Below are 57,671 nucleotides of genomic sequence, written 5' to 3' on the forward strand. Positions count from 1 at the left end.
GCGGGCCAGACCACGGCCGAATCGCCCCGTGAGGGCGACTTCGGCTGCTGTATCGACTACTTGCCCCGGATCAGGCGTCGCAGGGCAAATCGGTTGGGGTGACAGGCTTCGGCCACGCTTCTGGGCAACGGCAGGGGTTCGTTGTCCAGCCAGGCTGCCAGCAGTTCTGCGGACAGCGGCGCAGTGATCAGGCCGCGCGAGCCGTGACCGCTGTTGACGTACAAACCGTCAAGCCATGGGCATTCGACGTCCGGCACCTGCCGGGCATCCTTGCCCAGCGCCGCATACGCCTGAGTGAACGCCTGGGTGTCGGCCAAGGGGCCGACGATTGGCAAGTAGTCGGGGCTGGTGCAGCGAAAAGCGGCGCGCCCCTGGAGACTTTCAGGCGCAAGTTTATCGGCCTGTAAACGCTCGACCAGATCGTGGGAAATCTCTTCGAGCATGGCCAGGTTGCCCAGGTGTTCTGCCGTGGTCGGTGTCAGGTCATCGCTCTTGAAATCGAAACTGGCCCCCAGGGTGTGTTCGCCCAAACGGGCGGGGGCGACATAGCCTTCGGCACACACCACGGTGCTCAGGGCCTGGCTTTGCGGAGTTTGTGCCAAGCGGGTGATTTGCCCGCGAATGCGCTTGAGCGGCAGCTCGGCGCTCTCGGGGAAACGTTGGATTTCGGCGGCACCGGCGAGCACCACCACGGGGGCGCTGGCAAGCAATCGCTCGCCGTCCCAGGCTTGCCAACGGCCTTCAACCTTGCGCAGTTCCAGCGCATCGTGATGGGTGAGCAATTGAATCTGTGGATGCGCAGCCTGCCACTGGCACAGCGCCGGTGGGTGGACCCAGCCGCCTTCGGGATAGAACAGGCCGCCGTGTGCCAGTCCGATACCGGCCACCGCCTGTGCTTCGGGTTGATCCAGCAGGTGCAGCAAGTCCGTTGGAAACGCCGCGGCCAATTGCGCCTGGCGTTCGGCTTCCTTGGCATTGAAGGCCAGTTGCAATACGCCGCAATCGTCCCAGTCGCGGCCCCGTTGCAAGTGTTCGAGCAGACGTCGGGTGTAGCCGAATCCACTGACGATCATTTGCGACAGCGCCGTGCCATGGGCGGATAACTTCAGGTAGAGCACACCCTGCGGGTTGCCCGAGGCTTCCCGGGCGATGGTGTCGTGGCGCTCCAGCAATGTCACTTGCCAGCCCCGCGCGGCGAGGCTGGCGGCGCTGGCACAACCGGCCAGGCCGGCACCGATCACCAGTGCCTGGCGCTCGCCGGTCAGCGGGGCCGGGCGGGCGAACCAGGGTTTATCCAGGGCCGGAGCCGGCGTTTCCCGGGGCCAGCCGAGGAACTCGCCGCGCAGGATCTCCCATTTGTGGCCGATGCCGGGGGTGCGTTTCATCTTGAAGCCGGCGGCGTTGAGCAGACGCCGCACCCAGCCGGTGCTGGTGAAGGTGCTGATGGATGCACCGGGAGCGGCCAGGCGAGCCAGCTCGGCAAACAGTTCGGCGGTCCACATGTCGGGATTTTTCGCCGGGGCGAAGCCGTCGAGGAACCAGGCGTCGATTTGGGCATCGAGTTGCGGCAGTTGCTCCAGTGCATCGCCGATCAGCAGCGTCAGGGTGACGCGGCCGTGGTCCAGCGTCAGGCGCTGAAAACCCTGATGGATGGCCACGTATTGCTCAAGCAGTTGATCGGCAAATACCTTGAGTTCCGGCCACAGTGCCAGGGCCCGTTGCAGGTCGGCCGGGCTCAACGGGTATTTCTCTACGCTGACAAAATGCAGCCGCGCTCCGGCCGCTGCGTGTTGCTCGAACACCTGCCAGGCGCACAAAAAATTCAGCCCGGTGCCGAACCCCGTCTCACCGATGACCAGCCGCCCACCCTTGGGCAAGGCGGCAAAGCGTTCGGCCAGTCGATTCTGCTCGATGAATACATAGCGGGTTTCATCCAGCCCTGACTTGTCGGAGAAGTACACATCGTCGAACACTCGCGAATACGGGCGACCTTGGTCGTCCCAGTCGAGCTGGGCGTGGGGCAATACAGGTTTCATGGCAGGCTCTGCAGCGGCAAGGCGGCCATTCTAGCCGATTGAAGGTGTGGTGCTTGATCCGTGGCAAGGTATGAACGGGCTGAAACCGGGAAAATCATCAACCTGCACAAAGCCCTGTGGCGAGGGGGCTTGCCCCCGTTCGGCTGCGAAGCAGTCGTAAAACCAGCCAACCGGATTTACCTGACAGGCCCGGTTGGTTGATTCAGGGCTGCTTCGCAACCCAACGGGGGCAAGCCCCCTCGCCACAGGAATCCGCAACCATCCGGAAAATCTCCACTGACCTTCAGGTCCATCCGCTAGTCTTGCTCACATCTGGAAGGGAGCCGCCCATGTTTGAATCCGCCGAAATCGATCACGCCATCGACAAAGAAACCTACGACGCCGAGATCCCGGCCCTGCGCGAAGCGTTGCTCGAAGCGCAATTCGAATTGCAGCAGCAACGCCGCTTTCCGGTGATCATTTTGATCAATGGCATCGAAGGTGCCGGCAAGGGTGAGACGATCAAGGTGCTCAACGAGTGGATGGACCCGCGCCTGATCGAAGTCCGCACGTTCGATCAGCAAACCGATGAAGAGCTGGCGAGGCCACCGGCCTGGCGGTACTGGCGGATGCTCCCGGCCAAGGGGCGCATGGGGATTTTCTTCGGCAACTGGTACAGCCAGATGCTGCAGGGGCGGGTCCATGGCGAGTTCAAGGATCCGCGCCTGGACCAAGCGATCAACGGCGCCGAGCGCCTGGAAAAGATGCTCTGCGATGAAGGTGCGCTGATCTTCAAGTTCTGGTTTCACCTTTCAAAGAAGCAAATGAAGGCACGCCTCAAGGCGCTGGCCGACGACCCGCTGCACAGCTGGCGCATCAGCCCGCTGGACTGGCAGCAGTCGCAAACCTACGACAGGTTCGTGAAGTATGGTGAACGGGCGCTGCGCCGCACCAGCCGTGTTTATGCACCCTGGCATGTGATCGCCGGGGCGGATGCCCATTATCGCAGCCTGGCTGTGGGGCGGATTCTGCTGGCGGGCCTGCAGGGCGCATTGAAGCGACCGAAGATCCATCCGGAAAAGGTTAGCGCCGCGCCAGTGTTCCCCAGTGTCGATCAAGTGAACCTGATCGACAGCCTGGACCTGACCCTGCAGTTGGACAAAGAAGATTACGAAGAACAACTGATCACCGAGCAGGCGCGGTTTTCCGGGTTGATGCGTGACAAACGCATGCGCCGCCACGCGCTGGTGGCGGTGTTCGAAGGCAACGACGCGGCCGGCAAGGGCGGGGCGATCCGCCGGGTAGCGGCAGCGCTTGATCCGCGCCAGTACAGCATCGTGCCGATTGCCGCGCCCACCGAGGAAGAACGGGCGCAACCGTATCTGTGGCGCTTCTGGCGGCACCTGCCGGCCCGGGGCAAGTTCACCGTTTTCGACCGCTCCTGGTATGGCCGGGTGTTGGTGGAGCGCATCGAAGGTTTTTGCAGCCCGGCAGACTGGCTGCGTGCCTACGGTGAAATCAACGATTTTGAAGAACAGCTCACCGACGCCGGTGTGATTGTGGTCAAGTTCTGGCTGTCCATCGACAAACAGACGCAACTGGAGCGCTTCGAAGAGCGCGAAAAGATCCCCTTCAAGCGCTTCAAAATCACTGAAGATGACTGGCGCAACCGTGAAAAATGGGATGACTATCGCGCGGCGGTCGGCGACATGGTCGACCGGACCAGCACCGAGATTGCGCTATGGACCCTGGTGGAAGCCAACGACAAACGCTGGGCGCGGGTCAAAGTCTTGCGCACCATCAACCGGGCACTGGAGGAGGCTTTCGAAAAAACCGCCCGGCATGAACGCAAGCGTAAGGACAAGGATTGAGGCCATGGTTACGCATACGCGGGGTGAATGATCGTCGCGGTCGGTGAAGAGCTGGACTTATGCTCGGTCCACTCTCAACCGATAACAACAATGAGGTATGTCATGCGTGAAGTGGTGATCGTCGACAGCGTGCGGACCGGCCTGGCCAAATCCTTTCGCGGTAAATTCAACATGACCCGCCCGGACGACATGGCGGCACACTGTGTCGATGCACTGTTGGCGCGCACCGGTATAGATCCGGCGAGCGTCGAGGACTGCATCGTTGGCGCCGGCTCCAACGAAGGCGCCCAGGGTTTCAATATCGGTCGCAATGTCGCGGTGCTTTCGCGCCTGGGCATCGGCACGGCCGGCATGACCCTCAACCGGTTCTGTTCCTCGGGCCTGCAGGCGATCGCCATTGCCGCCAACCAGATCGCTTCGGGTTGCAGCGACATCATCGTCGCCGGCGGCGTCGAGTCCATCAGCCTGACCATGAAGAGCGTCAACACCGACAACCTGATCAATCCGCTGCTCAAGGAACAGGTGCCGGGCATCTACTTCCCGATGGGCCAGACTGCTGAAATCGTCGCGCGTCGGTACAACGTCAGTCGCCAAGAGCAGGACCTGTATGCGTTGCAAAGCCAGCAGCGCACCGCAGCAGCTCAGGCCGCCGGGCTGTTCACTGATGAAATCGTGCCGATGTCGGTGAAGTATCGCGTCGAAGACAAGGCCACAGGTCAGGCACAGATCCTCGACGGCATCGTCGACCGCGATGACTGCAACCGCCCGGACACCACCCTGGAAAGCCTGGCCGGATTGAAACCGGTGTTCGCCGAAGATGGCTCGGTCACGGCGGGCAACTCTTCGCAGCTGTCTGACGGCGCGTCCATGACCCTGGTGATGAGCCTGGAGAAAGCGCTGGAACTGGGGCTCAAGCCGAAAGCGTTCTTCCGCGGCTTTACCGTGGCCGGCTGCGCGCCGGACGAGATGGGCATCGGCCCGGTGTTTTCGGTACCGAAACTGCTCAAGGCCAAAGGCTTGCGGATTGACGACATCGACCTGTGGGAACTCAACGAAGCGTTCGCCTCGCAGTGCCTGTACAGCCGCAATCGCCTGGAAATCGACAACGCCCGGTACAACGTCAACGGCGGCTCGATTTCCATCGGTCACCCGTTCGGCATGACCGGCTCGCGCCAGGTCGGGCATCTGGTTCGTGAATTGCAGCGACGCAATCTGCGGTACGGCATCGTCACCATGTGTGTGGGTGGCGGGATGGGGGCTACGGGGTTGTTTGAGGTGGTGAGGTAAACTCCGGTTTTTTGCGTTGTCTGCCAGATAGCTTTCGCGAGCAAGCCCGCTCCCACATTGAACGGTGTACGCGGTCAACTGTGGGAGCGGCGGTGCGGCGATCCGACTTGCTCGCGAATGCAGGCGCCGCGGTCTTTCACTTTACGACCCGCACAGTTTCATTCGCGGCCAGACCGAAACTGTGCCTGTGTACGCCAAGGCTCCAGGCCTAGAATGACGACTCCTGTCAGTTGGCGTTGGGGTTCACATGCACATTTCATCGGGTCGCTGGGGTTACGGTCTGTTCCTGGCCTTGTTGACCGCGTTGTTGTGGGGAATCCTGCCGATCAAGCTCAAACAAGTGTTGCTGGTAATGGACCCGGTGACGGTGACCTGGTTTCGCCTGATGGTATCCGGCGGCTGCCTGTTCATTTACCTGGCGGCCACCAGGCGTCTGCCCAGCCGCAAGGTGCTCGGTCCTCGTGGTGGCTGGTTGGTGCTGATGGCGGTGCTCGGCCTGGTCGGTAACTATGTGTTGTATCTGATGGGCCTGAACCTGCTCAGCCCCGGTACGGCGCAACTAGTAGTGCAGATGGGACCGATCATGCTGCTGATTGCCAGTCTGTTTGTGTTCAAGGAGCGTTTCAGCCTGGGGCAGGGGATTGGCCTGCTGGTGCTGCTGATCGGCTTTGCGCTGTTTTTCAACCAGCGCTTGAGTGAGTTGCTCACGTCTCTGACCGACTACACCGCCGGTGTGCTGCTTGTGTTGCTGGCGTCCACGGTCTGGACCTTCTATGCCCTGGGGCAGAAGCAATTGCTGACGGTGTGGAATTCGCTGCAGGTGATGATGGTGATCTACCTGTTCTGCGCGGCGCTGTTGACGCCGTGGGTGCATCCGCTCGAAGCGTTGCAATTAAGCCCCTTGCAGGGTTGGCTGCTGCTGGCGTGCTGCCTCAACACCCTGATTGCCTATGGCGCGTTTGCCGAGGCCCTGGCCCATTGGGAAGCCTCCCGGGTCAGCGCGACGCTGGCCATCACGCCGTTGGTGACCTTTGCCGCGGTTGCCATGGCTGCGTGGCTGTGGCCCGACTATGTGCATGCCGAGACGATCAATGGCCTGGGATATGGCGGTGCGGTGCTGGTGGTGCTGGGGTCGGCGCTGGTGGCGTTGGGGCCTTCGTTGATTGCGGGGCTGAAGGCGCGGAAGGTGCGGATCGCAGCCAGTTAGACCGCGTTATCGTTCATCGCGGGCAAGCCACGCTCCCACAGGTTTCGAGTCGTTTATCAACTTTGTGGACGACGCAAAACCTGTGGGAGCGGGCTTGCTCGCGAAGACTGACCGTCAGACGCTACAAAACTCAGCCCTTGGTGCCAGCCTCCAGCATGTTCTCCGGTCTCACCCACGCATCGAACTCTTCGTCTGTCAGATACCCGAGCTGCAACGCCGTTTCGCGCAAGGTCAGGCCTTCGCTGTAGGCTTTCTTGGCGATCTCCGCCGATTTGTCATAGCCGATGTGCGGGTTGAGTGCCGTCACCAGCATCAAGCCACGCTCCAGGTGCTCAGCCATTTTTTCCGCATCCGGCTCCAGACCGGCCACGCAGTGCTGCTGGAAGTTGCTGCAGCCATCAGCCAGTAAACGGATCGATTGCAGCAGGTTATGGATGATCACCGGTTTGAACACGTTGAGCTGCAAGTGGCCCTGACTGGCGGCAAAGCCAATGGCGACATCGTTGCCCAATACCTGGCAGGCCAGCATCGACAGCGCTTCGCACTGGGTCGGGTTGACCTTGCCCGGCATGATCGAACTGCCCGGTTCATTGGCCGGCAGCCTGACTTCGGCGAAGCCGGCGCGCGGGCCGGAACCCAGCAGACGCAGATCGTTGGCGATTTTCATCAGCGTCACGGCGAGGGTTTTCAGCGCGCCGGACAGCGTGGTCAGCGGCTCATGACCGGCCAGCGCGGCAAACTTGTTCGGCGCGGTGATAAACGGCAAACCCGAGAGGGCGGCCAATTCTGCGGCGATGGCCTCACCGAAGCCGTGGGGTGAATTGAGCCCGGTGCCGACGGCCGTTCCGCCCTGGGCCAGCTCGCAGACCGAGGGCAGTGCGCTGCGGATCGCCCGCTCGGCGTAATCGAGTTGCGCGATGAAGGCCGAGATTTCCTGGCCGAAGCTGATCGGTGTCGCATCCATCATGTGGGTGCGGCCGGTCTTGACCAGTTTCATGTGGCGTGCGGCCAGTTCGGCCAGCCCGCCAGACAGTTCGCTGATCGCTGGCAGCAAGTGCTGTTGCACTGCCTGGACGGCCGCGATATGCATGGCGGTGGGGAAACAGTCGTTGGAGCTCTGGGAGCGATTGACGTGATCGTTGGGGTGCACCGGGGACTTGCCGCCACGGGGGTTGCCGGCCAGCTCGTTGGCGCGACCGGCGATCACTTCATTGATGTTCATGTTGCTCTGGGTACCGCTGCCGGTTTGCCAGACCACCAGCGGAAACTGGTCGTCGTGGTCGCCGGCGAGCACCTCGTCGGCCGCCTGCTCGATCAGACGGGCGATATCGGCGGGCACGTCGCCATTGCGATCATTGACCCGTGCCGCGGCTTTCTTGATCAGCGCCAGGGCATGCAACACGGCCAGCGGCATGCGTTCGTTGCCGATGGCGAAGTTGATCAGCGAGCGTTGCGTCTGAGCGCCCCAATAGGCTTCATCCGGGACTTCAACCTGGCCGAGGCTGTCGGTTTCGATACGGCTCATCTTGCTCACTCCTGTAGGTCCGATTGCGCAGTTTAGGCCGTGATCGACGGCCGTGGTTCCATCAGTCTGAAATTGACCATTCAACCCCTCTAAATCAAGTGCGACAAGGCTTGGGGTTGAGCGACACACTTTTTTAGGCGCAGAATGGACGCCCTTGGGGTCTTACCTCGCCAGCTAAAAAAGGAAACTCGATGACTCGTCTTCGTGCCATCTGTACCGCCGTTGCTTTGGTCTGCGCCAGCGGCCAGGTTCTTGCCGACACCGCCAGCCATAACGCCAGTGCCGAGGCTTTCCTGACCATGGCGCACGCTGACAAACTGGGCACCCCTGTGTACATGCAAGTACAGCAGATGTTTGCCCAGCGTTTCGAACAGACCAAAGCCCCTGAGTCGAAAAAGGCCGTGCTGGAAACCTACCAGGCCAAGGCCAACGCCGCTCTGGACCAGGCCATTGGCTGGAACAAGCTGAAACCGGACATGGTCAAGCTCTACACCACCAACTTCACCGAATCCGAGCTCAAGGACCTGGTTGCGTTCTACCAGTCGCCACTGGGCAAGAAAGTCCTGGAAAAAATGCCTCAGCTGACCCAGCAATCGGCCCAGATGACCCAGGCCAAGCTGGAAAGCGCGGTGCCTGTGGTCAACAAGCTGCTGGCTGACATGACCGCCGAGCTGACGCCGAAAGACGCAGCCGCGCCAGCCAAGAAAAAGCCTTAAGCGGAGTTCGGTATGACCATGCAACAACGCATCGAATCGACGCTGGGCCTGCTTCAGCCCGAGCATCTGCAAGTGCTGGATGAAAGCCACATGCACAGCCGTGGGCTGCAAACCCATTTCAAGGCTGTGGTCGTCAGTACGCAGTTTGAAGGCCTGAACCGGGTCAAGCGCCACCAGAAGGTCTACGGTACGCTCGGCGAGCTGATGGGAGAGTTCCATGCGTTGGCGCTGCATACCTACACGCCAGAAGAGTGGGCACAGATTGACGCAGCTCCGGCCTCGCCGACCTGTGCCGGTGGCAGCAAGCACTAAACTCCGGTTTTTTGTTAGAATGCCCAACGCGCCGCTAACCCGGCGCGTTTTTTTTCGCATCCGGTTCACCCCTTACGAGGGTAGCCACCTGGAGATTTACCCATGACACAACAGATTGTCGTGGCGGCACTGTATAAGTTCGTCACCCTGGAAGATTACGTCGCCCTGCGCGAGCCCCTGCTGCAAGCGATGGTCGACAACGGCATCAAAGGCACCCTGCTGATTGCCGAAGAAGGCATCAACGGCACCGTGTCCGGCAGCCGCGAAGGCATCGACGGGCTGATGGCCTGGCTCAAGAACGACCCGCGCATGGACGACATCGACCATAAAGAGTCGTACTGCGACGAGCAGCCGTTCTACCGCACCAAGGTCAAACTCAAGAAAGAAATCGTCACCCTCGGCGTGGAAGGCGTGGACCCGAACAAAAAGGTCGGCACCTACGTCGATCCGCAGGACTGGAATGCGCTGATCAGCGACCCGGAAGTACTGTTGATCGACACCCGTAACGACTACGAAGTCTCGATCGGTACCTTCGAAGGCGCCATCGACCCGAAAACCACCAGTTTTCGCGAATTTCCCGATTACATCAAAGCCAACTTCGACCCGGCCGTGCACAAGAAGGTCGCGATGTTCTGCACTGGCGGCATCCGTTGCGAGAAGGCCTCGAGCTACATGCTCAGCGAGGGCTACGGTGAGGTCTTTCACCTCAAGGGCGGCATCCTGAAGTACCTCGAGGAGGTGCCGCAGGAAGAAACCAAGTGGCAGGGCGATTGCTTCGTGTTCGACAACCGCGTGACCGTTCGTCACGACCTGAGCGAGGGCGACTACGATCAATGTCATGCCTGCCGCACACCGGTGAGTGTGGAAGACCGCGCGTCCGAGCATTACGTGGCCGGCATCAGTTGCCCGCATTGCTGGGATAAGCTGAGTGAGAAGACCCGTCGCAGCGCGATCGACCGGCAGAAGCAGATCGAACTGGCCAAGGCTCGTAACCAGCCTCACCCGATCGGCTTCAACTACAAGCAAGCATCTTCCGAGGCCTGAACCATGTCTGCGCGCCTGCTCTATGTGATGGACCCGATGTGTTCCTGGTGCTGGGGGTTTGCCCCCGTGGCCAAGTCACTGGTCGAGCAGGCGCAAGCCGCGGGTGTGGATGTGCACTTGATCGTGGGTGGTTTGCGCACCGGTAGCGGTGCGGCGCTGGAGCCGACCACCCGACGCTACATTCTTGAACACTGGCAGGCGGTCACCGAGGCCACCGGCCAGCCCTTCAAGTTTGAGGGCGCGTTACCCGATGGCTTTGTCTACGACACCGAGCCTGCCTGCCGGGCACTGGTGACGGCGCGCGGACTGGCGCCGGATTGTGCCTGGAAGCTGCTCGGGCTGATTCAGCATGCGTTTTATGTCGAAGGTCGGGACGTCACCCGCGCCAGCGTGCTGGTGGAACTGGCCGAGCAGGCCGGCGTGCCGCGCATCGAGTTCGCCGCCGCTTTCGACCGTGCCGACATGCACACTGCGACTGAAGCCGATTTCACCTGGGTCCAGGACCTGGGCATTGCCGGTTTCCCCACCCTGCTGGCCGAGCGTAACGGCCAACTGGCGTTGTTGACCAATGGCTATCAGCCGTTGAGCGAGTTGTCCCCGCTGCTCGGCCGCTGGCTGGAGCGTGCTGCCTGTGCATGACCTGCCTGATGATGTCGCACCCGCTAAACGTGTCGACCGTCTGAGCTGGGCGGAAATCCGCCGCCTGGCCCTGCATCACAAGAAATCCCTGTGGATCGCCAACGGCGTAGCCGTGCTGGCGACCTTGTGCAGCGTGCCGATTCCCTTGCTCCTGCCGTTGCTGGTGGACGAGGTGTTGCTGGGGCACGGTGATGCCGCGCTGAAGATCATGAACCACGCGCTGCCTGAAGGCTGGCAGAAGGCCGCGGGCTACATTGGCCTGATGCTGCTGGTGACCTTGACCCTGCGGTGTACGGCGTTGCTGTTCAACGTGGTGCAGGCGAAATTGTTCGCCGGGTTGGCCAAGGACATCGTCTACCGCATTCGCATACGGCTGATCGAACGGCTCAAGCGTATTTCGCTGGGTGAGTACGAAAGCCTGGGCAGCGGCACGGTGACCACGCATCTGGTCACCGACCTGGACACACTGGACAAATTCGTCGGTGAAACCCTCAGCCGTTTCCTCGTGGCCATGCTGACCCTGGTCGGCACGGCGGGCATTCTGATGTGGATGCACTGGAAACTGGCCTTGCTGATTCTGCTGTTCAACCCGCTGGTGATCTATGCCACGGTGCAGTTGGGCAAGCGGGTCAAGCACCTGAAGAAACTCGAGAACGACAGCACTTCGCGCTTTACCCAGGCGCTGACCGAAACGCTGGATGCCATCCAGGAAGTTCGCGCCGGCAACCGCCAGGGGTTCTTCCTCGGTCGCCTGGGGCATCGCGCCCGGGACGTGCGCGACTACGCGGTGAATTCGCAATGGAAAACCGATGCATCGAACCGGGCCAGCGGTTTGCTGTTCCAGTTCGGCATCGATATTTTCCGGGCCGCGGCGATGCTCACCGTGCTGTTTTCCGACCTTTCAATCGGCCAGATGCTCGCGGTGTTCAGCTACCTGTGGTTCATGATCGGTCCGGTGGAACAACTGCTGAACCTGCAATACGCCTACTACGCTGCCGGCGGTGCGCTGTCGCGGATCAACGAGCTGTTGTCCCGTGCCGACGAACCCGAATACCCGGGTGGAGTCGACCCGTTCATCGGTCGCGAAACCGTCGGGATCGAGGTTCAGGGATTGAGCTTCGGCTACGGTGACGAACTGGTGCTGAGCCAGATGAATCTCTCCATCGCTCCCGGCGAAAAAGTCGCGATCGTCGGTGCCAGCGGCGGCGGCAAGAGCACACTGGTGCAACTCCTGCTGGGCCTGTACACGCCCTTGGCCGGCACCATTCGTTTCGGTGGTTCGACCCAGCAAGAGATCGGCCTGGAGACCGTGCGGGAAAATGTCGCCGTGGTCCTGCAACATCCGGCGCTGTTCAACGATACCATCCGGGCCAACCTGACCATGGGCCGCGAGCGCAGTGACGAGGCCTGCTGGCAGGCGCTGGAAATCGCCCAACTGCACAACACGGTCCGGGATTTGCCCAATGGCCTGGACAGCATCGTCGGGCGCTCCGGCGTGCGTTTGTCCGGCGGGCAGCGCCAACGCCTGGCCATTGCGCGGATGGTGCTGGCCGAACCCAAGGTGGTAATTCTGGACGAAGCCACCTCTGCGCTGGACGCCGCCACCGAATACAACCTGCACCAGGCCCTGGCGCGGTTCCTGAGCAACCGCACCACGTTGATCATTGCCCACCGCTTGTCGGCCGTGAAGCAGGCCGACCGGGTGCTGGTATTCGATGGCGGGCAAATTGCCGAAGATGGCGACCACCAGCAGCTGATTGCCGATGGTGGTTTGTACGCCAAGCTTTATGGGCATTTGCAGCAGCACTGATTGGCAGGCAATTACTTCCAGATTACGTCCAGTGCATTGGCGCTGCCGTCATAACCAAACTGTTTCATCACCACTGAGCACGAGTCGCACGGCGCCATGGTGGTGGCGATCGTGATGGATTCCAGATCCTTGGGGTCCGGGTATTTGCCGCGGATGACACTGATGAGTTTGCTCTCGGTGTCCAGCGAGGTGGGGCGAGACGTTAGTGCGGGCGTGTAGGTTTCAATGTTATCGATGGTGTGCGGGATCGCCTGCAATTTGCCTTGGGGCGATACCTCAAGTGCCGTCTGCGGGAAGTGGACTTTATGATCGATATTGAAGTAGCTGGTGCTGCCGACTTTGACCTCATTCGTATGTCTGCTTTTGGCAAACAATGGCAGGAAAACCGTATCACCCTGGTTGCCGGAAACGCTGACATATACCTCGTGCACACCAGCCTTGGTATTTATTTCAGCGAACGCGATGTTCCGGGGGCCGTGCACGGGGCGTCGTGTTTTCTGGCTGATGAGGCGTTGCAGTTGCCTCATCGTGTCATCGATTTTTAATGCCTTGGGCCCCGTTTGTGTCGACGATGCGACGGTGATGACCGTTCTTTCGAACAGGTTGTTGAAAATTTCCGCAGTCGTTTCACGGACCTTGTCGGGGGCAGCCTTGGACAGCGACCAGGTTGCAGCACCGTCGGAGGAAGACCGAATGATCATTCGTGTGGAATGATCGAACAAAGCCGCTTCGCCCGGGCTGGTATCAACCTTGAGCCATTTGAGTGTTTCAGGCGGATTGGCATGGCCGCCGATCGGGATGGCAATCTCATCCATCGCTTTCAATGCTCGCTCTACCGGCGCTTGGCCATGGATTCTGACCATGTTGTTGGCATTCAGAGAGCCGGTGTACACCACCACTAACTCGTTTTTCAGTTCATCGGGAAGGGTGTCGGCCTTCTTGAACGTCAGGATGTCGTGCACGCTTTGTCCAGGTGCGCGCTCGGCAACGTAAAAGTCCCCGGCGTTCAACCGCGTGAAAACGTAGTGTTTTGAGCCGTCTGCCGCTTCAACAATGATGCTGCCAACGTGAAAGTTATCGACGAGTTCTTGTCCCGGAACGTGGACGCTGACCATGACTCGCCCATAAATACCTTTTTGAAATTCCATCGTGCCCTGAAGGGTTGATTGGGTACGGATCGCGCTCACTTGCATTGCAGCTCTGTTGGTAGCGGGGATGTAAGTCATATCCCCGAACCAGGGAGCCCAACCCTTGGCAGTATCAAAGCTGCCGATGTCGGGTGTGGGGGCCGGGTTGCGAAGGACATAGCTGGTTTCACACAGCGCGGACCCGGGCATGCGGCGGATTCTGCAAGGAGCCGCCTTGTAGTTGTCCTTCAGGTCCATCAGGTCGGCGCGACGCAACACATCGTCCTTCAGTCGGTAAGGCTGGTCGTCAATGAAGAGCGTCGTCCGGCCATCGACTTCAAGCACTTCGCGCACGCTGCTTTTGTTAGCCAGCTCGACAATGAAATTGTCTTTGGTTTTTTCCAGGGGGCTGTAGTGGGATCGCCCCAATGAGAGCTCACTCGAACGGTTGGGTAGCAAGGGGCCGTAGGGCCTGGACGACAATGGGTCGACCAGATAATGCTGGGCCTTGCCTGAGGACGACAGGTTGCGTACGGGTACATCGTCCACGCCTCTCAGGGACGCTAACTGGTCGCCGTTAACCAAAGGCTTCCAGTGACCCGCACCAGTGACCTGCGGCAGGCTGCGGGAGAAATTATAGTGATTCGCTCTGCCCGCCAGTTCCTTGATGCGGAAAATACCGGATTTGCCGATTTTCAGCCCTTTTGATCCCAATGCCGTGAGCAGCGCGGCGATGCCGTCAATCGGGGTCAGTGCCAGCATACTCAAAACTAAAAACTCTCTGGTCAGTGATGCAAATGCCGGAAGCCTGGCGCGTAAGGTCAGTTGGCTGGCATTGCTGATCAGTTTTGTCGAGCCCGAAGCAAACTTGCCGATCGGTTGTGCGAATGACAACAGATCGGTGAACACTCCGAACACTCCATTGATAAGGCGTGTCTTTTCGCCAGAGGCCAGATCTTCGATACTTTTCCAGAACGGCACGAAGATTTTGATAACTGCGAGGAGTTTATCTTTTTCGACCCTTTCGCGTTCAAACGCAGTCTGCCCGGCACAGTTCTTGTAAAGCTGTTTGGGGTCTACAAACGGCAGCAGGTTGGCAATGAATTGACTGATCGCCAGGCAGCGGGGTGAGGAAAGTGTCAGTGGAGCATTGTTTGCGGCTTGCACATCGTTGGAAGGTGCGATGAACGAATCACCTAGCTGTTCGATGATTGCCTCACAGACCGCTCCAGCTTTGGGGGCGCTCCCGGTCGAATGAGCATCCCAGTCAAAGGGTAATGTCTGGTTGCGCAACACCGAAACTGAAACGTCCCCTTTTATCATCCGCCACTTCTCGGTTTTTTTTGCACCCCCGAATTGTTCCGAGTTGGGGTTTTCTACGCGGCGTATCAGCCCTGCTCGGGGTAGCAGTTCGTAAGTTCTTGTTTCATTGGCGTAGGTCGTCTGCAAAATCAGGCCATTACGGGCTCGTAGCGGCAGGATTATTTCAGGTGTTTCGTTTTGGGCTTCTACACCGCTGGTTTCCTTTCTCAGACTATGGATTTTGAGTTCACCCCATTCAATGGCTTGGCGATCATCGAATGGGAGTGAGGCCAGCAGACTGCGAATCAGCGTTTTGTAAGCGGTTGTCTGTCGTTTAAGGTGCTCCTGGAAGTCGTGATAGAACATCGATTTGACTTCTGGCAAGGGGCCATATACCGCCGGTATCCCTGATGTTCCCCAATAATAGGGCGAGGTTACCTCTCGATCACTGTCGATCCTCAAATAGTATTGACTGACGGCGCCATTAGTCAGCGTGTAATACCACCGTGTGTGCTCATCGAATTCATTTGAAGCGAGGATGTCGATGAGCGAATAGTGGTCGTACCCCTTGCCAGGGAGGCTCGGAACGCTATTCCATCGGATGATCTCGCGTTCTTTCCTCGCCAGCTTCCTGTTTTCCGCGACAAAGCGTTTTCCAAAGAACTTTTCCGCTACGGTTTTCGCCATTGATAGTCGGTTGGGCGGGGTTTCGTTGATATGGGTGATGGCAGTGCTGAGCGCTTTGGTGTGTTTATCCAGCTCCGATAGCGCCAGTTCGATCTCGGGCTCTGTGTAATCCTCATGACGCTTAGGCAGGATGATGCCTTGGGTCATTGCCCAGTCCAGTGTCGGCAGCAGCCTTGTCAGGCTTATTTCTTTTAGTCGCTCGTCTGTCGCTCCCACGACCCGATCGAGGACCAGGTTAACCAATTGCTGAAAGGTCATTCTGCACAACGCTCCGGGGTCGGTAGCGTTTATCAGGTTCACGCCATTCAGGAAATTCACCCAGACAGGGGAACTCCGGTATGGAAGGCTGGACGGGATATCGGCGACCCGGAACTCGACCGGAAATTGGCACAGATACAATCGAGCCATGACAATCGCTTCTTTTTCCGACGCGACCCGTTTTGACGTGAGTAGATGGTTCTCGAATTCGCTCCGAATGGTCTGATAACTTTTGCCCCAGTGCGAACGCGCCTGCCAATCGAAACCGGCAACCTCTTCCGAGTTTCGGCTCGGTGCCTTAAACCAGATTTGCAATGCGTTGGCAATGACTTTGATGCGGATGTGCGGCGACGTTTCTTCGCCAGTTGTTCCTCCATACCAATTCAAGGTTGACAGCAAGTTGGTTGCCAGTTTTTCGGCTTCAGGGGTTTGCAGGATCTTTTCAAGAAAAACGGTAGGAGTGGCGCGGATTTGTTCAACGGTAGCCGACATGAGAATGTCATTGGCCAGATGGGTGAATGGAGAAATGCCGGCCTCGGGCAGAAACGTTCTTATCGTTTCGATCGTTTCCGAACCGATGATCTGCTGTTGCACTTCCTGCATAGTGACACTGGAAGGATCGGATGAAGCTGCCTGGACAGCTTTAAATATTTTGCGATCTTTTTCGGTGGGAGGGCGCTTCAAGTCGACAATGTTGAAGTCGTCTTCCAGTTTCAGGCGATAGCTTGCGATTTTTTCCTCAAGGGCATTGATGGCGGCTTGGTGTTCAGTCGTATAGGTCGGATCCCAGGGGGCAAGCCCGTAAAAAGTGGCCATTCTCGGCAGGCTGATAAGGCGGTCGTAACGGATCTGCCCTCCTAGCAACTTGGCCGCGTTTTCGATGCGGGATTTAAGTTCTGACCATTTTTCAGATCCGGTCAATGCCAGAGCCACCTTGTTCTGGTCATCGCGATTTGACGTCTCGTAGACGTAGGCTCCGTCTTTTGCAGTGACAATCAAATAATGAGGGGACACGTTTTTACTTTGACACAGCGCTTGATACTCGCTGTCTTTCATCAAGTCTTGCAAAGCGGTTTGACCGGCGTCATTTTCTTGATCCAGCGGAGAAAGCGTGCACGGTCTGAGCAGTGTTTGCGCGAAATGAGAGATAGAGCCGATTTCTACGCGCAGGTAAGACAGCAATAATTCATAGTCATCCAGTTGGCTCTGATAGATCTGCGCAGTGGTCGGGGCTGAATTTGAAGTTTCAGTTGATGTGTTAGTTGAAGGGGTAGTTTGCATAAGCCTGCTTCTCTTTTCGTTGCGTCGGTTGGTCTGCGCTCGATTGAACGAGCATTGGCGTTTCGCCACCGATTACAACGGTTCATGGCATAGGCTGTGCGGTACATAGATATTGCAGCGTTTTTGAAGAGGTCGATTACTGTTCGATGTCTATGGCATGGACGGTTCGATGCTGGCGTGGCTGAAAGAACGCTACTCACGGTAGGCGGCAGTTCTTACTTGCCGGGATCATGAACGCCCCCTAGTCTAGATAAAGCGAATTCGTCCGGAAGACGAGCAAGCAGTGCCAATACAAGGGACCTCATGAATCAAACGCGGACTCTCGGAACGCCACGGCTGTTGGGCATCGTCTGGCCCTTTATCGCCGTTGTGGTGTTTCAAGCCTTGTTGGGCGGCGTTAGCCTTTACGTGCTGTCGGCGGTTCGCGGCTATGTTGCCGGCGAAAGCCTGTGGTCCAAGGGGCAGAAAGACGCCATCTATTATCTCAATCTCTACGCCGATAGCGCCGACGAAGCGATTTTTCGTAAATACCAGCACGCTATTTCCGTGCCTCAGGGCGGGCATGAGTTGCGCGTGGCGCTGGATCATCAACCGCCGAATATCGAGGCGGCACGTGTGGCGATTCTCAAGGGTGGCAACCACCCGGAAGACGTTTCCAGCCTGATCTGGCTGTACCTCAACTTTCGTCACTTCAGTTACCTCGAAAAAGCCATCAACCTTTGGACCGTGGGGGATGCCTATCTGGTCCAGCTCGATGACGTTGCGCGGGACATGCATCAGCACATCACTGCCGGCCCGGCCTCCGGCGCGGATGTACAGCGCTGGAAGGAGCAGATTTTCGCCATCAACGACGGCGTGACGCCGGCGGCAAAGGCGTTCAGCGATGCCTTGGGTGAAGGTTCGCGGGTCATTCTTCGTTTGCTGCTGCTGACTAACCTCGCCACTGCTCTTGGATTGATTGCGCTGGCGCTGATGCGCACCCATAAACTGCTCAAGCAGCGCCATGCGTTCGCCGATGCGCTGCAACTGGAAAAAGAACGGGCGCAGATCACCCTGCAATCAATTGGTGATGGGGTGATCACCACGGATGTTTCCGGTGCAATCGCCTACATGAATCCGGCGGCCGAGGCGATGACCCACTGGAAGGCCGAGCAAGCGACAGGGTTGCCGCTGGCGGCGCTGTTCAACCTGCTGGATGAAAACGCCCAGACCGATGGTTTCACCCTGATCGAGCATATTCTGAGCGGCCAACTCAGTGGCGGCAGTGAGCACTCCAAGCTGATTCAACGCCTGGATGGCAGCACGGTGTCGGTGACGCTGGTGGGGGCGCCAATCCGCAATGCCGGCAAAGTCAGCGGGACGGTGCTGGTGCTGCATGACATGACCCAGGAGCGGCAGTACATCGCCAATCTGTCGTGGCAGGCGACCCACGATGCCTTGACCGGCCTTGCCAACCGTCGCGAGTTCGAATATCGCCTGGAACAGGCGCTGCACAACCTGACCCGCCATTCGGGTCGCCATGCCCTGATGTTCCTCGATCTGGACCAGTTCAAGCTGGTCAACGACACCTGCGGCCACGCGGCGGGGGACGAACTGCTGCGGCACATCTGCGCGCTGTTGCAATCGGGGCTGCGCGAAGGCGACACCCTGGCGCGCCTTGGCGGCGACGAGTTCGGCATCCTGCTGGAAAACTGCGCACCGGAAGCGGCGGAGAAAATTGCCGAAAGCCTGCGCCAGACGGTGCAGAATCTGCATTTTGTCTGGAAAGGCCGGCCTTTCGTGACCACTGTCAGTATCGGGCTGGTCCATGTCGCGCAGAACCCGACGACGCTCGAAGCCTCGCTGCGTGCTGCCGACATGGCGTGCTACATGGCCAAGGAAAAGGGTCGGAACCGGGTCCAGGTCTATCATCCGGATGACTCGGAATTGTCCCTGCGCTTCGGCGAGATGGCCTGGGTGCAGCGTTTGCACATGGCGCTGGAGGAAGACCGCTTCTGCCTGTATGCCCAGGAAATCGCCCCCTTGGGTCATGTCGATCAGGACGGCGGGCACATTGAAATCCTGCTGCGATTACATGATGAAGCCGGGCGGATGATCTTGCCCGACAGTTTCATTCCGGCAGCCGAACGCTATGGCCTGATGAGCTCGCTTGATCGTTGGGTGGTGCAAAACGTGTTCAAGATCATCGCCCAATGCCGGGCCGAGCAAGGCCACGGACCGCTGGCCATGTGTGCGATCAATCTGTCAGGCACGACGATCGGGGATGAGGCGTTTCTGGACTTCTTGCGCGAACAGTTTGTGACGTATTCGATTCCGCCTGAAATGATTTGTTTTGAAATTACTGAAACCAGTGCCATTTCAAATCTTGGCAGCGCAATTCGATTCATTAATGAACTCAAAGGCTTAGGCTGCCATTTTTCGCTGGATGATTTTTGCGCCGGAATGTCCTCATTCGCGTACCTGAAACATTTGCCTGTAGACTTCCTGAAGATCGACGGGAGTTTCGTAAAGGATATGCTGGACGACCCGATTAACCGCGCCATGGTCGAAGTGATCAATCACATTGGCCATGTGATGGGTAAGCGCACGATTGCCGAGTTTGTCGAAACGCCCCAGATCGAGCAGGCATTGCTGGAGATCGGGGTGGATTACGCTCAAGGGTATGTGATTGAACGCCCGCAGTTGTTTACCAGTGATAGTCTGTTAAGTCGTCCCGCCAGGCCTCAACCGCTGTTGTTCAAGGCGCCTGGCACGTTCCGTTGAGACTCCTGCCGGTCTTACAATCACAATCAAAAGGAGCTCGACAGTGATCGATACATTCAACCGAACCGGACCGCTCATGGAAGCTGCAAGTTACCCTGCCTGGGCCCAGCGCCTCATCCAGGATTGCAGCGAGAGCAAGCGCCGGGTTGTCGAACACGAACTGTACCAACGCATGCGAGACAACAAACTCAGTGCGAAGGCCATGCGCCAGTATCTGATCGGTGGCTGGCCGGTGGTCGAACAGTTCGCGTTGTATATGGCACAAAACCTGACCAAGACCCGCTTTGCCCGTCATCCCGGCGAAGATATGGCCCGTCGCTGGCTGATGCGTAACATCCGCGTCGAGCTGAACCACGCCGATTACTGGGTGAACTGGAGTCGCGCGCACGGTGTCAGCCTGGAAGAGCTGCAGGCTCAGCAGGTTCCCCCCGAGCTTCACGCCCTGAGTCATTGGTGCTGGCACACCAGTTCAGCCGACTCGCTGATCGTTGCGATTGCCGCCACCAACTACGCCATCGAAGGGGCGACCGGGGAATGGTCGGCGGTAGTGTGTTCCAACGGTATCTACGCCGCCTCGTTCCCCGAGGAAGATCGCAAGCGGGCGATGAAGTGGCTGAAGATGCATGCCCAGTACGACGATGCCCATCCATGGGAAGCCCTGGAGATCATCTGCACATTGGCGGGTACCAACCCCGGCAAATCCCTGCAGGTGGAGTTGCGTCAGGCCGTTTGCAAGAGCTACGACTATATGTACCTGTTTCTCGAACGTTGCATGCAAATGGAGCACGCAGAGCGGGTACCGGTCGTGCGTGAGCGGATGGCATTGGCCGAGAGCTGATCCAGAAATCACGCAATAAAAACTGTGGGAGCGGGCTTGCTCGCGAAGGCGGAATATCAGTGACATCCATGCCACCTGATACACCGCATTCGCGAGCAAGCCCGCTCCCACATTGGTTTGTGTCGTGGCTGAAAAATCAGCCCGCCATCTCCAGCCGGTTACGACCTTCGCGCTTGGCCACATACAACGCGCTGTCTGCCCGTCGCAACAGGCTTTCGGCAGACTCGCCGGGCAACAGGGTCGAACAGCCGAGGCTGACCGTCAGCAGGATCCTGTGACCATCGGCCAGGTACTCTTCAGACTGGGCTGCAAACCGCAGCCGCTCACCGACCATGGCCGCGGCCTCGCGACAGGTATTCGACAGCAGGATCAGGAACTCCTCGCCGCCATAGCGGAACACCATGTCCACGTTGCGCAGCTGGTTTTTGATCGTGGCGGCGACCGCCTTGAGCACGTCATCACCTGTGCTGTGGCCATGGGTATCATTGACTAGCTTGAAATGATCGATGTCCAGCATCAGTACTGACAACGGTTGCAGATGGCGCCGGGACAGTTCGATTTCCCTTTGCAGCGTCTGGTCCATGGCGATGCGGTTACCGGCACCCGTCAGCGGGTCACGCAGTGCGCTTTGGGTGGCGGTACGGTACAGCAGCGCATTGCGCATCGGGAAAAGCAGTGCGGCTAGCAGTGATTCGAGATTGCCCTGATCCTGTTCGCTGAAACGCTGATTGCGACGGAAGATCAGCTCACCCAGGTGTTCGCCTTCGTGGCTGAGGCTGTAACTGATGGAGTGGTGGCCGCGTTGGCCGAACTCCAGGCGCAGGTCACTGCTCTTGTGCTGGTAGCACAAGGCGTCCAACGGTACCAACCGCTGAATCTCGCGATAGAACGTCCCAAGAATGCGTTGCGGCTCCAGACTGGTTTGCAACTGCAGGCTCAGTTGCTGGCGCAATTGCGCAAGACTGACAGGTCTTTCCAGGAGGGGCGGCTGCTGACCAAAGCCCAGGCGCTGCAATTTGGCGCTATCGAAGTCAATTGCGTTGGTCTGGGAAGGTGGTTTCATAAGGCATGCGCCCCTAAGCAGTAAGGCTGTCTTACAAGCAGGGTGAGAGCGGCTTAGGGCTGCGCGTCGTACTGGTCCGTCAGTCCCGTAGGACATTTCGTACAAGTTTAATCCGCTTTGTAGAAGATGAGTAATCTCTGCGCTCAAGCTTCACCCCCGTCTGCTTTCACTTTACGTGTCTGAGCAAACTTAGAGCGAAAGTCGTGCCATTCGGTTCATCCGAATAAAAGCTGTATTAAATCAATGGGTTGTTGGTTGTCTGCTGCCTGTGTAGCGCGGCGTGTGACGTTTGTTTGACAGGTGCCTGGCTCGAACCCGAGAGCCTTCAAGTGCCGCGACAGGAAGCTGGCGCGGCACTAAAAAGCGACGTACGGTCGTTACTGGGCGTTGAACGCCTGGCCATTGATACCGGTGCTGTCCGGGCCCATCAGGTAAAGGTAGACCGGCATGATCTCCTCGGGCGTCGGGTTGTTCAGCGGGTTTTCACCCGGGTAAGCCTGGGCGCGCATGCTGGTGCGGGTGGCGCCCGGGTTGATGCTGTTGGAGCGCACCGGGGCCACAGTATCGACTTCGTCAGCCAGGGTTTGCATCAAGCCTTCAGTGGCGAATTTGGAGACGCCGTAAGCGCCCCAATACGCACGCCCCTTGCGGCCGACGCTGCTGGAAGTGAACACCACCGAGGCATCCTGCGACAACTTGAGCAGCGGCAGCAGGGTGCTGGTGAGCATGAACATGGCATTGACGTTGACTTGCATGACCCGCATGAAGTTTTCGCCGGAAAGCTGCTCGATCGGCGTGCGCGGGCCGATGATCGAGGCATTGTGCAGGAGACCGTCGAGATGCCCGAATTCGCTTTCGATCATCGCTGCCAGCTCATCGTATTGATGGGGCAGGGCGGTTTCGAGGTTGAAGGGGATGACTGCCGGTTGTGGATGGCCGGCGGCTTCGATTTCGTCGTAGACCTGGGTCAGGTTGGCTTCGGTCTTGCCCAGCAGCAGCACGGTTGCGCCGTGTGCCGCGTAGGTTTTTGCCGCTGCGGCACCGATGCCGCGTCCTGCGCCGGTGACCAGGATGACCCGATCCTTGAGCAGTTCGGGGCGGGCGGAATAATCAAACATAAAAAACCTCTACAAAATTCTTCAGGTCAAGCGCTATCCCTGTAGGAGCGAGCTTGCTCCGGGCGGCGTTCCGACGATGGGCGTAAACGATGACGCGACAAGTCTGGCACCCCGTGGCGCTCTCAGGTTCTTCGCGAGCAAGCTCGCTCCTACAGAGGTCAACGACAGTCTCAGCAGCTACAGAGGGCGCTATCCAAAACCTTGCGCAGCTCCAACGGATGATCGACCACCACATCCGCCCCCCAATGCCGCGGGTTGTCATCCGGGTGGATATAGCCGAAGGTCACTGCAGCGGTCTTGGTGCCGGCATCACGGCCGGACTCGATGTCGCGCAGGTCATCGCCAACGAACAGCACGCTGGCCGGATCGAGGTCGAGCATCTTGCAGGCGAGGATCAGCGGCTCTGGATCGGGTTTGCTGTTCTTCACGTGATCCGGGCAGATCAGCAGTGCCGAACGCTCGGCCAGCCCCAGTTGCTGCATGATCGGCTCGGCAAACCGCAGTGGCTTGTTGGTCACTACGCCCCAGATCAGGTTGGCTTTTTCGATGTCGGCCAGCAGTTCGCCCATGCCGTCGAACAGCTTGCTATGGACGGCGCAACCGACGAGGTAGCGCTCCAGGAACTCCAGGCGCAATTCCTCGAATCCCGGCGATTCCGGGTCCATGGAGAAGGTCACTGCGACCATCGCCTTGGCGCCGCCGGAAATCTCGTCGCGAATGTGTTTGTCGTTCATCGGTGGCAAGCCGCGGTCGGCACGCATCGCCTGACAGATCGCAATGAAGTCCGGCGCGGTGTCGAGCAGGGTGCCGTCCATGTCGAAAAGAACTGCTCTGATAGGCATCGGGTTACTCCTCGCGCAGGGTCTGGATCATGTAGTTGACGTCCACGTCGGAGGCCAGTTTGTAGTGCTTGGTCAGCGGGTTGTAGGTCAGGCCGATGATGTCCTTGACGGTCAGGCCGGCCATGCGGCTCCAGGCGCCAAGTTCGGAAGGGCGAATGAATTTCTTGAAGTCGTGGGTGCCGCGCGGCAGCAACTTCATGATGTATTCGGCACCGACGATGGCGAACAGGTACGCCTTCGGATTGCGGTTGATGGTCGAGAGGAACACCTGGCCGCCGGGCTTGACCATGCGGAAGCAGGCACGGATGACCGACGACGGGTCTGGCACGTGCTCAAGCATTTCCAGGCAGGTGACCACGTCGAACTGCTCGGGCATTTCCTCGGCCAGGGCTTCGGCGGTGATCTGCCGGTATTCGACGCTCACGCCCGACTCCAGCTGATGAAGCTGGGCAACCGCCAACGGCGCTTCGCCCATGTCGATACCCATCACGGTCGCGCCGCGCTGAGCCATGGCCTCGCTGAGGATGCCGCCGCCGCAACCGACGTCGAGGACCTTCTTGCCGGCCAGGTTGACCCGCTCGTCAATCCAGTTCACCCGCAGCGGGTTGATGTCGTGCAGCGGTTTGAATTCGCTTTCGCGGTCCCACCAGCGATGGGCCAGGGCCTCGAATTTGGCGATTTCGGCGTAGTCGACGTTGCTCATGGTTTAAGTCCTCTAAAACTTGAAAAATCCTGTTGCCCCGGATTGTGCTCCAGGGTGCTTACGATTCGGTGCGGCCGCTGATGCGCCGGCCCCAGGCCTTCGCGACAGTGCCAAGCTGTTGTTCATCCAGGCGTGTCAGGCGACGGTCGTCGAGCAACTGCTTGCCGGCAACCCAAAGGTGTTTCACGCAGTCCCGGCCGGTGGCGTATATAAGCTGCGAAACCGGGTCGTAGACCGGCTGCTGGGCCAGGCCCGAGAGATCGAAAGCCACCATGTCCGCGGCCTTGCCGATTTCCAGCGAACCGACTTCGGCCTCGATACCCAGTGCCCGGGCGCCGTTGAGGGTGGCCATGCGCAAGGCACGATGGGCATCCAGCGCGGTGGCCGAGCCGGCGACAGCCTTGGCCAGCAGGGCCGCGGTGCGGGTTTCGCCGAGCAGGTCCAGGTCGTTGTTGCTGGCCGCGCCATCGGTGCCGACCGCGACATTGACCCCAGCCTGCCACAAGCGCTCTACCGGGCAGAACCCGCTGGCCAGCTTCAGGTTCGATTCCGGGCAATGAATCACACTGCTGTTGCTTTCTACCAGCAGTGTCATGTCTTCTTCGCTGATCTGGGTCATGTGAACCGCCTGGAAGCGTGGCCCCAGCAAGCCCAGGCGCGCCAGTCGGGCCAGCGGTCGTTCGCCGCGCTGCTCGACCGATTGCTGCACTTCAAACGCCGTTTCATGCACGTGCATGTGGATCGAGGCGTCCAGTTCTTCGGCGATCACCCGGATTTTTTCCAGGTTTTCATCGCCCACGGTGTAGGGTGCATGGGGGCCAAAGGTGATTTTGATGCGCTCGTGGTGCTTGAGATCGCCAAACAACTCGACACCCTGACGAATGGCTTCGTCCGCTGTAGCGGCGCCCGGAATGGGGAAGTCGAGGATCGGAATCGCGATCTGCGCGCGAATGCCGCTGTTGTGCACGCGCTCGCTGGCAACCTTCGGGAAGAAGTACATGTCAGAGAAACAGGTGATGCCACCTTTGATTTGCTCGGCGATGGCCAGATCCGTGCCGTCGCGCACGAAGTCCTCGTCGACCCACTTGGCTTCGGCGGGCCAGATGTGGTTTTCCAGCCAGGTCATCAATGGCAGGTCATCGGCCAGGCCACGGAACAGCGTCATCGCCGCGTGCCCGTGGGCATTGATCAGGCCGGGGCTGAGCAACATGTCGGGCAACTCGCGGGTTTCGGTTGCGTTAAGCTTCAGTGCGGCGGAACGTGGGCCGATAAACACGATGCGCCCATCACGGATGCCCACGCCGTGTTCCTTGAGGACAACACCAGCGGGTTCGACGGGTACCAGCCAGGTCGGCAGCAATAACAGGTCGAGCGCAGCGGCAGTGTTCGGCATCGAGGGTCGGTTCCAGTGCTTTTGTAAAGGATGGCGAAGTATACCCGAGCGTCTTCGCGGGGGGATCGCTATAATCGGCGGCTTTTGTTCATGAGTGCGGGGTGAGGGATGCGCGATCGACTGTTGGCTGCGGAAAAGGTAAAGGCCATCGATTGGCGTGATGGCGCTCTCCATCTGCTGGATCAGCGCATTTTGCCGTTCGAGGAAACCTGGATCGCCTACACCAGTGCAGCCGGTGTGGCCGAGGCCATTCGCTCGATGGTGGTGCGCGGTGCGCCGGCGATTGGTATCAGTGCCGCTTATGGCATCGTGCTCGCGGCCCGTGCCCGGATTGCCGAAGGTGGCGACTGGTACGCGGCGCTGGAAGAGGATTTCGCGCTGCTGGCCGATTCCCGTCCCACTGCAGTCAACCTGTTCTGGGCGCTGGGCCGCATGCACGACCGGCTTGATCGCCTGAAAGACAATGCCGATCCGCTGGAGGTGCTGGAAGCAGAGGCCATCGCCATTCACGAAAGCGATCGCGAAGCCAACCTGACCATGGCGCAACTGGGTGTGGACCTGATCCGCAAGCATCAGGGCAACGCCCAGGCGATCCTGACTCACTGCAACACCGGCGCACTGGCCACGGGCGGCTTTGGCACGGCGCTGGGGGTGATTCGTGGGGCTTTCATCGAGGGCATGGTCGAGCGGGTGTATGTCGACGAAACCCGCCCATGGCTGCAGGGCTCGCGGCTGACCGCGTGGGAACTGGCCAATGAAGGCATTCCCGTGACCCTCAATGTCGATTCCGCCGCCGCGCATATCATGAAGACCAAAGGCCCTACCTGGGTCATCGTCGGTGCTGACCGGATCACCGCCAATGGCGACGTGGCCAACAAGATCGGCACCTATCAACTGGCCGTCAACGCCATGCACCACGGCGTGCGCTTCATGGTGGTGGCGCCGAGTTCGACCATCGACATGCACCTGGCCAGCGGCGATGACATTCCGATTGAGGAGCGTGATGGCCGCGAGTTGCTGGAGGTCGGCGGCAAGCGGGTGGGCGCGGATGTCGAAGCGTTCAATCCGGTGTTCGATGTGACTCCGGCGGACCTGATCGATGCGATCGTCACCGAAAAAGGCATCGTCGAACGCCCGGATACGGCGAAGATGGCGCAGTTGATGTGCCGCAAGCGTCTGCATTGATCATCTCCGGCGTCTGAGGAATCGCCATCGCGAGCAAGCTCGCTCCCACAGTGTTTGCGGTGCACACAAAACCTGTGGGAGCGAGCTTGCTCGCGATGGGGCCGTCAAACCCAATGAACCAACCCGAATCAGCCACAAATTCTCCATTCAACACGGCTCTAAGCCCCTCTCGTCCCCTTCAAGCCTGTCACCGGTCAACTAACTACTCTCCATGCGCATCTGGGGGATAGGTGCGTGGCGGCTCTTGTGATAACATCCGGCGGTTTCCAGGGTTGCCCGAAGTGGCGACCCGTACTGCGCAGATCCATGGCATAACTCGTTGATTTGTCGTAAGTCGGTGCATGGCACTCAGCCTGTATCGGCGAGCTTCGTTGGTCCCATATGGATGTGACGAAGTTTCACCAGAAAAAGGAATCAGGCTTCTCATGGGCGAACTGGCCAAAGAAATCCTCCCGGTCAATATCGAAGACGAGCTGAAGCAGTCCTACCTCGACTACGCGATGAGCGTAATTGTCGGGCGGGCACTGCCGGATGCGCGCGATGGCTTGAAGCCCGTGCACCGGCGCGTGCTGTTCGCGATGAGCGAGCTGGGCAACGACTTCAACAAGCCGTACAAGAAATCTGCCCGTGTTGTCGGTGACGTGATCGGTAAGTATCACCCGCACGGTGATACCGCGGTGTACGACACCATCGTTCGGATGGCGCAGCCATTCTCCCTGCGCTACCTGCTGGTAGACGGCCAGGGCAACTTCGGTTCGGTGGACGGCGACAACGCCGCGGCCATGCGATACACCGAAGTGCGCATGACCAAGCTGGCGCACGAGCTGCTGGCTGACCTGCATAAAGAAACCGTGGACTGGGTGCCGAACTACGACGGCACCGAAATGATCCCGGCGGTCATGCCGACCCGTATTCCCAACCTGCTGGTCAACGGCTCCAGCGGTATCGCCGTGGGCATGGCGACCAACATTCCGCCGCACAACCTCGGTGAAGTCATCGACGGTTGCCTGGCGCTCATCGACAATCCAGAGCTGACTGTCGATGAACTGATGCAATACATCCCCGGTCCGGACTTCCCGACCGCAGCGATCATCAACGGTCGTGCCGGCATCATCGAAGCCTACCGCACCGGTCGCGGGCGCATTTACATGCGTGCCCGCTCGATGATCGAAGACATCGACAAGGTCGGTGGCCGTCAGCAGATCGTCATCACCGAACTCCCTTACCAGCTGAACAAGGCGCGTCTGATCGAGAAGATCGCCGAGCTGGTAAAAGAGAAGAAGCTCGAAGGCATCACCGAACTGCGCGACGAGTCCGACAAGGACGGTATGCGCGTCGTGATCGAGCTGCGTCGCGGCGAAGTGCCTGAGGTCATCCTCAACAACCTCTACGCCCAGACCCAGCTGCAAGCGGTGTTCGGTATCAACATCGTCGCGCTGATCGACGGCCGTCCGCGGATCCTGAACCTCAAGGACCTGCTGGAAGCCTTCGTCCGTCACCGTCGCGAAGTGGTTACCCGTCGTACCGTGTTCGAACTGCGCAAGGCGCGCGAGCGTGGTCACATCCTTGAAGGTCAAGCCGTTGCCCTGTCGAACATCGACCCGGTCATCGCCCTGATCAAGGCGTCGCCAACGCCGTCGGAAGCCAAGGAAGCGCTGGTCAGCACCCCTTGGGAGTCCTCGGCTGTGGTGGCGATGGTCGAGCGTGCCGGCGCCGATTCGTGCCGTCCGGAAAACCTCGATCCGCAATACGGTCTGCGCGACGGCAAGTACTTCCTGTCGCCAGAGCAGGCGCAAGCCATTCTGGAACTGCGTCTGCACCGCCTGACCGGCCTGGAACACGAAAAGCTGCTGGCCGAGTATCAAGAGATCCTCAACCAGATCGGCGAGCTGATCCGCATCCTCAACAGCGCCACGCGCCTGATGGAAGTGATTCGCGAAGAGCTGGAAGTGATTCGCGCCGAGTACGGCGACGTGCGTCGTACCGAAATCCTCGATGCCCGTCTCGACCTGACCCTGGGTGACATGATCCCGGAAGAAGAGCGCGTCGTGACCATTTCCCACGGTGGCTACGCCAAGACCCAGCCGCTGGCTGCGTACCAGGCCCAGCGTCGTGGCGGTAAAGGCAAGTCGGCGACCGGCGTCAAGGATGAGGACTACATCGCTCACCTGCTGGTTGCCAACAGCCACACCACGCTGCTGCTGTTCTCCAGCAAGGGCAAGGTGTACTGGCTGAAAACCTACGAAATCCCTGAAGCGTCCCGCGCTGCCCGTGGTCGTCCGCTGGTCAACCTGCTGCCGCTGGACGACGGTGAGTACATCACCACCATGCTGCCGGTCGAGGAATACACCGAAGGTCATTACATCTTCATGGCCACCGCCAACGGCACCGTGAAGAAGACCCCGCTGGAATCCTTCAGTCGTCAACGCAGCGTCGGCCTGATCGCACTGGAACTGGATGAAGGCGACGTGCTGATTTCCGCGGCCATCACCGATGGCGAGCGTGAAGTCATGCTGTTCTCCGACGGAGGCAAAGTGACCCGTTTCAAGGAATCCGACGTTCGCGCCATGGGCCGTACCGCCCGCGGTGTGCGCGGCATGCGTCTGCCGGAAGGTCAGAAGCTGATTTCCATGCTGATTCCGGAAGAAGGCAGCCAGATCCTCACCGCTTCGGCGCGTGGCTACGGCAAGCGCACGGCGATCACCGAGTTCCCTGAATACAAACGTGGCGGTCAGGGCGTTATCGCCATGGTCAGCAACGAACGTAACGGCCGTCTGGTCGGTGCGGTCCAGGTACTCGACGGCGAGGAAATCATGCTGATTTCCGACCAGGGCACCCTGGTGCGTACCCGTGTCGACGAAGTGTCCAGCCTGGGTCGTAACACCCAGGGCGTGACCCTGATCAAACTGGCCAACGACGAAACACTGGTCGGGCTGGAGCGGGTTCAAGAGCCGTCGGAAGTCGAGGGTGAAGAGCTGGAAGGTGAAGAGGGTGAAGGGTTTGTTGGTGAAGTCGTGATCGACGACGTTGCCGAAGACCAGCAACTCGACGCCGCCGCTGACGAAGAACCACAGGAATAAGTGGGCAAGCAGGGGGCGGATGAAAATTCGCCCCCTTGTTGTTTGTCCCTTTAGAAAATTTCGACACCCACGACGATCAAATGTGGGAGCGGGCTTGCTCGCGAATACGGTCTGACATTCAGCACAGATGTCGCCTGAAACACCGCTTTCGCGAGCAAGCCCGCTCCCACATTGGTTCCGTGGTGATTGATGTTGTGATTTATTGCGTGATACCACCAAATCAGAGCGAGATTGGATGTGAGCAAGAGAGCCTATAACTTCTGTGCCGGTCCTGCGGCGCTTCCCGAAGCTGTCCTGCAGCGCGCCCAGGGTGAACTCCTCGACTGGCACGGCAAGGGTCTGTCGGTCATGGAAATGAGCCATCGCAGTGATGAGTTCGTGTCCATCGCCACCAAGGCCGAGCAGGATCTGCGTGATCTGCTGAATATCCCCTCGAACTATAAAGTGCTGTTTCTGCAAGGCGGCGCCAGCCAGCAATTTGCTCAGATCCCTCTGAACCTGTTGCCGGAAAACGGCTCGGCCGACTATATCGACACCGGTATCTGGTCGCAGAAGGCCATCGAAGAAGCTTCGCGTTTCGGCCACGTCAACGTTGCCGCCACCGCCAAGCCTTACGATTATTTCGCCATTCCCGGTCAGAACGAGTGGAAGCTGTCGAAAGACGCGGCCTACGTTCACTACGCGCCGAACGAAACCATCGGCGGCCTGGAGTTTCAGTGGATCCCGGAAACCGGCGATGTTCCGCTGGTGGCCGACATGTCCTCGGACATCCTGTCGCGCCCGGTGGATGTGTCGCGCTTCGGCATGATCTACGCCGGTGCCCAGAAAAACATCGGCCCGAGCGGTATCGTCGTCAACATCGTACGCGAAGACCTGCTGGGCAAGGCCCGTTCCCTGTGCCCGACCATGCTCGACTACAAGGTCGCGGCCGATAACGGTTCGATGTACAACACCCCGCCGACGCTGGCCTGGTACCTGTCCGGCCTGGTGTTCGAGTGGCTCAAGGAACAGGGCGGCGTCGAGGCCATCGGCAAGCTCAACGAAGTCAAGCAGCGCACGCTGTACAGCTTCATCGATGCCAGCGGCCTGTATAGCAACCCGATCAACAAGTCGGACCGCTCGTGGATGAACGTGCCGTTCCGCCTGGCTGATGATCGCCTGGACAAGCCGTTCCTGGCCGGTGCCGACGAGCGTGGTCTGTTGAACCTCAAGGGCCACCGTTCCGTGGGTGGCATGCGCGCCTCCATCTATAACGCCGTCGACATCAACGCCGTCAATGCGCTGATTTCGTACATGGCAGAGTTCGAGAAGGAACACGGCTAATGTCTGAGCAAGAACTCAAGGCACTGCGCCTGCGCATTGATGCCCTGGACGAAAAGGTCCTGGAGCTGATCAGTGAGCGTGCGCGCTGCGCCCAGGAAGTCGCGCGAGTAAAGATGGCCTCGCTGGCCGAAGGCGAAGTGCCGGTGTTCTATCGTCCCGAGCGCGAAGCTCAGGTGCTCAAGCGTGTCATGGAGCGCAACCAGGGGCCGCTGGGCAACGAAGAGATGGCGCGGTTGTTCCGTGAAATCATGTCTTCGTGCCTGGCGCTCGAACAGCCGCTGAAAGTGGCTTATCTCGGCCCTGAAGGCACCTTCACTCAGGCAGCGGCCATGAAGCACTTCGGCCACGCCGTGATCAGCAAGCCGATGGCGGCGATCGACGAAGTGTTCCGTGAAGTGGCGGCGGGGGCGGTGAATTTTGGTGTGGTGCCGGTGGAGAACTCCACCGAAGGCGCGGTCAACCACACCCTCGACAGCTTCCTCGAACATGACATGGTGATCTGCGGTGAAGTCGAGCTGCGTATCCACCATCACCTGTTGGTCGGTGAAAACACCAAGACCGACAGCATCAGCCGCATCTACTCCCACGCCCAGTCACTGGCCCAGTGCCGCAAGTGGCTGGACGCCCATTACCCGAATGTCGAGCGCGTGGCGGTGTCCAGCAACGCCGAAGCGGCCAAGCGGGTCAAGGGTGAGTGGAACTCGGCGGCGATTGCCGGCGATATGGCGGCCGGCCTGTACGGCTTGACCCGTCTGGCCGAAAAAATCGAGGACCGTCCGGATAACTCCACGCGCTTCCTCATGATCGGCAACCAGGAAGTGCCACCGACCGGCGACGACAAGACATCGATCATCGTTTCGATGAGCAACAAGCCGGGTGCGCTTCACGAGTTGCTGGTGCCGTTCCACGACAATGGCATCGACCTGACGCGAATCGAGACTCGTCCGTCGCGCAGCGGTAAATGGACCTATGTGTTCTTCATCGACTTCGTCGGCCACCACCGCGACCCCTTGGTCAAAGGTGTGCTGGAAAAGATCAGTCAGGAAGCGGTGGCACTCAAGGTGCTGGGTTCCTACCCGAAAGCAGTTCTCTAAGGGGCGGTAGCAAATGAGTGGCAATTTCCTCGCTCTGGCACAGCCGGGCGTGCAACAACTTTCGCCTTACGTTCCGGGCAAGCCCGTGGACGAACTGGCGCGTGAGCTGGACCTCGATCCAGCCAGCATCATCAAGCTGGCGAGCAACGAAAACCCGCTGGGCGCTGGTCCCAAGGCGCTGGCGGCGATCCGCGATGCGCTGGCCGAGCTGACCCGTTATCCGGATGGCAACGGTTTTGCCCTCAAGAGCCTGCTGGCCGAGCAGTGTCGTGTCGAACTCGACCAGGTCACGTTGGGCAACGGTTCCAACGACATCCTGGAACTGGTTGCGCGTGCTTATCTGGCGCCGGGCCTGAACGCCGTGTTCAGCGAGCATGCGTTCGCTGTCTACCCGATTGCCACTCAGGCGGTCGGCGCACAGGCCAAGGTGGTTCCGGCCAAGGATTGGGGGCATGACCTGCCTGCCATGCTGGCGGCGATCGATGCCAACACCCGCGTGGTGTTCATCGCCAACCCGAACAACCCGACCGGGACCTGGTTCGACGCCGAGGCGCTGGACGAATTCCTGCAGGATGTGCCGGAGCATGTGCTGGTCGTACTGGACGAGGCTTACATCGAATACGCCGAAGGCAGCGATCTGCCGGATGGCCTGGATTTCCTGGCGGCTTATCCGAACCTGCTGGTTTCCCGCACCTTCTCCAAGGCCTATGGCCTGGCGGCGCTGCGCGTGGGTTATGGCTTGTCCACGGCGGTGGTCGCAGACGTGCTGAACCGTGTACGCCAGCCGTTCAACGTCAACAGCCTGGCCTTGGCCGCGGCCTGTGCGGCGTTGAAGGACGAAGAGTATCTGGCGCAAAGCCGTCAGTTGAACGAGTCCGGCATGCAGCAGCTGGAGGCCGGTTTCCGTGAGCTGGGGCTGAGCTGGATACCATCCAAAGGCAATTTCATTTGCGTCGATCTCGGTCAGGTTGCGGCCCCGGTGTTCCAGGGCTTGCTTCGTGAAGGCGTGATCGTGCGTCCGGTGGCCAACTACGGCATGCCAAACCACCTGCGCATCACCATTGGCCTGCCGGCAGAGAACAGCCGCTTCCTTGAGGCGCTGACCAAGGTTCTGGCTCGTGGTTGATGTCACTGCGCTGCAATCTGCTGAGCCTATGATCGGTCGCCTGGTGGTGGTCGGTCTCGGGTTGATCGGCGGTTCGTTTGCCAAGGGCTTGCGTGAAAGCGGTCTGTGCCGCGAAGTGGTTGGAGTCGATCTCGATCCGCAATCGCGCAAGCTCGCGGTCGAGTTGGGTGTGGTGGATCGCTGCGAGGAAGACCTGGGCATTGCTTGTCAGGGCGCCGACGTCATCCAGCTGGCGGTGCCGATCCTGGCCATGGAGAAAGTGCTTGCGCGTCTGGCGGGCATGGATCTGGGGCGGGCGATCCTGACCGATGTCGGCAGTGCCAAGGGCAATGTGGTGCGCGCGGCCACCGAAGCATTTGGCAAGATGCCGTCATGCTTTGTGCCGGGGCACCCGATTGCCGGTTCAGAGCAGAGTGGGGTGGAAGCCTCCAACGCTGAACTGTTCCGTCGCCACAAAGTGATCCTGACGCCGCTGGAGCAAACCGATCCGGCAGCCCTGGCGGTAGTCGACCGTTTGTGGCGCGAGTTGGGCGCCGATGTCGAGCACATGCAGGTCGAGCGTCACGACGAAGTACTGGCCGCGACCAGCCATCTGCCGCACTTGCTGGCGTTCGGCCTGGTCGATTCGCTGGCCAAACGCAATGAAAATCTTGAGATCTTCCGTTACGCTGCGGGCGGTTTCCGCGATTTCACAAGAATCGCCGGAAGCGACCCGGTCATGTGGCACGACATCTTCCTCGCCAACCGCGAAGCTGTCCTGCGCACACTCGATACATTTCGCAGCGATCTCGACGCCTTGCGCGACGCGGTCGATGCAGGGGATGGGCACCAATTGTTGGGCGTTTTCACTCGCGCCCGGGTTGCCCGCGAGCATTTCAGTAAAATCCTGGCCCGCAGGGCCTATGTGGACGCTATGAATTCCAACGATCTGATTTTCCTGGCTCAACCTGGTGGCCGCCTGTCCGGTCGGATTCGCGTACCGGGTGACAAATCGATTTCCCACCGTTCGATCATGCTTGGCTCCCTGGCCGAAGGCGTCACCGAAGTCGAAGGTTTCCTCGAGGGCGAAGATGCCCTGGCGACCTTGCAGGCGTTCCGTGACATGGGCGTGGTCATCGAAGGTCCGCACCACGGTCGCGTGACCATTCACGGCGTCGGCCTGCATGGCCTGAAGCCGGCACCGGGCCCGATCTATCTGGGCAACTCCGGTACTTCGATGCGTCTGCTGTCCGGCCTGTTGGCTGCGCAGAACTTCGACAGCACCCTGACCGGCGACGCTTCGCTGTCCAAGCGCCCGATGAATCGCGTGGCCAATCCGCTGCGTGAAATGGGCGCGGTGATCGAAACCGCCGCCGAAGGTCGTCCACCGATGACCATTCGTGGTGGTAACAAGCTCAAGGGCCTGACCTATACCATGCCGATGGCCAGTGCCCAGGTTAAGTCCTGCCTGCTGCTGGCCGGTCTGTATGCCGAAGGCAAGACCACGGTCACCGAGCCTGCTCCGACCCGTGACCATACCGAGCGCATGCTGCGTGGCTTCGGCTACCCGGTAACGGTCAACGGTGCGACCGCATCGGTCGAGTCCGGCAACAAGCTGACCGCGACCCACATTGAAGTCCCGGGTGATATTTCGTCCTCGGCGTTCTTCCTGGTAGCGGCATCGATCGCTGAAGGTTCGGAACTGGTGCTGGAACACGTCGGCATCAACCCGACCCGTACCGGCGTGATCGACATCCTGCGCCTGATGGGCGCTGACATCACCCTGGAAAACCAGCGTGAAGTGGGTGGCGAACCGGTGGCTGACTTGCGCGTACGTGCAGCTAAACTCAAGGGTATCGAGATTCCCGAGGCGCTGGTTCCGCTGGCGATCGACGAGTTCCCGGTGCTGTTCGTCGCCGCAGCCTGTGCCGAAGGGCGCACCGTGTTACGTGGTGCCGAAGAGCTGCGGGTCAAGGAGTCGGATCGCATCCAGGTCATGGCGGATGGTTTGCTGGCGCTGGGCGTCAAGTGCGAGCCAACCCCGGATGGCATCATCATCGACGGCGGTCAGATCGGCGGCGGTGAAGTGCACGGTCATGGTGATCACCGTATCTCCATGGCGTTCAGCGTCGCTTCGCTGCGCGCCAGTGCGCCAATCCGCATTCATGATTGCGCCAACGTCGCGACGTCGTTCCCGAATTTCCTGGCGCTGTGCGCACAGGTCGGTATTCGCGTGGCGCAAGAGGCACAGTCGTGAACAACATTGCACCGGTCATCACCATCGATGGGCCAAGCGGTTCGGGCAAGGGTACGGTAGCCGGGATTCTGGCCAAGCGCCTGGGCTGGAACCTGCTGGACTCCGGTGCGTTGTACCGATTGCTGGCCTTCGCCGCGCATAACCATGGTGTCGACCTGACCAATGAAGAGCTGCTGAAGAAACTCGCCGCTCATCTGGATGTGCAGTTCATTGCGGCGACGGACGGTCAGTTGCAACGCATCATTCTGGAAGGTGATGAAGTCAGTGATGTCATTCGCACCGAAAGCGTCGGTTCCGGTGCTTCCCAGGTAGCTGCGTTGCCGGCTGTACGCGAGGCGCTGCTGCAGCGCCAACGGGCTTTTCAGGAGGCGCCGGGCCTTGTGGCGGATGGTCGCGACATGGGCACAGTGGTTTTTCCGGACGCACCGCTGAAGATTTTTCTGACCGCCAGCGCCGAGGAGCGGGCGCGCCGTCGATATTTGCAGTTGAAGGGCAAGGTCGAGGGTGTTAGTCTGTCGAGTCTGCTAGATGAGATACGTGCGCGCGATGAGCGTGACACCCAGCGAGCGGTAGCCCCGCTTAAACCGGCGGCTGACGCCATACAGCTGGATTCCACGGAATTATCCATCGACCAGGTGCTGGAACGCATCATGAGCGAGATCGCCATTCGCGATATCGCCGGGTGACCAAGAAGGCCGCAGGGGACCAGTCATAGTCCTGCGGTGGCTTCTTTTAAATGAAACTAACCCACACCGTCTGGGGTGTGGAGATGGGCGTATTCTTCGCCCTCATCAACAGGAATTAAAATGAGCGAAAGCTTTGCGGAACTCTTTGAAGAAAGCCTAAAAACCCTGAACCTTCAGGCAGGCTCCATCATCACCGGTGTTATCGTTGATATCGATTACCAAGCTCGCTGGGTAACCGTTCACGCTGGCCTGAAGTCTGAAGCACTCATCCCGCTTGAGCAGTTCTACAACGACGCTGGCGAACTGAACATCAACGTCGGTGACGAAGTTCACGTTGCTCTGGACTCGGTTGAAGACGGCTTTGGTGAAACCAAGCTGTCCCGTGAAAAAGCCAAGCGCGCTGAATGCTGGATTGTTCTGGAAGCAGCCTTCGCAGCCGAAGAAGTGGTCAAGGGCGTTATCAACGGTAAGGTTAAAGGCGGCTTCACTGTCGACGTTAACGGCATCCGTGCGTTCCTGCCAGGTTCTCTGGTTGACGTCCGTCCAGTGCGCGACACCACGCACCTGGAAGGCAAAGAGCTGGAATTCAAGGTCATCAAGCTGGACCAGAAGCGCAACAACGTTGTCGTTTCCCGTCGCAGCGTCCTGGAAGCCGAGAACTCCGCCGAGCGCGAAGCTCTGCTGGAATCCCTGCAGGAAGGCCAACAAGTCAAAGGTATCGTCAAGAACCTCACCGATTACGGCGCATTCGTCGATCTGGGTGGCGTCGATGGCCTGCTGCACATTACCGACATGGCTTGGAAGCGTATCAAGCATCCTTCCGAAATCGTCAACGTTGGCGACGAGATCGATGTCAAGGTTCTGAAATACGATCGCGAGCGCAATCGTGTTTCCCTGGGCCTGAAGCAACTGGGCGAAGATCCATGGGTTGCTATCAAAGCCCGTTACCCAGAAAGCACTCGCGTTACCGCGCGTGTAACCAACCTGACCGACTACGGCTGCTTCGCTGAGCTGGAAGAAGGCGTTGAAGGTCTGGTACACGTTTCCGAAATGGACTGGACCAACAAGAACATCCACCCTTCGAAAGTCGTACAAGTCGGCGACGAAGTGGAAGTCATGGTTCTGGACATCGACGAAGAGCGTCGTCGTATCTCCCTGGGCATCAAGCAGTGCAAATCTAACCCATGGGAAGATTTCTCTGGCCAGTTCAACAAGGGCGATAAAATCTCCGGCACCATCAAGTCGATCACCGATTTCGGTATCTTCATTGGTCTGGACGGCGGCATCGACGGTCTGGTTCACCTGTCCGACATCTCCTGGAACGAAGTGGGCGAAGAAGCCGTTCGCCGCTTCAAGAAGGGCGACGAGCTGGACACCGTTATCCTGTCGGTTGACCCAGAGCGCGAGCGCATCTCCCTGGGTATCAAGCAACTGGAAAGCGATCCGTTCTCCGAGTACGTTCAAGAGAACGACAAAGGCGCCATCGTTAAAGGCATCGTGAAGGAAGTTGACGCTAAAGGCGCCATCATCACTCTGGCCGACGATATCGAAGCGACTCTGAAAGCCTCCGAAATCAGCCGTGACCGCGTTGAAGACGCGCGCAACGTTCTGAAAGAAGGCGAAGAAGTAGAAGCCAAGATCATCAGCGTTGACCGCAAGAGCCGTGTAATTCAGCTCTCGATCAAGTCGAAAGACGTTGAAGACGAGAAGGAAGCAATCCAGAGCCTGCGCGACAAGCCAGTAGCTACTGATGCTCCTGTGGCCACCACTCTGGGTGACCTGCTGCGTGCACAAATGGAAAAGCAGAACTAAGTTCTGACTTTCTGTAAAAAAGGGCGACTTCGGTCGCCCTTTTTTGTGCCTGGCGTTTGGTGAATTGCGTTCGGATGTGGTTGCTTGGGTCGTGAACCAAAAACGCCGAAAGGAGGTCTGAATGTTTAGTCGGATCAATCGCTTATTTGCAGCTAGTCTTTAGCCTGAGGCTAATGATCGCCTGGCAGGCTTTCTGGCAAAAGGACGTGAATGAACAAGCTCATTGTCGCAGTGGCAGTGCTGGCATTGGCGGGTTGTACCACCAGCGCCAAAAATCACGTAGTGCGTGGGGTTAGCGGTATTGAGGTCGATTGCTCGGGGCTCGGTTCGAAATGGGAGAAGTGTTACAAGCGTGCGGCCAGGGAATGCAAGGGGATGGGCTACCAGGTTGTGACAAGGTCTGATGATCTCAAGGAAGAGGAGGAGGAAGGGGGGCTTTTTGGGTTCAACCCGGCAGGTTTTCTGACGCGCACTATGCTGGTGATTTGCCGATGACAGGGTGATCGCCCAGAGTCTTCCCGTTCCGGGAATCAAGCATTTTGGGGGCCTGGGATGGATGGCAAAACTCAGGCTGTTCAAAATCGTGCAGGCATGCTAAAACCTTTGAAGCGCTGATCTAGCTGCTTGAAAAAGAAGGGAAAAATATGACGAAGTCGGAGTTGATCGAACGAATTGTCACCCATCAAGGGCTGCTCTCATCCAAGGATGTGGAGCTGGCCATCAAGACCATGCTTGAGCAAATGTCCCAATGTCTGGCTACCGGGGATCGTATCGAGATCCGGGGGTTTGGCAGCTTCTCTCTGCACTACCGCGCACCACGGGTAGGGCGCAATCCGAAAACCGGCCAGTCTGTCAGTCTCGATGGCAAGTTCGTTCCGCATTTCAAGCCCGGGAAAGAGCTGAGGGATCGGGTAAATGAGGATGAGGACGAGGATGTAAAGCAGTAATTGATATTTGCGGGAAGCTTTTCGATGAGTTATGTCAAACGCATAGTTTATTCTGTAATCGCACTGCTGATTGTATTTGCGACAGTCATTTTTGTGCTTGAAAATAAGCAATCTGTTTCACTGGTGTTTCTTGGGTGGTCGTCGCCTGAGCTTCCGCTAGCTGTATCGCTAATTTTGGTGTTGCTGAGCGGTATGGCAATAGGGCCTCTTTTAGCTTTTATTTTTGCGCAAAAGAAGAAAAGACATCCTGGAATTAGTTAAAATACGAGCTTGGAACATGAGGCGCAACATCATAAATGTATACTAGAAAAGGCTGGCCAGAATGACGAATGACCCATCGACCAAGCCCGGGTCGGATGAGATAGATTTATTTGAGTTGATGAGATCCCTTTGGGCTCAAAAAGTAATGATACTGTGCACTACCTTGGTTGTTGCTTTGGGTGTAACAGCTTATGCGTTTATCAGTAAGCCAGTATATGAGGCTCGTGTATATTTGCTGCCGCCTACTTTGAATGGAATCGCCGATTTTAACTATGGTCGAACCAAAGAGTTGGAGCTTACACCTTATGCAGTAAAGGATGTGTATGATGTTTTTACTCGCAACTTGCAAAGTGAGACTTTGCGTCGCGCATTCTTTCTAGATGTGTATTTGCCGTCGCTTTCTGAAGCGGATCGAAAAAATTCACAGGATTTATTGTATTCAAAATTTTTAAAGAAACTGACTATAGGGTTACCCTCCAAAGAACAACCAGATCGATATTCAATTTCAGTTCAGGATAATGACCCTGCGCGCGCAACCGAGTGGGTGAAAACCTTCGCAACAAATGCAGGAATAGCCTCTAAAAATGAGGTGATTACCAACGTTACGCGGGAAGCAGAAGTTCGCGCACGTAATATTGGTCAGCAAATCAGTATTTTACGACAGACTGAAAGTGGGATAAGGAGTGACTCGATTAGCCGACTACAAGAAGCGTTGAGAGTTGCGCAGTCAATTGGTCTTGAAGAGCCTCCTATCATTGCTGGTAATGTTGCCGCCGAAGTCACTGCGACCATGGATGGCCAGTTGACATACATGCGAGGCACCAAAGCGCTGAGTGCAGAAATAAAAAATTTGCAGGAGAGAAAAAGCAACGATCCCTTCATAAAAAATCTTCGTATGCTTGAAATCAAGAAGTTTTTCTATGAAGACTTGCGGATTGATCCCTCCGGCGTTGCTGTTTATCGTCAAGATGGATCGATTGAGATACCTGACGAACCCATCAAGCCAAAGAAAATGCTGTACATAGGGTTGGCTGTGATTGGAGGTGGGCTCTTGGGTTTACTGATTGGTTTGGTTCGTTATTTGTGGGATCGGCGTAGAGTGCTTTCTTGAGGTTTCTCTTAAGACAAGCGTTGGATAATAGGCGCTTGCGTTGATTCTTCGGCGGCATTGTGCGAAATCAGATTAGTGAATGTACAATCAGTCTTTGGTTTTCGACTGGTTACCGGTTACCAGTACAATCACTCCTCTCGGTTGTGAGCAGGAAACACAGGGCTTGGCTAAGGCACTTTAAAGCAAGCTTGTAACTGGTAATGGTAGAAATAATAATACTTAGCACTACAAATTCAATTGGTACATCAAGAATGGCCTATCTAACCGACGAAGAACTTCAACAATTGGGTTTCAAGAGTCTTGGCAAGCAGGTAAAGATCAGCGACAAGGCGTGTATTTACAATGCGGACAAAATTGAGATAGGTGATTTTTCCAGGATTGACGATTTTTGTGTGATCTCGGGAAGCGTAAAAATTGGTCGGTACAATCACATCACGCCGATGTGTCTTGTCGCTGGAGGTATTCCTGGGATCTTCATGGAAGATTTTTGTACATTGGCATATGGCGTAAAAGTCTTTTCGCAATCGGACGATTATAGCGGCGAGACGTTGACCAATTCTCTCGTTCCGAAAAAATTCAAGAACGAGAAATTTTCCGCTGTTCGACTCGGCAGGCATGTCATTGTGGGAGCGGGGGCGGTTATTTTTCCGGGTGTTGAGATATCAGAAGGTTGTTCTATAGGCTCAATGGCATTAGTCACTAGGTCGACTGAGGCATGGGGGATATATGCCGGCGTGCCAGCGAAGTTTATAAAACAACGTAAAAAAGATCTGCTGAAACTCGAAGTCGAATTTTTAAGTGAGCAAAAAAATGATCCCATTTAATAAGCCGCCATATACTGGTAATGAAGATCAGTACGTTCTCCGTGCCATGCGCAGTGGCAAAATGTCGGGAGATGGTGAGTTCACTGCTTTGTGCCATCAGTGGTTTGAGAAAAAGTTGGGCTGCGCCAAGGCACTATTGACGCCTTCCTGTACTCAGGCATTGGAAATGGCCGCAATTCTAATCGATATTCAGCCTGGTGATGAAGTCATCATGCCAAGCTATACCTTTGTGAGTACGGCAAACGCCTTTGTGCTGCGAGGGGCAAAAATCGTGTTTGTCGACATTCGTCCAGACACAATGAACATTGATGAAACCCTGATTGAGGGTGCTATTACATCTCGGACCAAGGCGATCGTGCCTGTACATTATGCAGGCGTCGCTTGCGAGATGGATACAATAATGGATATTGCCAAGCGCAATGGTTTGTTTGTAATAGAGGACGCTGCTCAGGGAATGATGTCCACCTACAAAGGGCGTCAACTGGGTTCTATTGGTCACATGGCTGCCTTTAGTTTTCACGAAACAAAAAACTTTACAAGTGGTGGTGAAGGGGGGTTGTTGATTATTAATGATGCTCGCTTCGTTGCTCGTGCAGAAATAATCCGCGAAAAAGGGACAAATCGGAGTCAATTTTTTCGAGGGATGATTGATAAATATACATGGGTAGATGTAGGAAGCAGTTATCTTCCTGGTGAGCTGCAAGCAGCTTATTTGTATGGCCAGTTAGAACGTTGTGAATATATAAATTCTGCACGTCTTGCCCTATGGGCAAAGTACCATGAGCATTTTAAAGCTTATGAAAATAAGGGGGTTGTTGATCTCCCTGTGATACCGGATGGTTGTGTTGCGAATGCCCATATGTATTATATCAAGGTGAAAGATATTGATGTGCGCACAGCGGTACTGAGTAAACTAAAGGACGTTGGTGTTGGTGCAGTGTTTCATTATATTCCTTTGCATTCGGCGCCCGCTGGAAAAAAACTTGGTGTGTTTTCAGGTAATGATAAGTTTACCACCCGTGAAAGTGAGCGCCTTATTCGCTTGCCTCTCTGGTTAGGTATGAATACGGATGAGGAAAATGAAGTCAAGAGCCAAGTAACTGCAGCGATTATGTCCTGTGGCGCGTAACGAGTGCAGCGACAAACTTCAGTATCGGAAAGCTGTTTCCAGCGCCGTATTGACGACTCTTGCCCAGGCTTCAAAAATAGTTGTTGGCTTTCTGATTCTTAAGCTAATCGCTCTATATTTGGGGCCAGACGGGCTGGGGAAGCTTGGCCACTTTATGAGTCTGACTTCGATACTCGCTCTGTTGGCTGGCGGAGGTATCACTCATGGCGTCATAAAGTATTCCGCGGAGTACAGAAATGACAAATTTAGTCTCTATAGGCTTTTGAGTACGGCCTCGGCTTTTGCATTTGTCTTTTCTGTTTCTTTTGCTTTGTTGTTTTTGCTTTTTTCTCATCCGATATCAGTGTTCATACTTGGGGATAGTAGTCTCGCCTGGGTTATATCATTGTTATCGGTTTTTCAGCTCGTGCTAGCCTTTAATATGCTGTTCTCCTCTGTCGCAAATGGACTTGCTGATGTTAAGTCGTTCGCACTTGCTCAGATAATTGGGAACTTAATATCATTGCCTTTTGCTTGGTTGCTGATATTAAAATTTGGGTTGCCGGGTGCGGCGATAGCGATTATATCGATCTTGGCAATGGCGATATTTCCAAGTGTTTATTTGTATCTGAGGTCTTCACTACGTTTCAGGTTCAGACTTAGGAAAATAGATCCGCTTTTACTTAAAAAATTAAGCTGGTTCAGTTTAATGTTGTGCGTGAGTGCAATCGCATTTCCCGTTGTCGAGATTTATATTCGACAAAATTTAATTACTAATGCCGGCTACACCCAGGCGGGAATTTGGCAAGGTCTAATTAGGCTTTCCAGTGCATATTTGGGTTTTTTTAGTGTCTTTTTGGCATCCTATTTCATGCCGATGATATCTAGGATCAATAATAAAAGAGAAATAGAGCAACTTACCCATAAGTTTGTAGTTTTTGTCATGGTTGTCTTCGCAGTCGGAGGCGGGACGCTTTATTTTGGGCGGGATTTTTTTGTCCCCTTGCTGCTCTCTAAAGAGTTCGAAGAACTAAATGAATTTTTACTATACCAGTTAATTGGTGATTTTTTCAAAGCCTCTAACTATGTCATTGGTTTTGTTGCGGTTGCGAGAGCAGCAACCCGGATTTACATTATTTCAGAGGTTTTTCAAGCTGGTTTATTTGTATCTCTAAGCTTATTGATGGGGCAGTTTATTGTTGGCGCAGAAGGGGTCACGGTTGCGTATATGATGTCCTATATCATCTGTTTCCTGGTGAGTATTCTTGCGTTGAAGTTTTGGGTGCGTAACTGATGTCTTTTGAGTTTGTTTGGCCTATTTACGCTATGTTCATATTTTTGACCATTTCCGGTGGTACGGAAATGTTGATTAAACAAGGTTGGGTCAAGCAACTTGCGGTTTTTTCATCCGCTATAGCTCTCGTGATATTAGCGGCACTGCGGAGTTTGGGGGTCGGTAGCGATGACGTTGCCTACGCGCAAATGTTCACGGATGTTCCGTTTTTTTTTGGATGTGATGAGTTTTTATGCGGTTATAGCTACTCCCAGTTCAATGTGGAACTCGGATTTTTTACCCTGCTGTCTATGTTGCGCGGTTTTGGTGGCGAGCCTTTCGTGCTTTTCAGTGTGGTTGCATTAGCCTCTGTAGCGCTGAACGTTAGGGCGATAAAGTTTTTTTCTCCCCATGTCGGTGCTGCGATCCTTGTATATTTTTGTCATTTTTATCTTAATAAAGAACTAAATGCCATACGTCTTGGTTTGGCCTCTGCGCTTCTATTTTGGGCCGCGACGTTTATTCCTGTGCGGAAGATCGGTATGTTCATGCTTCTGCTGATCTGTGCCGCATTTGTGCATGTGTCATCATTGTTGATTCTACTACCGTTCGCTATTTATCAACTTCGACCAAGCCGCAGTGTATACGCGGCCGTCGCGCTTTTTCTCCTGGCCTTTACGGCGCTTTTTGATATACAAACATTTTTTTCATATTTGATTAATTTTGGGTTTATAGGTGAGAAAATAAATCTGTATCTCAATGCGGAGATATATAACTACCCGTTACCCTTGTTCAGTGCTGTAAATTTAAAGAATTTGTTTTTTGTGGGGCTTGCTTTGGTTTTTTGGTGCAGAATTTCAAGTAGATATGAGCATTTTGAATTGGTTTTTTGCTTCTTTTTTTGCGCAACTTTTATACGGATTGCATTGGGCGATTTTGCAATTGTCGCGGGAAGGAGTTATGCAGCCGTTTCGATGTTTGAATACGTCTTGTTACCGTTTATCATTTTTTCGTTGTTCGGCAAATGGTTGGGCTACGCTCTAATAGTGTTGTATGCAGGGCTGACTTTGTACTTGAATTTGACAGATAATGCGGGTTGGACAGGTGAAGCCGTTCAGTTTTTTAATTTCAATAATTAGTAAGTAGAGAGTAAATTGAAAAATATACTTTTTGTGATGGGTGGTCTATCCATGGGTGGCGTAGAAACCTACGTGGTCCGTTTGGCCACCGAATTACAGAAGCAAGGCCACACCGTTACTGTGATTTTGCTCTCCAGTAAGCATGATAATTTACTCTTCCAAAAGCTATCGTCCGTAGCAACAGTTTGCGTTGTTGAGTATTTCCCATTTTTTGGAGCGTCCAGTTGGCTAAATGCTTTGGTGCCTGCAAGTGCGTGTTCTCATACTCATTTTGATGTGGTCCATGTTGTTGATTTATTAACTTTGTCATATATGTATTTCCAGCGGAAAAAATATTCTTTCGATGCATTGTCTATCGGCATCTACCACTCTCGAGAAATTATTTGGTGGCGCGATCGAAATGTCTATTTTAGAAAAAAGATGCTTGAGCTGTACGATCAAAATGTAAAGCTTACTCTGTTTCCGAATGAAAGTACTGCGGAGATTGCGGCTACGTACAAGGCTTTAGATAGTAGTGAAGTGACATTATTGCCATTGGGTATATCACTTGAACATTATAGGATGTGTTGTCCTGGCAAGCTGTCTTTAAAGCTGTTGTCTGTTGGTCGCCTTGTGGACTTCAAAATTTACAACAGGCATGTAATATCTATATTGTCAAAGTTGCGACTTGTTGATGATTTTCATTATTTTATATATGGAGATGGGCCCGAAAGAGAAGCACTTGAAGTTTACTCGACCCAGTGTGGTGTAGCGCAGTTTGTCCACTTTATGGGTGAAGTAAAATATTCCGATCTTCCTGAAATTTTTAATGATGCTTTTTGCTTTATAGGCTCTGGTACCACTCTCATTGAAGCCTCGGCAGCGGGTGTGCCATCAATTGTTGGGATAGAATCAATATCGACTCCCCATACCTGTGGCTTTTTTTCGGAAATTGATGGCTACTCATACAACGAAGCTTCAGCCACAACGCGTCGAATTCCTATTGTCGAATGCATAGAAATGCTATATCGAATGGAAGTTCCTCAGTATAATTTACTGTCTGATGCGCATAGAGCTAAAGCTGGTCAGTTTAATATCGAAGATACAACTTCAAGGTTTATCGATTTGTCGAAATCTTATCCAGATTTCAAGATTCGATTCAATAGATGCCGAGCGATACTTTCTTTTGTGTACTCTATTGTCAAGCTTGGGCCGAAGGCTCTCAAGTCAAGATTTGATAGCATGTAAAGTGTTGCCTGAGTTTCTGGATCTGCAATATGTTGAAGTCATTTTACGGTTGGTCCAGCAGTTAGTCGCAAGGAAATTCAATGCTTAAACTCGAAAATGTAAAGTTGGCCATCGTAGGCCTTGGTTATGTGGGCCTGTCGCTGGTTTTAGAGTTTGGCAAGAAAATGAGCGTGGTTGGGTTTGATATCAGCAAAACAAGGATTGATGCGCTGAAAGAGGCCCTATCAGCTCCTGAGTTATTGACTAAGTTGTCGACTGCAGCCGTTTTGCAGAGTGACAGACTTGATTGGGAAAACACCTCGAAAAAGACTTGGTCCGAGTTGCTCGCGTTGGCCAAACGCTCAAAAGAAGGTGCTTGCTAGATGAAAATCCTCGTGGTTACGCAATATTTCTGGCCTGAGTCGTTCATTATTAATGATTTGGTCAAGACCTTGACGGCTCAAGGGCACGACATCAAGGTTCTTACTGGTAAGCCAAATTACCCTGATGGTGTTGTCTTTGGTGGTTACAGTGCTTCTGGATATCAGGAAGAAAAATTCGAGTCTTCCGTTAGTGTTTGTCGTGCACCACTCAGACCACGTGGTGCTTCCGGTGCAAAAAATCTTGTTCTGAACTATTTGTCGTTTATTTTAAATGGCCTTAAATATTACCCGGCAGCAGTAAAGGGTGAAAATTTTGACGCGATTTTTGTGTTTGCACCTTCACCTATTACTTCAGTAATTCCTGCGATTTACTTGAAGTGGAAACTCAAGAGTCATCTGGCTGTATGGGTTCAGGATCTCTGGCCGGAGAGCTTGAGTGCGACCGGGTTCATCAAGAACAAAGCAATATTGCGCGTTGTGGGCTGGCTGGTGAAAGGTATTTACGCCTTCGTCGATACGCTTCTTGTTCAGTCGAGGGCATTTCGAGAGCCGGTCGCCCGTTACGCCAACCCTGGCAAGGTCGTGTACTACCCAAACTCATATCAGGACGTGCCGCCGAGTGTCGAAGAGACCCGGATTCCCGCACCCTTGCTCGCGGAGCTCGACAACCATTTCTGTCTGGTTTTTGCCGGAAACCTGGGGACCGCCCAGTCGGTCGAAACCCTCGTTGAGGTAGCTGACAAGCTTCGCCATTTGTCGGAACTCAGGATTGTATTGGTCGGCAGTGGCAGTATGTCGAACTGGATCGAAACCCAGAAGAAATCCCGAGGTTTGGACAACCTTGTTCTCGCCGGACGCTTTGCGGCCACTGAAATGCCACATTTTTTCAGTCGCGCCGAGGGATTATTGGTGACGTTGAAGCAGGATGAGGCGTTCTCCTATACCATCCCTAGTAAAGTTCAGGCTTACCTGGCTGCGGGGAGGCCGATTATCGCTGCGCTGGACGGGGAGGGCGCGCGCGTCATTCAAGAGGCGGGAGCCGGTCTGACCACAGCAGCGCAAGACGCCGTAGGTATGGCCAACTGCATTGAGCAACTTTTTCGCATGACTTCGGATGAGCGGGAATCGTTGGGGCAGGCAGGTCGGGCTTACTACCTCGAGCATTTCGAAATGGAGCGGCAAAGTCAGCGTCTGGTCGAAATCCTCGGTAGCAGGATCAATGAATTAAAAGGTAGCTCAAAATGAAAGTTCTCGTGTTAGGGGTCACCGGAATGCTGGGTAGCACAGTGTTCAGGCAATTCCATGGAAACCCGCGCTACGAGGTGTGGGGCACTTTGCGCAATCCGGGTGGCTCAAGATACTTTTCTGAGGACATGCACAGTTCGTTGATCAGCAATGTCGACGTGCTTGACCAGGACTCGCTGGTTTCGGTGCTGGCACGGGTCAAGCCGGATGTCGTCATCAACTGCGTCGGGCTCATCAAACAATTGGCCGATGCCAAAGATCCGCTTTCCGCACTCCCTATCAATGCCATGTTGCCCCATCGTATTGCCAAGTTGTGTGCGTTGTCCGGCTCTCGCCTGATTCATATCAGCACCGATTGCGTATTTTCCGGCCGTAAAGGCATGTACGCCGAGGAGGATATCTCTGATGCAGAGGATCTCTACGGTAAGTCCAAGTACATCGGTGAGCTTCACACGGACCTGAATGCCGTCACCCTGCGGACCTCGATCATTGGTCACGAACTGGGGAGCCAGTATTCACTGGTGGACTGGTTCCTGTCCCAGAGCGGGTCGGTCAAGGGTTATGAGAAGGCCATTTTCTCGGGACTTCCTACCGTAGAGCTGGCGCGTGTCATTCGCGACTACGTGATCCCGAATCCGCAACTCCATGGCCTTTATCATGTGTCGGTGGCGCCGATCGACAAGCTGTCGCTTCTTAAACTGGTAGCGGAAGTTTATGAAAAGCAAATCGATATCGTCGCCGATAGTCAAGTTTCTATAGATCGTTCACTGGACTCCTCGAGGTTCCAGGCTGCGACCGGTTACGTTCCACCTTCATGGTTGGAATTGGTTAAATCGATGCGCGCGTTGCGTTGATCATTAAATTCAATCAGGTTTGGGAAGATCGTTATGTTCGATAATAAAGTTTTGATGATCACGGGCGGTACGGGCTCGTTTGGCCATACGGTGTTGAAGCGTTTTCTGGATACCGACGTCAAAGAGATTCGCGTATTCAGCCGTGACGAAAAAAAGCAGGAAGATATGCGCATTGCCTTGTCGAATGACAAAGTGAAGTTCTACATCGGTGACGTACGTGATCGCGATAGCCTTGATCAGGCTATGGTGGGGGTGGATTACATTTTCCACGCCGCAGCCCTCAAGCAGGTGCCTTCCTGCGAGTTCTACCCGATGGAAGCCGTGCGTACCAACGTCATGGGTACCGAAAACGTTCTGAATGCGGCCATCGCTTCGGGTGTGCAGCGCGTTGTTGTGCTCAGCACCGACAAGGCTGTTTATCCGATCAATGCGATGGGTATTTCCAAAGCCATGGCTGAAAAGCTGATGGTTGCCAAATCGCGGATGATTCCGGCGACAGGTCCGGTGATCTGCGCAACCCGCTACGGTAACGTCATGGCATCCCGTGGTTCGGTGATCCCGTTGTTCATCAATCAACTGCAGAGCGGTGAGCCGCTGACTGTCACCGACCCGAACATGACACGCTTCCTGATGTCGCTCGAGGATTCTGTTGACCTGGTTCTGCACGCGTTCGAGCACGCCGAGCAAGGTGATATTTTCGTCCAGAAAGCACCTGCCTCGACAGTGGCGGACCTGGCGCAAGCGCTCAAGGAACTGTTCGCTCGTGACAATGCCGTCAAGGTCATCGGTACCCGCCACGGCGAAAAACTTTACGAGTCGCTGATCTCCCGTGAAGAAATGGCCAAGGCCGAAGACATGGGGCGCTACTACCGTATTCCTTCGGACAATCGCGACCTTAACTACAAGAAGTTTTTTGTTGAGGGCGAACAGGAGATTTCCGATCTCGACGACTACACCTCCCACAACACTGAGCGTCTTGATGTAGAAGGCGTGAAGAAAGTTCTGTTGAATCTGGAATACATTCAGGAGCAACTTGATGCTTAAGGTCATGACGCTGGTTGGTACGCGACCAGAACTTATCAAGATGAGCCGCGTTATTGCCGAGCTTGACAAGCAGGTTAATCATGTACTGGTTCACTCGGGTCAAAACTACGACTTCGAATTGAATCAGGTTTTTTTCGACGATCTTGAAATTCGTAAGCCTGATTACTTCCTGGGTGCCGCCGGTGATACCGCTGCCAAGACCATTGCCGAAGTGATTTCCAAGGCGGATGAAGTATTTGAGGCCGAAAAGCCTGATGCGCTTCTGCTCTACGGCGATACCAATACCTGTCTGGCCGTCATCGCCGCCAAGCGCCGCAAGATTCCGGTGTTCCACATGGAAGCCGGCAACCGCTGTTTTGATCAGCGCGTCCCTGAAGAACTGAATCGCAAAGTGCTTGATCACCTTAGCGATATCAACATGGTCCTGACCGAACATGCCCGGCGCTACCTGATTGCTGAAGGGATTCGTCCTGAAACCATCATCAAGACCGGGTCGCACATGGAGGAGGTGCTCGACTATTACATGCCGAAAATCCTCACCTCCGACGTGCTCGCACGAGAAGGCCTGGAGCAGGACAAGTTCTTCATCATCAGCGCTCACCGTGAAGAAAACGTCGATACGCCGGACAACCTTCGTGATCTGCTCAAAACGCTGCGAGCCCTGGCCGACAAGTACCAGTATCCGATTATCGTTTCCACGCATCCTCGTACCCGCAAGCGCCTGGAAGCGATCGGTGAATCGCTGGACCACCCACTGATTCGCTTCTCGAAGCCATTCGGTCTGCTCGACTACATCAAGTTGCAGATGTCGGCGTTCTGCGTGCTGTCCGACAGCGGAACCATCACTGAGGAAGCCTCTCTTCTGAATTTGCCTGCCATTACTATTCGTAATGCGCACGAGCGCCCAGAAGGGATGGACGAAGGCACTCTCATCATGAGTGGCCTGAAAGTGGAGGGCGTTCTGGATGCCGTACGTGTGGTAACCAGCCAGCATGATCGTACCCAGCGTGTTATCCCGGTCGTGAGGGATTACCAGGCAGGTCCTGTGTCGAAGCAGGTGGTTCGGGTCGTATTGAGTTACACCGACTACATCAATCGTACTGTCTGGTCGAAATCCTGAGCGCCGTCGAGGTTTGAAAAATGCGTGTTTTATTGACAGGTGCAACGGGTTTCGTTGGTCGTGCGGTATTGGGCCGCTTGGCGGCCTCTGACGATCTGGAGCCAGTGGCAGCCATTCGTGGGCACACCTTGCCTGACTGTCCTTCGCGCGTTACTACCGTTCGAACCGCCGGGCTTGGTGCTGATACCGACTGGTCGCAGGCGCTGGATCAAGTAGAGGTTGTCATTCATGGCGCGGCTCGCGTTCATGTCATGAATGACACCGAATCCGATCCGCTGGAGGCGTTTCGCAAGGTGAATGTCGAAGGCACGCTAAGCCTCGCACGGCAAGCAGCCGCGTTGGGTGTTCGTCGCTTTGTGTTCATCAGTTCGATCAAGGTCAATGGTGAAGGTACGCCGATCAATCAGCCGTACTTCGCCGACGCGACACCCGCGCCTGGCGATCCGTATGGCATTTCGAAAATGGAGGCCGAGCAGGGGCTGCGCGAGATTGCGATCGCCAGCGGGATGGAAGTGGTGATCATCCGTCCGGTGCTCGTTTACGGCCCGGGTGTGAGAGCCAACTTTCTGAACATGATGCGTTGGCTGGACAAGGGCATTCCCTTGCCATTCGGGGCTATCCATAATCGGCGCAGCCTGGTCGCGCTCGAAAACCTTTCTGATTTGATCGTCACCTGCATCCGTCATCCGGCCGCCGCCAATCAGACCTTCCTCGTCAGTGATGGGGAGGATTTGTCCACGACACAATTGTTGACGCGAATGGCGCAGGCATTGGGTAAACCTGCACGCTTGTTGCCTGTGCCTAGCGTATTGCTTGAACGGGGTGCGCAGCTTCTGGGCAAACAGGCTTTGTCGCAACGACTGTGCGGTTCGTTGCAGGTCGATATAAGCAAAACTCGAGAATTGCTGGGCTGGGCTCCGCCGGTCAGCGTCGATGAGGCGCTTGTGTCGGCTGCCAACTACTACAAGGAAAGGCAGCGCTAAGCTGGCTTATGACAGTGCCGGTTCAATTGCAGAATTGATTTTGGCTGTTTCAGGAAGTTGACCTTTGAACACAATATGGCTGTTGGCGTTGGTGGTGGGTGTTTCATTCTTGGGCACAGGTGCATTGCGCAAATACGCATTGGCACGCAGCTTGATAGATATTCCTAATGCGCGTAGTTCACATTCGGTTCCGACCCCTCGGGGTGGTGGTGTGGCTATTGTCGTGAGCTTTCTGATTGCGCTACCTGTCCTGGCCTGGACAGATGCCGTGGCCTGGCCGATGGCGCTGGCTCTGCTGGGGGCCGGCGGCTGGATCGCAATCGTTGGTTTTCTCGATGACCATGGGCATATTGCCGCGCGTTGGCGCCTGCTTGCGCACTTCGGTGGTGCCATCTGGGCATTGTTCTGGATTGGGGGGATGGCGCCGATCAATCTGTTCGGCCACGAGTTCAGTCTCGGCTGGTTCGGTTATGTCATCGCAGCGTTCTATCTGGTCTGGATGCTCAATCTCTACAACTTCATGGATGGTATTGATGGTCTGGCCAGCGTCGAGGCGATTTGCGCCTGTGTCGGTGCTTGCCTGGTTTACTGGATCGCGGGCCACAACAGCCTAGCCATTGCTCCGCTTGTACTGGCGATGGCCGTCTTGGGTTTCCTTGTCTGGAATTTTCCGCCGGCGAAGATCTTCATGGGCGATGCCGGCAGTGGTTTTCTGGGCATCATATTGGCGGTGATGTCGCTCTATGCGGCATGGACGAACCCACTGTTCCTCTGGGCCTGGCTCATTTTGTTGGGCGTCTTTATTGTTGATGCCACCTTTACCCTCATTCGTCGGCTGTTGCGCGGGGACAAGGTTTATGAGGCCCATCGCAGCCATGGATACCAGTATGCTTCACGAAAATATGGCAGTCATCGGGCGGTTACGCTGGCAATCGCTGCGATCAATTTGTTGTGGTTAGTACCAGTGGCTATATTGGTCGTCATGCAGTATCTCGATGGCGTGGCGGGATTGGTCCTGGCCTACGTGCCTATGGTGTTGCTGGCTTTCAAGTTTCACGCAGGCGAGTTGGAAATCGCTGGCAAGGCGTGATGGATGGACGCATTGGTTTTTGAGTATTGCTTTATTGGTAAGTGAGTTACCGAAAGCTGTAGTTGCTGTATCAATGCTAGAAGCTTCGAGAGGTGTTTAGAGGGGTTATGGATAAGATTCGGGCAAGGTTGTTAAGTCTGCCAAGACGACATAAGCGTATTCTGCAGGTTCTGACCGATATTTCGTTGGTCTGGTGTGCCCTGTGGATGGCGTTTGTCGTGCGCCTTGGGGTGGACGAGTTAGTCAACCCGTTCACTCAGCACGTCTGGCTTTTTGTCAGTGCACCTGTCATCGCCATTCCTCTTTTCATTCGCTTTGGCATGTACCGTGCGGTCATGCGGTACTTTGGAAATGATGCGCTCATTGCCATTATCAAGGCGGTGACACTATCGTCCTTGATACTTGGCGTTGTGGTGTACTGGTACAGCAATCATCAAAACGTCGTTCCCCGTTCGATCATTTTCAACTATTGGTGGTTGAGCCTGATCATGATCGGCGGGCTGCGCTTGGCCATGCGTCAATATTTTATGGGCGACTGGTTCAGCGCTGCCCAGCACGTCCCGTTCACCAGCCGGGATGACGGTCTGCCGAAAGTGGCTATCTACGGCGCAGGGTCTGCAGGTAATCAACTCGTTGCCGCCTTGCGGATGGGGCGCGCCATGCGGCCTGTTGCTTTTATCGACGACGACAGCGGAATCGCCGACAGGGTGATCTCCGGATTGCAGGTGTATAAACCCAAGCACATCCAGCAGATGATCGACAACACGGGTGCTCAGGAAATTCTCCTCGCCATTCCTTCGTCCAACCGTGGACGCCGTCGCGAGATTCTCGGGTTTCTCGAAGGCTTTCCGTTACACGTTCGGAGCGTCCCGGGTTTCATGGACCTGGCCAGCGGCCGGGTCAAGGTCGACGATATCCAGGAGGTAGACATTGCAGACCTGCTCGGGCGTGACGCAGTCCCGGCCCAGGCTGATTTGCTCGAACATTGCATCACAGGGCAGTCCGTGTTGGTCACGGGCGCCGGGGGCTCCATTGGCTCCGAGCTTTGCCGGCAAATTCTGACGCTGCGCCCGACAACGCTTCTACTGTTCGAACACAGTGAGTTCAATCTTTATTCCATCCTGTCCGAACTGGAACAGCGGATCGCTCGAGAGTCGCTGTCCATCCGTCTTTTGCCGATTCTCGGGTCTGTTCGTAACCCGGACAAGTTATTGGATGTCATGAAAACCTGGCGAGTAGACACGGTGTATCACGCCGCGGCCTACAAGCATGTCCCCATGGTCGAACACAACATTGCCGAAGGCGTGCTCAATAATGTGATAGGCACGCTCAATACGGCCCAGGCCGCGCTCCAGGCAGGGGTGGCCAACTTTGTCCTGATTTCCACCGACAAGGCCGTGCGACCAACCAATGTCATGGGTAGCACCAAGCGCCTTGCCGAGTTGACGCTGCAAGCGCTGAGTCGTGAGTTGGCCCCGGTGTTGTTCGGTGATACGAGCAATGTTTCCCGCGTTAACAAAACGCGCTTCACGATGGTACGGTTTGGTAACGTCCTGGGATCATCGGGTTCGGTCATTCCGTTGTTTCACAAACAGATCAAGTCGGGCGGTCCGCTGACGGTCACGCATCCGAAGATCACTCGATACTTCATGACCATCCCTGAAGCGGCACAGCTGGTGATCCAGGCGGGCTCCATGGGACAGGGCGGTGATGTCTTTGTTCTGGACATGGGCGAGCCGGTGAGGATCGTCGAGCTGGCCGAGAAGATGATCCATTTGTCCGGCCTGAGCGTGCGCTCGGAAAAAAACCTGCATGGCGACATCGCTATCGAGTTCACCGGGCTGCGTCCGGGCGAGAAGCTTTACGAAGAGTTGCTGATCGGTGACAACGTGGCGGCCACACAGCACCCGATGATCATGACGGCCAGCGAGGATCACCTGTCCTGGGATTTGCTGAAGGGCAAGTTGAGCGAGTTGCTCGCGGCGGTGGATCAGGACGACTATACGCGCGTCCGCCAGCTGTTGCGTGACACTGTCAGCGGCTACACCCCGGACGGTGAGATCGTTGACTGGATCTACCAGCAGCGCCGCCTGGAACCCTGATTGTTTCATATCCAGTAACGTACACATTTTTGACAGTTCAATAGCATCGCCTAAGTTTGGAGAGCGGCTTCGGAAAAGCTGCTTTCTCAAACGATGGCATGGAGCTTCACTAATGCGTACAAGCAGTTTCTACTCTCTGGTATTCGCCCTTCTCACCAGCGCCTCTCTTACGGCAATCGCCGCACCTGCCAAGGCTCCTGAGGTGACGAATGCGCCTCTGGCGCAGGATGTGGCCGTCAAGGCACCATCCGGCAAAGTCGATCTCAATAGTGCTGATGTATCTACGCTGCAACGTGAGCTGGCTGGGGTGGGCGAGGCCAAAGCGAAAGCAATTGTTGCTTATCGTGAAAGTAATGGGGCGTTTGCGTCAGTTGACGAATTGCTGGAAGTGAAGGGTATCGGCAAAGCGCTTCTGGATAGAAACCGCGACAGGATCGAGGTGAACTAACGGCGAGACTGGACGACAAAGGTCGATCATTGATCGGCCTTTGTCTGTAGCGAGAGTTATGCTCGGCGGGCCAGCCGCAGTACTTGAATGGTTTGTCGGTTACCCGAAATCAGGCAAGGTACAGGTCCGCGTTGTTCAGCAAGGTTGCCAATCAGACATCGCTTTGATCGACTTTCGGGTTGGTTCGACGCATGAAAGTCCTGTCGCTCAGTCACCGTTGAATGCGCACTGTTCATCCGCCCCACCATTTATCGGTCGGCCCGTAGTACCGTTCATTCCATCGCAGAGGTTCGGCGCGGTTTGCGTTGATTCAGGGTCTACTCTCTCATTCTGGCTTAGGCACTGACGAGGGCCGACCGCTTCGTGGATATGGAAAATTACGGCTATCATATTGCGTTTGAATTATGCGTATAATAAATACCGCTTGCGTCGAAGTGCCTTGGCGTCAGGCGTCCTTCAGCATTCTCCAGGAGCACCGTCATGAATTCAGTTCAGTCCCAAGGTACGGCCCTCGTCACCGGCGCTTCTTCAGGTATCGGGGCGGTTTACGCTGAGCGGTTGGCAGCCCGTGGTTTTGATTTGTTGCTGGTGGCTCGCGACGAGCCGCGGCTGGAGGCGGCAGCGAGTAAGCTGCGCTCCGAGCATGGGATCAAGGTCGAAGTGCTGAAGGCTGATCTCACCCAGAAGGAAGACGTGCTGCAACTCGAACAGCGGTTACGCAGCGATTCGAGTATCAGCCTGTTGCTCAATAACGCAGGTGTGGCGGCGGACGGGCTGTTGGCCAATGCCGATACCAATCAACTGGAGCGAATGATTCAGTTGAATATCACCGCTGTCACGCGATTGGCCTCGGCGGCTGCGGCCAGCTTTACCAAGGCCGGGCGCGGCACGATCATCAATATCGCATCGGTGGTGGCTTTATTTCCCGAGCGTTTCAACGCGACGTACAGCGCCAGCAAGGCCTACGTATTGAGCTTGACTCAATCGTTGAACGCAGAGCTGGATGGCACCGGAGTGAAGATCCAGGCGGTGCTGCCCGGTGTGACACGAACCGAGATCTGGGAGCGCTCCGGTATCGATGCTTCACAAATTCCAGCGGAAATGGTGATGGAGGCGGGTGAAATGGTCGATGCCGCATTGTCGGGCCTGGATCAGGGTGAATTGATCACCATTCCTTCGTTGCCCGATGCGGCGGATTGGGATGCGTTCGTGGCGGCGCGTCATGTCATGGCGCCTAACCTTTCCAAAAGCAAGGCCGCTGCCCGTTATCGGTAAGCGCCATCAATCGGCTTGAGGTGTATTTGGTATGAGTGATCGTCGAGTAGTTGTAACGGGCATGGGCCTGGTGTCACCGCTGGGGAGCGGTGTCGAAGCGGTCTGGGCGCGGCTGTTGGCCGGGCGTTCCGGGCTGCGCAATTTACCGCAAGAGGTGGTTGCCGATCTGCCGGCCAAGGTTGGCGGTGCAGTGCCTGCTCTGGCTGACGATCCGGAGGCGGGGTTCGATCCGGACCGGGCAACCTCACCCAAGGAGCAAAAGAAGATGGACCGCTTCATCCTGTTCGCCATGGAAGCGGCGCGTCAGGCACTGGAGCAAGCCGGCTGGCAAGCGCTGGATACCAATGCCCAGGAGCGCACGGCCACCATCATCGGTTCAGGTGTAGGTGGTTTCGGCGCGATTGCCGAGGCGGTTCGCACCACCGATAGCCGTGGTCCGAGACGTTTGTCTCCATTCACTATCCCTTCATTTCTGGTCAACCTCGCGGCAGGTCATGTATCGATCCAGCATGGTTTCAAGGGGCCATTAGGCGCGCCGGTCACGGCATGCGCCGCCGGGGTTCAGGCGATTGGTGACGCGGCGCGGCTGATCCGTACGGGGGAGGCGGATATCGCGGTGTGCGGCGGTGCGGAAGCGGCGATCGATCGGGTCAGCCTTGCCGGGTTTGCGGCTGCTCGCGCCTTGTCCAGCGCTTACAACGAAACGCCTGAGCGCGCTTCGCGACCGTTCGACAGTGGTCGAGATGGATTTGTCATGGGAGAAGGGGCCGGGCTGCTGGTCATCGAGTCTCTGGACCATGCACTGGCCCGGGGCGCGCACCCGCTGGCGGAGCTGGTCGGCTACGGCACCAGCGCCGATGCCTTTCACCTGACCGCCGGCCCCGAGGACGGCAGCGGTGCGCGGCGAGCGATGTC

General features: G+C 56.4%; 46 protein-coding genes (1 of these 46 only partly in view). 38 read left to right on the plus strand and 8 right to left on the minus strand.

The features are described 5' to 3' along the window. Positions 1 to 56 precede the first annotated feature (56 nt). Entirely contained in the window at positions 57 to 2,036 is a 1,980-nt protein-coding gene (gene mnmC / locus KGB29_RS03900; protein ID WP_223508034.1) for a bifunctional tRNA (5-methylaminomethyl-2-thiouridine)(34)-methyltransferase MnmD/FAD-dependent 5-carboxymethylaminomethyl-2-thiouridine(34) oxidoreductase MnmC, read from the minus strand. A 329-nt stretch (positions 2,037 to 2,365) separates the two neighbouring features. On the opposite strand from mnmC, the gene pap reads away from it, so the two are divergent. The 3 genes from pap to KGB29_RS03915 all read left to right on the plus strand — a co-directional run bounded on the left by pap (position 2,366) and on the right by KGB29_RS03915 (position 6,380). Then, on the plus strand, positions 2,366 to 3,886 hold the full coding sequence (gene pap / locus KGB29_RS03905) for a polyphosphate:AMP phosphotransferase (RefSeq protein WP_223543677.1): 1,521 nt from the start codon (positions 2,366 to 2,368) through the stop codon (positions 3,884 to 3,886). A 102-nt stretch (positions 3,887 to 3,988) separates the two neighbouring features. Further along, entirely contained in the window at positions 3,989 to 5,173 is a 1,185-nt protein-coding gene (locus KGB29_RS03910; protein WP_154947073.1) for a thiolase family protein, read from the plus strand. A gap of 247 nt (positions 5,174 to 5,420) precedes the next feature. After that, the gene (locus KGB29_RS03915) at positions 5,421 to 6,380 is read left to right on the plus strand and encodes a DMT family transporter (protein ID WP_154910855.1); all 960 of its coding nucleotides are present in this window, start codon (positions 5,421 to 5,423) and stop codon (positions 6,378 to 6,380) included. A 130-nt stretch (positions 6,381 to 6,510) separates the two neighbouring features. Here KGB29_RS03915 and KGB29_RS03920 read toward each other — a convergent pair whose 3' ends face one another. Continuing rightward, entirely contained in the window at positions 6,511 to 7,905 is a 1,395-nt protein-coding gene (locus KGB29_RS03920; RefSeq protein ID WP_223508032.1) for a class II fumarate hydratase, read from the minus strand. Positions 7,906 to 8,096: 191 nt separating this feature from the next. Here KGB29_RS03920 and KGB29_RS03925 point away from each other — a divergent pair, with 191 nt between their 5' ends. The 5 genes from KGB29_RS03925 (at position 8,097) to KGB29_RS03945 (ending at position 12,426) form a co-directional block, all read left to right on the plus strand. Next, positions 8,097 to 8,621: a DUF2059 domain-containing protein gene (locus KGB29_RS03925; RefSeq protein WP_007997268.1), complete on the plus strand. Its 525-nt coding sequence runs from the start codon at positions 8,097 to 8,099 to the stop codon at positions 8,619 to 8,621. Positions 8,622 to 8,633: 12 nt separating this feature from the next. Continuing rightward, positions 8,634 to 8,933, plus strand: coding sequence for a BolA family protein (locus KGB29_RS03930; protein ID WP_090457159.1), 300 nt, complete (start codon positions 8,634 to 8,636; stop codon positions 8,931 to 8,933). 102 nt (positions 8,934 to 9,035) lie between these two features. Further along, positions 9,036 to 9,977 (plus strand): rhodanese-related sulfurtransferase, encoded by a 942-nt coding sequence (locus tag KGB29_RS03935; RefSeq protein WP_090457157.1) that lies wholly within the window; start codon positions 9,036 to 9,038, stop codon positions 9,975 to 9,977. A gap of 3 nt (positions 9,978 to 9,980) precedes the next feature. Next, positions 9,981 to 10,616: a DsbA family protein gene (locus tag KGB29_RS03940; protein WP_057713760.1), complete on the plus strand. Its 636-nt coding sequence runs from the start codon at positions 9,981 to 9,983 to the stop codon at positions 10,614 to 10,616. Continuing rightward, entirely contained in the window at positions 10,609 to 12,426 is a 1,818-nt protein-coding gene (locus KGB29_RS03945) for an ABC transporter ATP-binding protein (RefSeq protein WP_223508031.1), read from the plus strand. Before KGB29_RS03940 ends, KGB29_RS03945 begins: the two co-directional genes overlap by 8 nt. Before the next feature lie 11 nt (positions 12,427 to 12,437). Here KGB29_RS03945 and KGB29_RS03950 read toward each other — a convergent pair whose 3' ends face one another. Beyond that, positions 12,438 to 17,081 carry a deaminase domain-containing protein gene (locus KGB29_RS03950; protein WP_223508030.1) on the minus strand — a complete coding sequence of 1,548 codons (4,644 nt, stop codon included), beginning with the start codon at positions 17,079 to 17,081 and terminating at the stop codon, positions 12,438 to 12,440. Between the two features lie 303 nt (positions 17,082 to 17,384). On the opposite strand from KGB29_RS03950, the gene KGB29_RS03955 reads away from it, so the two are divergent. Together KGB29_RS03955 and KGB29_RS03960 are read left to right on the plus strand one after the other, a co-directional pair. Further along, entirely contained in the window at positions 17,385 to 19,844 is a 2,460-nt protein-coding gene (locus tag KGB29_RS03955; RefSeq protein ID WP_154860287.1) for an EAL domain-containing protein, read from the plus strand. A gap of 76 nt (positions 19,845 to 19,920) precedes the next feature. Next, positions 19,921 to 20,682 carry an iron-containing redox enzyme family protein gene (locus tag KGB29_RS03960; protein ID WP_263290313.1) on the plus strand — a complete coding sequence of 254 codons (762 nt, stop codon included), beginning with the start codon at positions 19,921 to 19,923 and terminating at the stop codon, positions 20,680 to 20,682. Positions 20,683 to 20,818: 136 nt separating this feature from the next. On the opposite strand, the gene KGB29_RS03965 is transcribed toward KGB29_RS03960, so the two are convergent. The 5 genes from KGB29_RS03965 to KGB29_RS03985 form a co-directional block, all read right to left on the minus strand. Next, positions 20,819 to 21,745 (minus strand): GGDEF domain-containing protein, encoded by a 927-nt coding sequence (locus KGB29_RS03965; RefSeq protein ID WP_057713764.1) that lies wholly within the window; start codon positions 21,743 to 21,745, stop codon positions 20,819 to 20,821. 377 nt (positions 21,746 to 22,122) lie between these two features. Further along, positions 22,123 to 22,863, minus strand: a complete 741-nt coding sequence (locus KGB29_RS03970) for a YciK family oxidoreductase (protein WP_007999919.1) — start codon at positions 22,861 to 22,863, stop codon at positions 22,123 to 22,125. A 170-nt stretch (positions 22,864 to 23,033) separates the two neighbouring features. After that, complete coding sequence (gene mupP / locus KGB29_RS03975; protein ID WP_057713765.1) at positions 23,034 to 23,705, minus strand: N-acetylmuramic acid 6-phosphate phosphatase MupP; 672 nt, start codon at positions 23,703 to 23,705, stop codon at positions 23,034 to 23,036. Between the two features lie 4 nt (positions 23,706 to 23,709). Then, on the minus strand, positions 23,710 to 24,408 hold the full coding sequence (ubiG, locus tag KGB29_RS03980) for a bifunctional 2-polyprenyl-6-hydroxyphenol methylase/3-demethylubiquinol 3-O-methyltransferase UbiG (RefSeq protein WP_103397011.1): 699 nt from the start codon (positions 24,406 to 24,408) through the stop codon (positions 23,710 to 23,712). A gap of 58 nt (positions 24,409 to 24,466) precedes the next feature. Beyond that, a complete protein-coding gene (locus KGB29_RS03985; protein WP_150812240.1) occupies positions 24,467 to 25,801 on the minus strand; it encodes a TRZ/ATZ family hydrolase in 1,335 nt (444 codons plus the stop codon). A 108-nt stretch (positions 25,802 to 25,909) separates the two neighbouring features. On the opposite strand from KGB29_RS03985, the gene mtnA reads away from it, so the two are divergent. From mtnA to fabF, 28 genes are all read left to right on the plus strand, one after another. Next, a complete protein-coding gene (gene mtnA, locus KGB29_RS03990; RefSeq protein ID WP_057713768.1) occupies positions 25,910 to 26,986 on the plus strand; it encodes an S-methyl-5-thioribose-1-phosphate isomerase in 1,077 nt (358 codons plus the stop codon). A 425-nt stretch (positions 26,987 to 27,411) separates the two neighbouring features. Continuing rightward, the gene (gene gyrA, locus KGB29_RS03995; RefSeq protein WP_057713769.1) at positions 27,412 to 30,066 is read left to right on the plus strand and encodes a DNA gyrase subunit A; all 2,655 of its coding nucleotides are present in this window, start codon (positions 27,412 to 27,414) and stop codon (positions 30,064 to 30,066) included. Positions 30,067 to 30,303: 237 nt separating this feature from the next. Continuing rightward, a complete protein-coding gene (serC, locus tag KGB29_RS04000; RefSeq protein ID WP_057713770.1) occupies positions 30,304 to 31,389 on the plus strand; it encodes a 3-phosphoserine/phosphohydroxythreonine transaminase in 1,086 nt (361 codons plus the stop codon). Then, positions 31,389 to 32,483: a prephenate dehydratase gene (gene pheA, locus KGB29_RS04005; protein WP_007939916.1), complete on the plus strand. Its 1,095-nt coding sequence runs from the start codon at positions 31,389 to 31,391 to the stop codon at positions 32,481 to 32,483. Before serC ends, pheA begins: the two co-directional genes overlap by 1 nt. Before the next feature lie 13 nt (positions 32,484 to 32,496). Further along, a complete protein-coding gene (hisC, locus tag KGB29_RS04010) occupies positions 32,497 to 33,609 on the plus strand; it encodes a histidinol-phosphate transaminase (RefSeq protein ID WP_057713771.1) in 1,113 nt (370 codons plus the stop codon). Positions 33,610 to 33,637: 28 nt separating this feature from the next. Continuing rightward, the gene (locus tag KGB29_RS04015) at positions 33,638 to 35,845 is read left to right on the plus strand and encodes a bifunctional prephenate dehydrogenase/3-phosphoshikimate 1-carboxyvinyltransferase (RefSeq protein WP_256355644.1); all 2,208 of its coding nucleotides are present in this window, start codon (positions 33,638 to 33,640) and stop codon (positions 35,843 to 35,845) included. Further along, complete coding sequence (gene cmk / locus KGB29_RS04020) at positions 35,842 to 36,531, plus strand: (d)CMP kinase (protein WP_007973641.1); 690 nt, start codon at positions 35,842 to 35,844, stop codon at positions 36,529 to 36,531. Before KGB29_RS04015 ends, cmk begins: the two co-directional genes overlap by 4 nt. A gap of 120 nt (positions 36,532 to 36,651) precedes the next feature. Continuing rightward, complete coding sequence (rpsA, locus tag KGB29_RS04025) at positions 36,652 to 38,343, plus strand: 30S ribosomal protein S1 (RefSeq protein ID WP_007973639.1); 1,692 nt, start codon at positions 36,652 to 36,654, stop codon at positions 38,341 to 38,343. Between the two features lie 210 nt (positions 38,344 to 38,553). Beyond that, positions 38,554 to 38,838, plus strand: coding sequence for a hypothetical protein (locus tag KGB29_RS04030; RefSeq protein WP_218543305.1), 285 nt, complete (start codon positions 38,554 to 38,556; stop codon positions 38,836 to 38,838). A gap of 149 nt (positions 38,839 to 38,987) precedes the next feature. Beyond that, complete coding sequence (gene ihfB, locus KGB29_RS04035) at positions 38,988 to 39,290, plus strand: integration host factor subunit beta (protein WP_154910848.1); 303 nt, start codon at positions 38,988 to 38,990, stop codon at positions 39,288 to 39,290. A 24-nt stretch (positions 39,291 to 39,314) separates the two neighbouring features. Further along, a complete protein-coding gene (locus KGB29_RS04040) occupies positions 39,315 to 39,551 on the plus strand; it encodes a lipopolysaccharide assembly protein LapA domain-containing protein (protein WP_154910847.1) in 237 nt (78 codons plus the stop codon). Between the two features lie 61 nt (positions 39,552 to 39,612). Further along, complete coding sequence (locus KGB29_RS04045; protein WP_154910846.1) at positions 39,613 to 40,662, plus strand: LPS O-antigen chain length determinant protein WzzB; 1,050 nt, start codon at positions 39,613 to 39,615, stop codon at positions 40,660 to 40,662. Between the two features lie 251 nt (positions 40,663 to 40,913). Then, positions 40,914 to 41,486: an acyltransferase gene (locus KGB29_RS04050; protein ID WP_154910845.1), complete on the plus strand. Its 573-nt coding sequence runs from the start codon at positions 40,914 to 40,916 to the stop codon at positions 41,484 to 41,486. Continuing rightward, on the plus strand, positions 41,473 to 42,615 hold the full coding sequence (rffA, locus tag KGB29_RS04055; RefSeq protein ID WP_154910844.1) for a dTDP-4-amino-4,6-dideoxygalactose transaminase: 1,143 nt from the start codon (positions 41,473 to 41,475) through the stop codon (positions 42,613 to 42,615). Before KGB29_RS04050 ends, rffA begins: the two co-directional genes overlap by 14 nt. Beyond that, on the plus strand, positions 42,605 to 43,888 hold the full coding sequence (locus tag KGB29_RS04060) for an O-antigen translocase (protein ID WP_218543308.1): 1,284 nt from the start codon (positions 42,605 to 42,607) through the stop codon (positions 43,886 to 43,888). The genes rffA and KGB29_RS04060 overlap by 11 nt, the downstream gene beginning before the upstream one ends. Beyond that, positions 43,888 to 45,006, plus strand: a complete 1,119-nt coding sequence (locus KGB29_RS04065) for an EpsG family protein (protein ID WP_218543310.1) — start codon at positions 43,888 to 43,890, stop codon at positions 45,004 to 45,006. The genes KGB29_RS04060 and KGB29_RS04065 overlap by 1 nt, the downstream gene beginning before the upstream one ends. Positions 45,007 to 45,021: 15 nt before the next feature. After that, the gene (locus tag KGB29_RS04070) at positions 45,022 to 46,233 is read left to right on the plus strand and encodes a glycosyltransferase family 4 protein (RefSeq protein WP_218543311.1); all 1,212 of its coding nucleotides are present in this window, start codon (positions 45,022 to 45,024) and stop codon (positions 46,231 to 46,233) included. 80 nt (positions 46,234 to 46,313) lie between these two features. Further along, the gene (locus KGB29_RS28815; protein WP_218543314.1) at positions 46,314 to 46,595 is read left to right on the plus strand and encodes a hypothetical protein; all 282 of its coding nucleotides are present in this window, start codon (positions 46,314 to 46,316) and stop codon (positions 46,593 to 46,595) included. Continuing rightward, a complete protein-coding gene (locus tag KGB29_RS04080) occupies positions 46,596 to 47,840 on the plus strand; it encodes a glycosyltransferase family 4 protein (RefSeq protein ID WP_154910839.1) in 1,245 nt (414 codons plus the stop codon). Further along, positions 47,837 to 48,694, plus strand: coding sequence for a dTDP-4-dehydrorhamnose reductase family protein (locus KGB29_RS04085; protein WP_154910838.1), 858 nt, complete (start codon positions 47,837 to 47,839; stop codon positions 48,692 to 48,694). Before KGB29_RS04080 ends, KGB29_RS04085 begins: the two co-directional genes overlap by 4 nt. Positions 48,695 to 48,727: 33 nt before the next feature. Continuing rightward, a complete protein-coding gene (locus KGB29_RS04090; RefSeq protein ID WP_056727149.1) occupies positions 48,728 to 49,738 on the plus strand; it encodes a polysaccharide biosynthesis protein in 1,011 nt (336 codons plus the stop codon). Further along, positions 49,731 to 50,858, plus strand: coding sequence for a non-hydrolyzing UDP-N-acetylglucosamine 2-epimerase (gene wecB, locus KGB29_RS04095; RefSeq protein ID WP_090457125.1), 1,128 nt, complete (start codon positions 49,731 to 49,733; stop codon positions 50,856 to 50,858). The genes KGB29_RS04090 and wecB overlap by 8 nt, the downstream gene beginning before the upstream one ends. Before the next feature lie 20 nt (positions 50,859 to 50,878). Further along, complete coding sequence (locus KGB29_RS04100) at positions 50,879 to 51,841, plus strand: UDP-glucose 4-epimerase family protein (protein WP_218543316.1); 963 nt, start codon at positions 50,879 to 50,881, stop codon at positions 51,839 to 51,841. Positions 51,842 to 51,905: 64 nt separating this feature from the next. After that, positions 51,906 to 52,931: an MraY family glycosyltransferase gene (locus KGB29_RS04105; protein WP_154910836.1), complete on the plus strand. Its 1,026-nt coding sequence runs from the start codon at positions 51,906 to 51,908 to the stop codon at positions 52,929 to 52,931. Between the two features lie 107 nt (positions 52,932 to 53,038). Next, positions 53,039 to 55,033, plus strand: a complete 1,995-nt coding sequence (locus tag KGB29_RS04110; protein WP_154910835.1) for a polysaccharide biosynthesis protein — start codon at positions 53,039 to 53,041, stop codon at positions 55,031 to 55,033. Between the two features lie 112 nt (positions 55,034 to 55,145). Beyond that, positions 55,146 to 55,481: a ComEA family DNA-binding protein gene (locus tag KGB29_RS04115; protein WP_154910834.1), complete on the plus strand. Its 336-nt coding sequence runs from the start codon at positions 55,146 to 55,148 to the stop codon at positions 55,479 to 55,481. A gap of 480 nt (positions 55,482 to 55,961) precedes the next feature. Beyond that, positions 55,962 to 56,756 (plus strand): SDR family NAD(P)-dependent oxidoreductase, encoded by a 795-nt coding sequence (locus KGB29_RS04120; protein ID WP_154910833.1) that lies wholly within the window; start codon positions 55,962 to 55,964, stop codon positions 56,754 to 56,756. 31 nt (positions 56,757 to 56,787) lie between these two features. Next, positions 56,788 to 57,671, plus strand: partial view of a beta-ketoacyl-ACP synthase II gene (gene fabF / locus KGB29_RS04125; protein WP_218543318.1) — the 5' portion only. The gene runs 391 nt beyond the window's last position; the window shows 884 of its 1,275 coding nt (coding positions 1-884); its start codon is at positions 56,788 to 56,790; its stop codon lies off the right edge, out of view.

Source organism: Pseudomonas sp. BF-B-30 (assembly GCF_019956305.1).
Taxonomy (GTDB): domain Bacteria; phylum Pseudomonadota; class Gammaproteobacteria; order Pseudomonadales; family Pseudomonadaceae; genus Aquipseudomonas; species Aquipseudomonas jessenii.

Coding starts and splice junctions, on each gene's coding strand:
- mnmC (WP_223508034.1), bottom strand. CDS start 2,036: ATGAAACCTGTATTGCCCCACGCCCAGCTCGACTGGGACGACCAAGGT.
- pap (WP_223543677.1), top strand. CDS start 2,366: ATGTTTGAATCCGCCGAAATCGATCACGCCATCGACAAAGAAACCTAC.
- KGB29_RS03910 (WP_154947073.1), top strand. CDS start 3,989: ATGCGTGAAGTGGTGATCGTCGACAGCGTGCGGACCGGCCTGGCCAAA.
- KGB29_RS03915 (WP_154910855.1), top strand. CDS start 5,421: ATGCACATTTCATCGGGTCGCTGGGGTTACGGTCTGTTCCTGGCCTTG.
- KGB29_RS03920 (WP_223508032.1), bottom strand. CDS start 7,905: ATGAGCCGTATCGAAACCGACAGCCTCGGCCAGGTTGAAGTCCCGGAT.
- KGB29_RS03925 (WP_007997268.1), top strand. CDS start 8,097: ATGACTCGTCTTCGTGCCATCTGTACCGCCGTTGCTTTGGTCTGCGCC.
- KGB29_RS03930 (WP_090457159.1), top strand. CDS start 8,634: ATGACCATGCAACAACGCATCGAATCGACGCTGGGCCTGCTTCAGCCC.
- KGB29_RS03935 (WP_090457157.1), top strand. CDS start 9,036: ATGACACAACAGATTGTCGTGGCGGCACTGTATAAGTTCGTCACCCTG.
- KGB29_RS03940 (WP_057713760.1), top strand. CDS start 9,981: ATGTCTGCGCGCCTGCTCTATGTGATGGACCCGATGTGTTCCTGGTGC.
- KGB29_RS03950 (WP_223508030.1), bottom strand. CDS start 17,081: ATGCAAACTACCCCTTCAACTAACACATCAACTGAAACTTCAAATTCA.
- KGB29_RS03955 (WP_154860287.1), top strand. CDS start 17,385: ATGAATCAAACGCGGACTCTCGGAACGCCACGGCTGTTGGGCATCGTC.
- KGB29_RS03960 (WP_263290313.1), top strand. CDS start 19,921: ATGGAAGCTGCAAGTTACCCTGCCTGGGCCCAGCGCCTCATCCAGGAT.
- KGB29_RS03965 (WP_057713764.1), bottom strand. CDS start 21,745: ATGAAACCACCTTCCCAGACCAACGCAATTGACTTCGATAGCGCCAAA.
- KGB29_RS03970 (WP_007999919.1), bottom strand. CDS start 22,863: ATGTTTGATTATTCCGCCCGCCCCGAACTGCTCAAGGATCGGGTCATC.
- mupP (WP_057713765.1), bottom strand. CDS start 23,705: ATGCCTATCAGAGCAGTTCTTTTCGACATGGACGGCACCCTGCTCGAC.
- ubiG (WP_103397011.1), bottom strand. CDS start 24,408: ATGAGCAACGTCGACTACGCCGAAATCGCCAAATTCGAGGCCCTGGCC.
- KGB29_RS03985 (WP_150812240.1), bottom strand. CDS start 25,801: ATGCCGAACACTGCCGCTGCGCTCGACCTGTTATTGCTGCCGACCTGG.
- mtnA (WP_057713768.1), top strand. CDS start 25,910: ATGCGCGATCGACTGTTGGCTGCGGAAAAGGTAAAGGCCATCGATTGG.
- gyrA (WP_057713769.1), top strand. CDS start 27,412: ATGGGCGAACTGGCCAAAGAAATCCTCCCGGTCAATATCGAAGACGAG.
- pheA (WP_007939916.1), top strand. CDS start 31,389: ATGTCTGAGCAAGAACTCAAGGCACTGCGCCTGCGCATTGATGCCCTG.
- hisC (WP_057713771.1), top strand. CDS start 32,497: ATGAGTGGCAATTTCCTCGCTCTGGCACAGCCGGGCGTGCAACAACTT.
- KGB29_RS04015 (WP_256355644.1), top strand. CDS start 33,638: ATGATCGGTCGCCTGGTGGTGGTCGGTCTCGGGTTGATCGGCGGTTCG.
- rpsA (WP_007973639.1), top strand. CDS start 36,652: ATGAGCGAAAGCTTTGCGGAACTCTTTGAAGAAAGCCTAAAAACCCTG.
- KGB29_RS04030 (WP_218543305.1), top strand. CDS start 38,554: ATGAACAAGCTCATTGTCGCAGTGGCAGTGCTGGCATTGGCGGGTTGT.
- ihfB (WP_154910848.1), top strand. CDS start 38,988: ATGACGAAGTCGGAGTTGATCGAACGAATTGTCACCCATCAAGGGCTG.
- KGB29_RS04040 (WP_154910847.1), top strand. CDS start 39,315: ATGAGTTATGTCAAACGCATAGTTTATTCTGTAATCGCACTGCTGATT.
- KGB29_RS04045 (WP_154910846.1), top strand. CDS start 39,613: ATGACGAATGACCCATCGACCAAGCCCGGGTCGGATGAGATAGATTTA.
- KGB29_RS04050 (WP_154910845.1), top strand. CDS start 40,914: ATGGCCTATCTAACCGACGAAGAACTTCAACAATTGGGTTTCAAGAGT.
- rffA (WP_154910844.1), top strand. CDS start 41,473: ATGATCCCATTTAATAAGCCGCCATATACTGGTAATGAAGATCAGTAC.
- KGB29_RS04065 (WP_218543310.1), top strand. CDS start 43,888: ATGTCTTTTGAGTTTGTTTGGCCTATTTACGCTATGTTCATATTTTTG.
- KGB29_RS28815 (WP_218543314.1), top strand. CDS start 46,314: ATGCTTAAACTCGAAAATGTAAAGTTGGCCATCGTAGGCCTTGGTTAT.
- KGB29_RS04080 (WP_154910839.1), top strand. CDS start 46,596: ATGAAAATCCTCGTGGTTACGCAATATTTCTGGCCTGAGTCGTTCATT.
- KGB29_RS04085 (WP_154910838.1), top strand. CDS start 47,837: ATGAAAGTTCTCGTGTTAGGGGTCACCGGAATGCTGGGTAGCACAGTG.
- KGB29_RS04090 (WP_056727149.1), top strand. CDS start 48,728: ATGTTCGATAATAAAGTTTTGATGATCACGGGCGGTACGGGCTCGTTT.
- wecB (WP_090457125.1), top strand. CDS start 49,731: ATGCTTAAGGTCATGACGCTGGTTGGTACGCGACCAGAACTTATCAAG.
- KGB29_RS04100 (WP_218543316.1), top strand. CDS start 50,879: ATGCGTGTTTTATTGACAGGTGCAACGGGTTTCGTTGGTCGTGCGGTA.
- KGB29_RS04110 (WP_154910835.1), top strand. CDS start 53,039: ATGGATAAGATTCGGGCAAGGTTGTTAAGTCTGCCAAGACGACATAAG.
- KGB29_RS04115 (WP_154910834.1), top strand. CDS start 55,146: ATGCGTACAAGCAGTTTCTACTCTCTGGTATTCGCCCTTCTCACCAGC.
- KGB29_RS04120 (WP_154910833.1), top strand. CDS start 55,962: ATGAATTCAGTTCAGTCCCAAGGTACGGCCCTCGTCACCGGCGCTTCT.